49 protein-coding genes and 1 tRNA gene (2 of these 50 only partly in view) are annotated in these 57,145 nt (G+C 67.7%); 28 read left to right on the forward strand and 22 right to left on the reverse strand.

Going from position 1 to position 57,145, the window contains the following annotated elements; all coding sequences use genetic code 11:
* The 3 genes from BM355_RS04695 to pdxT all read left to right on the forward strand — a co-directional run.
* Positions 1 to 580: the 3' portion of an HpcH/HpaI aldolase/citrate lyase family protein gene (locus BM355_RS04695; protein ID WP_091695541.1), read on the forward strand. 266 nt of this gene lie to the left of the window's left edge; only the last 580 of its 846 coding nucleotides appear in the window; the start codon falls outside the window, past its left edge; its stop codon occupies positions 578 to 580.
* 165 nt (positions 581 to 745) lie between these two features.
* Positions 746 to 1,687 (forward strand): pyridoxal 5'-phosphate synthase lyase subunit PdxS, encoded by a 942-nt coding sequence (gene pdxS, locus BM355_RS04700; RefSeq protein WP_425435603.1) that lies wholly within the window; start codon positions 746 to 748, stop codon positions 1,685 to 1,687.
* A 31-nt stretch (positions 1,688 to 1,718) separates the two neighbouring features.
* Positions 1,719 to 2,405: a pyridoxal 5'-phosphate synthase glutaminase subunit PdxT gene (pdxT, locus tag BM355_RS04705; protein WP_245760601.1), complete on the forward strand. Its 687-nt coding sequence runs from the start codon at positions 1,719 to 1,721 to the stop codon at positions 2,403 to 2,405.
* Between the two features lie 38 nt (positions 2,406 to 2,443).
* Here pdxT and BM355_RS14320 read toward each other — a convergent pair whose 3' ends face one another.
* Positions 2,444 to 2,779, reverse strand: coding sequence for a GerMN domain-containing protein (locus BM355_RS14320; protein WP_218154308.1), 336 nt, complete (start codon positions 2,777 to 2,779; stop codon positions 2,444 to 2,446).
* Between the two features lie 97 nt (positions 2,780 to 2,876).
* On the opposite strand from BM355_RS14320, the gene BM355_RS14780 reads away from it, so the two are divergent.
* Positions 2,877 to 2,999 carry a hypothetical protein gene (locus BM355_RS14780; RefSeq protein WP_281247560.1) on the forward strand — a complete coding sequence of 41 codons (123 nt, stop codon included), beginning with the start codon at positions 2,877 to 2,879 and terminating at the stop codon, positions 2,997 to 2,999.
* 156 nt (positions 3,000 to 3,155) lie between these two features.
* On the opposite strand, the gene BM355_RS04715 is transcribed toward BM355_RS14780, so the two are convergent.
* Together BM355_RS04715 and BM355_RS04720 are read right to left on the reverse strand one after the other, a co-directional pair.
* Positions 3,156 to 3,707 (reverse strand): PKD domain-containing protein, encoded by a 552-nt coding sequence (locus BM355_RS04715; protein WP_245760602.1) that lies wholly within the window; start codon positions 3,705 to 3,707, stop codon positions 3,156 to 3,158.
* A gap of 488 nt (positions 3,708 to 4,195) precedes the next feature.
* On the reverse strand, positions 4,196 to 4,876 hold the full coding sequence (locus tag BM355_RS04720; protein ID WP_143109421.1) for a DUF6318 family protein: 681 nt from the start codon (positions 4,874 to 4,876) through the stop codon (positions 4,196 to 4,198).
* A gap of 208 nt (positions 4,877 to 5,084) precedes the next feature.
* On the opposite strand from BM355_RS04720, the gene BM355_RS04725 reads away from it, so the two are divergent.
* Positions 5,085 to 5,633 (forward strand): DedA family protein, encoded by a 549-nt coding sequence (locus tag BM355_RS04725; protein ID WP_091695550.1) that lies wholly within the window; start codon positions 5,085 to 5,087, stop codon positions 5,631 to 5,633.
* Here BM355_RS04725 and ald read toward each other — a convergent pair.
* Positions 5,597 to 6,739, reverse strand: a complete 1,143-nt coding sequence (gene ald / locus BM355_RS04730; protein ID WP_091695552.1) for an alanine dehydrogenase — start codon at positions 6,737 to 6,739, stop codon at positions 5,597 to 5,599. The genes BM355_RS04725 and ald overlap by 37 nt on opposite strands.
* 115 nt (positions 6,740 to 6,854) lie before the next feature.
* Here ald and BM355_RS04735 point away from each other — a divergent pair, with 115 nt between their 5' ends.
* Complete coding sequence (locus BM355_RS04735; RefSeq protein WP_091695554.1) at positions 6,855 to 7,328, forward strand: Lrp/AsnC family transcriptional regulator; 474 nt, start codon at positions 6,855 to 6,857, stop codon at positions 7,326 to 7,328.
* A 62-nt stretch (positions 7,329 to 7,390) separates the two neighbouring features.
* On the opposite strand, the gene BM355_RS04740 is transcribed toward BM355_RS04735, so the two are convergent.
* From BM355_RS04740 to BM355_RS04750, 3 genes are read right to left on the reverse strand one after another with little or no spacing between them, the layout of a single operon-like run.
* Entirely contained in the window at positions 7,391 to 8,104 is a 714-nt protein-coding gene (locus BM355_RS04740) for a hypothetical protein (RefSeq protein WP_091695557.1), read from the reverse strand.
* Positions 8,101 to 10,539 (reverse strand): alpha/beta hydrolase, encoded by a 2,439-nt coding sequence (locus tag BM355_RS04745; RefSeq protein ID WP_091695562.1) that lies wholly within the window; start codon positions 10,537 to 10,539, stop codon positions 8,101 to 8,103. The genes BM355_RS04740 and BM355_RS04745 overlap by 4 nt, the downstream gene beginning before the upstream one ends.
* A gap of 1 nt (position 10,540) precedes the next feature.
* Positions 10,541 to 10,843 carry a hypothetical protein gene (locus BM355_RS04750; protein WP_091695564.1) on the reverse strand — a complete coding sequence of 101 codons (303 nt, stop codon included), beginning with the start codon at positions 10,841 to 10,843 and terminating at the stop codon, positions 10,541 to 10,543.
* Between the two features lie 142 nt (positions 10,844 to 10,985).
* Between BM355_RS04750 and BM355_RS04755 the strand changes: the two genes are divergently transcribed.
* Positions 10,986 to 11,486 carry a DUF456 domain-containing protein gene (locus BM355_RS04755; protein WP_091695566.1) on the forward strand — a complete coding sequence of 167 codons (501 nt, stop codon included), beginning with the start codon at positions 10,986 to 10,988 and terminating at the stop codon, positions 11,484 to 11,486.
* A 6-nt stretch (positions 11,487 to 11,492) separates the two neighbouring features.
* Here the strand turns inward: BM355_RS04755 and BM355_RS04760 are convergent, their stop codons facing one another.
* Positions 11,493 to 11,879 carry a hypothetical protein gene (locus BM355_RS04760; protein WP_091695568.1) on the reverse strand — a complete coding sequence of 129 codons (387 nt, stop codon included), beginning with the start codon at positions 11,877 to 11,879 and terminating at the stop codon, positions 11,493 to 11,495.
* A gap of 459 nt (positions 11,880 to 12,338) precedes the next feature.
* On the opposite strand from BM355_RS04760, the gene BM355_RS04765 reads away from it, so the two are divergent.
* Positions 12,339 to 12,761 carry a hypothetical protein gene (locus tag BM355_RS04765; protein ID WP_091695570.1) on the forward strand — a complete coding sequence of 141 codons (423 nt, stop codon included), beginning with the start codon at positions 12,339 to 12,341 and terminating at the stop codon, positions 12,759 to 12,761.
* Here the strand turns inward: BM355_RS04765 and BM355_RS04770 are convergent, their stop codons facing one another.
* The 3 genes from BM355_RS04770 to BM355_RS04780 form a co-directional block, all read right to left on the reverse strand.
* Complete coding sequence (locus tag BM355_RS04770) at positions 12,762 to 13,118, reverse strand: helix-turn-helix domain-containing protein (protein ID WP_091695572.1); 357 nt, start codon at positions 13,116 to 13,118, stop codon at positions 12,762 to 12,764. It abuts the gene before it with no gap.
* A 160-nt stretch (positions 13,119 to 13,278) separates the two neighbouring features.
* Positions 13,279 to 13,407, reverse strand: a complete 129-nt coding sequence (locus BM355_RS14450) for a putative transporter small subunit (RefSeq protein WP_091695575.1) — start codon at positions 13,405 to 13,407, stop codon at positions 13,279 to 13,281.
* Positions 13,408 to 13,445: 38 nt separating this feature from the next.
* Positions 13,446 to 15,152 (reverse strand): sodium:solute symporter family protein, encoded by a 1,707-nt coding sequence (locus BM355_RS04780; RefSeq protein ID WP_091695577.1) that lies wholly within the window; start codon positions 15,150 to 15,152, stop codon positions 13,446 to 13,448.
* Between the two features lie 500 nt (positions 15,153 to 15,652).
* Between BM355_RS04780 and BM355_RS04785 the strand changes: the two genes are divergently transcribed.
* From BM355_RS04785 to BM355_RS04800, 4 genes are all read left to right on the forward strand, one after another.
* Positions 15,653 to 16,405, forward strand: a complete 753-nt coding sequence (locus tag BM355_RS04785) for an SDR family oxidoreductase (protein WP_091696027.1) — start codon at positions 15,653 to 15,655, stop codon at positions 16,403 to 16,405.
* 85 nt (positions 16,406 to 16,490) lie between these two features.
* Positions 16,491 to 16,563: transfer RNA gene (locus tag BM355_RS04790), tRNA-Ala, on the forward strand.
* 206 nt (positions 16,564 to 16,769) lie between these two features.
* On the forward strand, positions 16,770 to 17,015 hold the full coding sequence (locus BM355_RS04795; RefSeq protein ID WP_091695580.1) for a type II toxin-antitoxin system Phd/YefM family antitoxin: 246 nt from the start codon (positions 16,770 to 16,772) through the stop codon (positions 17,013 to 17,015).
* Positions 17,012 to 17,269 (forward strand): Txe/YoeB family addiction module toxin, encoded by a 258-nt coding sequence (locus tag BM355_RS04800; protein ID WP_091695583.1) that lies wholly within the window; start codon positions 17,012 to 17,014, stop codon positions 17,267 to 17,269. The genes BM355_RS04795 and BM355_RS04800 overlap by 4 nt, the downstream gene beginning before the upstream one ends.
* Positions 17,270 to 17,827: 558 nt before the next feature.
* Here BM355_RS04800 and BM355_RS04805 read toward each other — a convergent pair.
* The gene (locus BM355_RS04805; RefSeq protein WP_091695585.1) at positions 17,828 to 18,550 is read right to left on the reverse strand and encodes an 8-oxoguanine DNA glycosylase OGG fold protein; all 723 of its coding nucleotides are present in this window, start codon (positions 18,548 to 18,550) and stop codon (positions 17,828 to 17,830) included.
* 212 nt (positions 18,551 to 18,762) lie between these two features.
* On the opposite strand from BM355_RS04805, the gene BM355_RS04810 reads away from it, so the two are divergent.
* Entirely contained in the window at positions 18,763 to 20,148 is a 1,386-nt protein-coding gene (locus BM355_RS04810; protein ID WP_091695587.1) for a M28 family peptidase, read from the forward strand.
* A gap of 13 nt (positions 20,149 to 20,161) precedes the next feature.
* On the opposite strand, the gene BM355_RS04815 is transcribed toward BM355_RS04810, so the two are convergent.
* The 3 genes from BM355_RS04815 to BM355_RS04825 all read right to left on the reverse strand — a co-directional run bounded on the left by BM355_RS04815 (position 20,162) and on the right by BM355_RS04825 (position 21,354).
* Positions 20,162 to 20,536: a type II toxin-antitoxin system death-on-curing family toxin gene (locus tag BM355_RS04815; protein ID WP_091695589.1), complete on the reverse strand. Its 375-nt coding sequence runs from the start codon at positions 20,534 to 20,536 to the stop codon at positions 20,162 to 20,164.
* A complete protein-coding gene (locus tag BM355_RS04820; RefSeq protein WP_245760603.1) occupies positions 20,533 to 20,739 on the reverse strand; it encodes a ribbon-helix-helix protein, CopG family in 207 nt (68 codons plus the stop codon). The genes BM355_RS04815 and BM355_RS04820 overlap by 4 nt, the downstream gene beginning before the upstream one ends.
* 63 nt (positions 20,740 to 20,802) lie before the next feature.
* The gene (locus tag BM355_RS04825) at positions 20,803 to 21,354 is read right to left on the reverse strand and encodes a hypothetical protein (protein ID WP_143109422.1); all 552 of its coding nucleotides are present in this window, start codon (positions 21,352 to 21,354) and stop codon (positions 20,803 to 20,805) included.
* Positions 21,355 to 21,835: 481 nt separating this feature from the next.
* Here BM355_RS04825 and tcuA point away from each other — a divergent pair, with 481 nt between their 5' ends.
* Both tcuA and BM355_RS04835 read left to right on the forward strand, forming a co-directional pair.
* Positions 21,836 to 23,314, forward strand: a complete 1,479-nt coding sequence (tcuA, locus tag BM355_RS04830; RefSeq protein WP_091695594.1) for an FAD-dependent tricarballylate dehydrogenase TcuA — start codon at positions 21,836 to 21,838, stop codon at positions 23,312 to 23,314.
* A gap of 189 nt (positions 23,315 to 23,503) precedes the next feature.
* Entirely contained in the window at positions 23,504 to 24,169 is a 666-nt protein-coding gene (locus BM355_RS04835) for a GntR family transcriptional regulator (protein ID WP_091695596.1), read from the forward strand.
* A gap of 99 nt (positions 24,170 to 24,268) precedes the next feature.
* Here the strand turns inward: BM355_RS04835 and BM355_RS04840 are convergent, their stop codons facing one another.
* Positions 24,269 to 25,066, reverse strand: a complete 798-nt coding sequence (locus BM355_RS04840; protein ID WP_091695599.1) for a response regulator transcription factor — start codon at positions 25,064 to 25,066, stop codon at positions 24,269 to 24,271.
* 4 nt (positions 25,067 to 25,070) lie between these two features.
* Complete coding sequence (locus BM355_RS04845; RefSeq protein ID WP_091695601.1) at positions 25,071 to 26,735, reverse strand: sensor histidine kinase; 1,665 nt, start codon at positions 26,733 to 26,735, stop codon at positions 25,071 to 25,073.
* Between the two features lie 180 nt (positions 26,736 to 26,915).
* Between BM355_RS04845 and BM355_RS04850 the strand changes: the two genes are divergently transcribed.
* The 11 genes from BM355_RS04850 (at position 26,916) to BM355_RS04900 (ending at position 51,339) form a co-directional block, all read left to right on the forward strand.
* Positions 26,916 to 27,899: a Bug family tripartite tricarboxylate transporter substrate binding protein gene (locus tag BM355_RS04850; protein ID WP_091695604.1), complete on the forward strand. Its 984-nt coding sequence runs from the start codon at positions 26,916 to 26,918 to the stop codon at positions 27,897 to 27,899.
* On the forward strand, positions 27,896 to 28,567 hold the full coding sequence (locus BM355_RS04855) for a tripartite tricarboxylate transporter TctB family protein (protein WP_218154309.1): 672 nt from the start codon (positions 27,896 to 27,898) through the stop codon (positions 28,565 to 28,567). Before BM355_RS04850 ends, BM355_RS04855 begins: the two co-directional genes overlap by 4 nt.
* 1 nt (position 28,568) lies before the next feature.
* Positions 28,569 to 30,224 carry a tripartite tricarboxylate transporter permease gene (locus BM355_RS04860; protein WP_245760604.1) on the forward strand — a complete coding sequence of 552 codons (1,656 nt, stop codon included), beginning with the start codon at positions 28,569 to 28,571 and terminating at the stop codon, positions 30,222 to 30,224.
* Between the two features lie 360 nt (positions 30,225 to 30,584).
* The gene (locus tag BM355_RS04865) at positions 30,585 to 31,541 is read left to right on the forward strand and encodes an HNH endonuclease (RefSeq protein WP_218154310.1); all 957 of its coding nucleotides are present in this window, start codon (positions 30,585 to 30,587) and stop codon (positions 31,539 to 31,541) included.
* Between the two features lie 96 nt (positions 31,542 to 31,637).
* Positions 31,638 to 35,897 carry a BREX system serine/threonine kinase PglW gene (gene pglW, locus BM355_RS04870; RefSeq protein WP_091695606.1) on the forward strand — a complete coding sequence of 1,420 codons (4,260 nt, stop codon included), beginning with the start codon at positions 31,638 to 31,640 and terminating at the stop codon, positions 35,895 to 35,897.
* Positions 35,894 to 39,454 carry a BREX-2 system adenine-specific DNA-methyltransferase PglX gene (gene pglX / locus BM355_RS04875; protein WP_091695608.1) on the forward strand — a complete coding sequence of 1,187 codons (3,561 nt, stop codon included), beginning with the start codon at positions 35,894 to 35,896 and terminating at the stop codon, positions 39,452 to 39,454. The genes pglW and pglX overlap by 4 nt, the downstream gene beginning before the upstream one ends.
* Positions 39,451 to 43,179, forward strand: coding sequence for a BREX-2 system ATPase PglY family protein (locus BM355_RS04880; RefSeq protein WP_091695611.1), 3,729 nt, complete (start codon positions 39,451 to 39,453; stop codon positions 43,177 to 43,179). Before pglX ends, BM355_RS04880 begins: the two co-directional genes overlap by 4 nt.
* On the forward strand, positions 43,179 to 45,977 hold the full coding sequence (pglZ, locus tag BM355_RS04885) for a BREX-2 system phosphatase PglZ (RefSeq protein ID WP_143109423.1): 2,799 nt from the start codon (positions 43,179 to 43,181) through the stop codon (positions 45,975 to 45,977). The genes BM355_RS04880 and pglZ overlap by 1 nt, the downstream gene beginning before the upstream one ends.
* Positions 45,974 to 47,359 carry a BREX system ATP-binding protein BrxD gene (gene brxD, locus BM355_RS04890; RefSeq protein WP_091695616.1) on the forward strand — a complete coding sequence of 462 codons (1,386 nt, stop codon included), beginning with the start codon at positions 45,974 to 45,976 and terminating at the stop codon, positions 47,357 to 47,359. The genes pglZ and brxD overlap by 4 nt, the downstream gene beginning before the upstream one ends.
* Positions 47,352 to 49,487, forward strand: a complete 2,136-nt coding sequence (locus BM355_RS04895) for a DEAD/DEAH box helicase (protein WP_091695618.1) — start codon at positions 47,352 to 47,354, stop codon at positions 49,485 to 49,487. The genes brxD and BM355_RS04895 overlap by 8 nt, the downstream gene beginning before the upstream one ends.
* Positions 49,488 to 49,707: 220 nt before the next feature.
* Positions 49,708 to 51,339 (forward strand): ribonuclease J, encoded by a 1,632-nt coding sequence (locus BM355_RS04900; protein WP_091695621.1) that lies wholly within the window; start codon positions 49,708 to 49,710, stop codon positions 51,337 to 51,339.
* Positions 51,340 to 51,435: 96 nt separating this feature from the next.
* On the opposite strand, the gene BM355_RS04905 is transcribed toward BM355_RS04900, so the two are convergent.
* The 3 genes from BM355_RS04905 to BM355_RS04915 are packed head-to-tail and all read right to left on the reverse strand — an operon-like array spanning position 51,436 to position 54,228.
* Positions 51,436 to 53,382 carry a DUF2075 domain-containing protein gene (locus tag BM355_RS04905; RefSeq protein ID WP_177227838.1) on the reverse strand — a complete coding sequence of 649 codons (1,947 nt, stop codon included), beginning with the start codon at positions 53,380 to 53,382 and terminating at the stop codon, positions 51,436 to 51,438.
* A complete protein-coding gene (locus BM355_RS04910) occupies positions 53,369 to 53,689 on the reverse strand; it encodes a nucleotide pyrophosphohydrolase (protein WP_177227839.1) in 321 nt (106 codons plus the stop codon). The genes BM355_RS04905 and BM355_RS04910 overlap by 14 nt, the downstream gene beginning before the upstream one ends.
* A gap of 56 nt (positions 53,690 to 53,745) precedes the next feature.
* Positions 53,746 to 54,228, reverse strand: a complete 483-nt coding sequence (locus BM355_RS04915) for an SDR family NAD(P)-dependent oxidoreductase (protein WP_342715210.1) — start codon at positions 54,226 to 54,228, stop codon at positions 53,746 to 53,748.
* A gap of 234 nt (positions 54,229 to 54,462) precedes the next feature.
* On the opposite strand from BM355_RS04915, the gene BM355_RS04920 reads away from it, so the two are divergent.
* Together BM355_RS04920 and BM355_RS04925 are read left to right on the forward strand one after the other, a co-directional pair.
* Positions 54,463 to 54,666, forward strand: a complete 204-nt coding sequence (locus tag BM355_RS04920) for a cold-shock protein (protein ID WP_091695626.1) — start codon at positions 54,463 to 54,465, stop codon at positions 54,664 to 54,666.
* Positions 54,667 to 54,971: 305 nt separating this feature from the next.
* Entirely contained in the window at positions 54,972 to 55,175 is a 204-nt protein-coding gene (locus tag BM355_RS04925; protein WP_091695629.1) for a cold-shock protein, read from the forward strand.
* 92 nt (positions 55,176 to 55,267) lie between these two features.
* Here the strand turns inward: BM355_RS04925 and BM355_RS04930 are convergent, their stop codons facing one another.
* A complete protein-coding gene (locus tag BM355_RS04930) occupies positions 55,268 to 56,311 on the reverse strand; it encodes a restriction endonuclease (protein WP_091695632.1) in 1,044 nt (347 codons plus the stop codon).
* Between the two features lie 260 nt (positions 56,312 to 56,571).
* Positions 56,572 to 57,145 carry the 3' portion of a hypothetical protein gene (locus BM355_RS04935; RefSeq protein ID WP_091695634.1) on the reverse strand. 62 nt of this gene lie beyond the right edge of the window, so the window shows 574 of its 636 coding nt (coding positions 63-636); the start codon falls outside the window, past its right edge; the stop codon is at positions 56,572 to 56,574.

Raw genomic sequence — 57,145 nt, forward strand, 5'->3', positions numbered from 1 at the left:
GCTCTCCGGGCTCAAGGGCCTGCGCGGGGTGATGCTCGCGATGACCGAGAAGCCTGAGCAGGTCACCTACACGGCCATGCGCCTGCGTGCAGGCACCCCGGTGCTCGCTCTGCTGGAGACCGCGCTGGGCCTGGAGAACGCCACCCAGGTGGCCATGGCCCCGGGCACCTTCCGGCTGGCCTTCGGCACCAACGACTTCCGCAAGGACGTGGGCGTCTCGGACGACCCCATGGCCATGGCCTACGCCCGCTCGCGCCTGGTGATCGCCTCGCGTGTGGGCAAGCTGCCCGGCGCGATCGACGGTCCCCCCGGTGCCGCCGATGACGATCAGGCCGTGATCGAGTCCTCGCAGGTGACCGCTTCCATGGGCATGACCGGGCGGCTGTGCCTGAACCGCAACCAGGTGGACTTGATCAACCGTCAGCTGGCGCCTTCGGACGACGAGCTGACCTGGGCCCAGGAGATGCTCGAGGCGCACGCCGCCGGAGCATCCGTGGGCGACGGCTCCTACCTGCCGCGCCTGGCGCGCGCGCAGAAGATCGCCGACCTCGCCGACTCCTACGGACTCTGGAACGCCTGATCCTCGCGGTGTCCTGAGGTGGCGCTGAGCGGTGCGCATGACGCGAGCGTGACCTGAATCTCCTGAGCATCTCGGCGGCGAAGTAGACTGCCCACGGTGCCCTTGTGCGGGCGCCCGACTCCCTGCTCCACACGAGTGGAGACCCCTTCGCTGCGCTAGGACATGATGACGCCTTCGGACATCTCCCAGAACCTGAACGAGAACCAGAGCACCGGTAAGGGTCAGCCCGCCACCGGCACCTCGCGCGTGAAGCGCGGTCTGGCGGACATGCTCAAGGGCGGGGTGATCATGGACGTGGTCACCGCCGACCAGGCCAAGATCGCCGAGGACGCCGGTGCCGTGGCCGTGATGGCTCTGGAGCGCGTCCCCGCTGACATCCGCGCGCAGGGCGGCGTGGCCCGCATGTCCGATCCCGACCTGATCGATGGGATCGTGGAGGCGGTCTCCATCCCGGTGATGGCCAAGGCCCGCATCGGCCACTTCGTGGAGGCCCAGGTGCTGGAGGCCCTCCAGGTCGACTACATCGACGAGTCCGAGGTGCTCTCCCCGGCGGACTACGTGAACCACATCGACAAGTGGGACTTGCAGGTGCCCTTCGTCTGCGGTGCCACCAACCTGGGTGAGGCCCTGCGCCGGATCACCGAGGGTGCGGCGATGATCCGCTCCAAGGGCGAGGCCGGCACCGGGGACGTCTCCGAGGCGGTCAAGCACATCCGCACCATCCGGGGTGAGATCGCCAAGCTGTCTTCGCTGAGCAAGGACGAGCTGTACGTGGCGGCCAAGGAGCTGCAGGCACCCTACGAGCTGGTGGCCGAGGTCGCCCGCGAGGGCCGTCTGCCGGTGGTGCTGTTCACCGCCGGCGGTGTGGCCACCCCCGCCGATGCCGCCCTGATGATGCAGCTCGGCGCGGACGGGGTCTTCGTGGGCTCGGGCATCTTCAAGTCCGGCAACCCGGAGGCGCGAGCGGCGGCGATCGTGAAGGCGACGGCGCAGTATCAGGATGCCGCTGCCGTGGCCGAGGCCTCCCGTGGGCTGGGCGAGGCCATGGTCGGCATCAACGTCGCCGATCTTCCTGCACCGCACCGCCTGGCCGACCGCGGCTGGTGACCCTCCCTCGCCTGCGGAACGGGCAGCCCCGGTGAGCCGAGAGACTGACGGGCCGGCCGTCGTCGGGATTCTGGCCCTGCAGGGGGACGTGCGCGAGCATGCCCAGGTGCTGACCGCCCTGGGCGCGCGCGTGCGTGAGGTGCGTGCTGCGGCGGATCTGGACGGGCTGGACGGTCTGGTGCTGCCCGGCGGTGAGTCCTCGGTGATCGAGAAGCTTGCGCGGATGCTGGGGGTCGCGGCGGCCGTCCAGGCGGCGGTGCGTGGTGGGCTGCCGGTCTATGGGACCTGCGCGGGGATGATCCTGCTGGCGGACCGGATCGCGAACCCGATCACGGGGCAGGGCAGCTTCGGTGGACTGGATGTGACGGTGGCGCGCAATGCGTTCGGCTCCCAGGTGCGCTCCTTCGAGACGGAGCTGTCCGTGCCGCAGGTGAGTGCTGACCCAGTGCATGCGGTGTTCATCCGGGCGCCGGCTGTGCTGCGGGTGGGTGAGGGGGTACAGGTGCTCGCCTCGGTTCCCGCGGCGCGCCTGGAGGATCCCTCTCTGCTTCCCGACGGCGGCTTCCTGGCCTCGAGCGGTCAGGTTCCGGTGGCGGTGCGGCAGGGGAGTCTGCTGGCCACGAGCTTCCATCCCGAGGTCACGGGGGACTGGTCGTTCCACCGCTGGTTCCTGGAGTGGCTGGTGCTGCCGGCGCGAGGCGCTCGGCTCTCGAGGTGAGCTGATCTTGAGGTGAGCGGACGGACGCGCCGCTCGGGTCAGTCCTTCGTGGAGAGGAGATCCTGGACGGGGGTGCCGTCCACGAGGATGTGCGCGGTGCTCACGCCGGCGTTGACCAGGGCGGTCTGCTCGAGCTGTCCGATGATGCGTGGGTCGTCGCAGGTTCCGGCGGAGGTCAGCTGGCCGGTGAGGTGCACGGTGACGGTGTCGCCGGAGATCTCGACGCCCTGCAGGTTGAGGTCGGACTCAGCCAGGGCGGTGGTGAGTCCGCGCTCGCCGACCTCGCGGTCACGTGGTGCAAGGAGTGCTTCGATGGCGGCTTCGACGCGTTCGGCACCGGTGAGGGCGGGGTCCATGCCCTGTACGGAGGACATGACCAGGCTGTCGCCGCAGCCTAGCGGGTCACCCTCCGATCCAGCACCACCTTCGAGCACCCAGAAGACATGGACGGGGGAGGCCTGGTGGCCGATCATGGGGTCTTCATCGGTGGGGCTGACGCTGGACGAGGGTGACACAGGGGCCTCCGAGGTTGTGCTCGGCGAGGAGGGGGCGGGCGGACTGACAGATGCGCTGGCCGTGGCGGTCTGGATCTGAGCTTCAGTGCCCGGCGCGGCACCGCATCCGGCCAGAGCGATCAGCAGCACGGCGCTGAGGACTGCGTGCCTGCCGTGTGGCCGCGCGGCCGAGGTCCGTGGGCGCATGACTGAAGCGTAGTTCGGTGCGGGTTCGAAGCCGAGGCTCCCAGTCCGTTCAGTCCTCGATGAAGGGGCTGCCACAGGCCCAGCCGTTCGGGTTCTCGTTGCAGTCGTCGGCGACATTGCGGGTCTTGGAGCGCCAGATGTCTGCAGTGACAGGTTGGCTGGGGACCTGGGCGGTGCCCGGGATGGGCAGCCAGGGGCCGTTGTTGACTGAGTACTGACCGCGGTAGGCGGTGGTGAGGTTCACGGGGAACGTCCCGGTCTCCGTATAACGGTGGGTGGTGTCCAGTTCCTGGTTGAACTCGCGCTGCGGTCCGCCTGGCTGACCGAGGGTCTTGGCCGCACTGCCGTCGCCGTAGTTCCAGGTCCACTGGACGGGGACTGCCTGAATGGCCACGTCCTGACCCAGCATCTCCACATTGAGGGTCTGCGCTTCAGCGGTGGCGTAGAAGTTGGTGTGCGCGTTGCGCAGCCCGAACCCGCCAGAGTCCGCCTCAATGGTGGACGGTGCGATGTTCAGCTGCTGGAAGTCCTCCAACGTGACCACCGGCATCGGCGGCGGTGCTTCCTCCCCCTCGGCCGGCTCTGCGGGAGCGGGTGTCACGGGGTCGGACGAGGTGGAGCAGAATGCGTCGCCGAATCGCGAACGGCGGAACTCAGATTCAGTGTCAAGCTCTGCACGGATAACCAGCTGGCTTCCCGGCTCGGTACAACGAGTCCGTTCCATCTCGAAGCAGTCCAGCTGGCCCGCTCCTTCCACCGTGAAGCAGTACGACTGGAGGATTACTGGGGGTGGTTCCGATGGGTCCGAGATAGTTGGAGTTCTAGTTGTTTGCCGGGTTTCGACTGAGTCAGAAGAATTGTCCGATGCGCGTTGACCTTTGTCCTGATCACTGGAGGATTCAGCTTGAGTTTCAGGGCGAGTTTGCTTTGTTCCCGACACGCCGTAGCGATCACGAGTATCTCCGAGGTCACCGCAAAAGACGTCGAAACACGGGCTAGCTGAGGCTGTGGTGGGCAAAATTATCGACACTGATACGGCGAAGATTGCCACAAGCGCAGATGACCGACGAATAAAAGTACTGTGGCGGTTCATTCTTCGGTTTTGCCTTCAGTGGACAGCGATTCGATTTTCCAATGGCTATCGCCTTCATCGAATGAAGCGGAAGCAGACCAGTAGACGACATCGTCGTTGTCGGTCGATGCGCGCTCGGCCTTAGTGCCATCCGGTTGGTAGACATGTACGGGTGCTTGCTGATCCCGGTACAAGTACGTTCCCCGAGTTTCTCCATCGAGGGCAGCTACATCAATCGTGATCCCGTTCTGCTCAACGACTGCCCAGCCGCCAACGTCGTAAACCGTCGTCCAATCCCCAATGAGTTCATGGCAGAACCCGCAATCTTCTGCGGAGACGGCCATCAGCGGCTCAGCGTCGCCTGTCAGCTTGAGATAATGGAATGCTTCATACCAGTACTCCAGGGCGGCTTCGAGGCCGGCCTGGTCGTTCTTCTTCATGGCGTCGGGCATCTCGGGGGCCGGGATGTTCTTCGCGGCGGAGGTGGAGGTCGCCGGTTCGGGGGTGGCGGACTCGGTGGGCGTCGCCGACTCGGAACCGCCGCCGGGCGACTCAGAGACGGGCGCGCTCGTGCTCTGTCCTGCAGTGGGGCTCGGCGACTCATCGCCCCCGTCGCCGCCACCGGTGCAGCCGGTCAGGAGCAGGGCCGCGGCAGCGCTCAGCGCCAGGGGCATGGTCAGTCGGTTCGGTCGGCGCATCAGCAGCCCTTCCCGTTGGGCCGGGGCACACGCGTGACACTCCAGAAGAGTCCTCCTCCGGAACCTCAGCAGGCCATCCCCAGCCAGACAGTCGGTTCTCTCCCGGGCCATCCCAGTGCCCGGCGTCACTTCAGTGTAGACAGCTCGGTCCCCCCTGCGGAAAGTTGTCCACAGCCATCCTCTCGCGAACACACCTAGACTCAGCCCCATGATGGACTGGATCGCCGCGCTGCCGCTGGGCTGGTCCATCCTCTTCTTCTGGGGCCTGGCCGTCATCCGAGCCACCGTCACCTTCACCCTCGGACGGGGCATCGCCGCCGGCGCCGACCACACCGCACTGCGACGCTACATGTCAGGACCGGTCTACGAACGTGCCATGCGATTCGCGGACAGGTGGGGCCCGTGGGCCATCCCGTTCTGCTTCCTCACGGTGGGGATCCAGACCGCAGTGATCGGCTCGGCCGGCATGGCACGCCTGCGCTGGATCCGGTTCCTGCCCGCCATGGCGCTGGGCACGCTGATCTGGGGCGTCATCTACGGCACCGTCGGCATGGCCGTGGTGTGGGCCGTCATCACCGCCGCGCTGATGAATCCCTGGACGATCCCCGCCCTGGTGGGGGCCGTCGTCGGGGTGGTGGTCATCCTGTGGTGGCGCACCGGCGGCTTCGCCCGGCTCCGCGCCTCACGCGCCCAGCGGCGCCTTCGCGAAGACCGGGCAGATCAGACGTCAGACAGGATTCCCGACGACGGCCGGTAAGCGGTCTCCACGTCCAGTCCCAGTGGCTCGGCCACGGCTTCGGCCACCCCCCGCTGGGTGATGACGCCCTCGTGCGCGTTGAGTCCGGCGGCGAAGCCCTCGTCGGCGGAGAGCGCTTCACGCCAGCCGAGGTCGGCGATCCGCTGGATGTACGGCAGGGTCGAGTTCGTCAGGGCCGCGGTGGAGGTCTGCGGGACGGCGCCGGGCATGTTGGAGACGCAGTAGTAGATCTTGTCGCCCACCAGGTACGTGGGGTCCTGGTGCGTGGTGGGGCGGGAGTTCTCGAAGCAGCCGCCCTGGTCGATCGCGATGTCCACCAGGACCGATCCGGGCTTCATCTGCTCCACCATCTCCGCGGTGACGAGCTTGGGCGCGGCGGCACCGGGGATCAGGACGGAACCGATCACCAGGTCCGCGGCGATCACCTGTTCGGCGATGTTCAGGTGCGAGGAGGCCAGGGTGCGCAGGCGTCCCTGGTGCACGGAGTCCAGCTGGGCCAGGCGGTCCAGGGAGATGTCCAGGATGGTCACGTCTGCGCCCATGCCCGCGGCGATCACCCCGGCGGCCTCGCCGGCCACACCGCCGCCGATCACGGCCACGCGTGCACGCCGGGTGCCGGGGACCCCGCCCATCAGCACCCCCGAGCCGCCGTGGGCCTGGGTCAGGTGGTAGGCGCCGGCGAGCGGGGCCAGCCGGCCGGCGACCTGGCTCATGGGGGCGAGCAGCGGCAGGGTGCGGCCGCGCGTGACGGTCTCATACGCGATGGCGGTGGTGCCGGACTCCAGCACGGCGCGCGTGCACTCCGGGGAGGCGGCGAGGTGCAGGTAGGTGAACAGGACCTGGCCCTGGCGGAGACGGTGGTACTCCTCGGCCACGGGCTCCTTGACCTTGAGCAGCAGCTCGGCGCGCTGCCAGAGCTCGTCCGGGTCCTCCACCAGTTCGGCGCCGGCGGTCCGGTACTGCTCGTCGGTGATGCCCGAGCCCACACCCGCCCCGGCCTGCACCATCACCTGGTGGCCGCGCCGGACCAGCTCTGTGACGCCGCCGTGGGTCAGCGCGACCCGGAACTCGTTGTTCTTCACCTCTGTGGGGACACCGATCAGCATGGGGGTGAATCTACGGGTCTGAGCAGTCTTTGGGGAGATCTGCCGAACGATCTGCGGAAATCCACCGTAGGCTGGCGCAGAAGTTCAGGAACTGGGTCACAACAAGGCGGTGGCGATGCATCATCTGCAGGGGCTGGACAGCACGGACCAGCGGCTTCTCGAGCTGCTGCGTCAGGACGCCCGGCGCACGAACGCGTCCTTGGCGGAGGAACTGGGCATCGCCCCGTCCACGTGCCTGGCCCGGCTGAAGGCCCTGCGTGCCTCCGGTGCGGTCCGGCGCTTCACGGTGGACGTGGAGCCGACGGCGCTCGGACACGGTCTGGTGGCGCTGATCTCGGTGCGGATCCGCCCGGGCGCGCGGCATCGGATGGAGGAGTTCTTCGAGCAGATGCGCCAGCTGCCGGGTGTGATGCAGGTGTTCTTCCTGGGCGGTGAGGAGGACTTCCTGCTCCACGTGGCGGTGGCCGACTCCGCCGAGGTCTCACGGTTCGTGCTGGAGAACCTCTCTGCGGACCCGGCCGTGGCCTCCACGCGCACGTCCCTGGTGTTCAAGCACGAGTACGGCGAGCGGCCGTGGCAGGGACGGTGACGCTCACTCGGACCTGACCTGCGCCAAGGTCCCGACGGCGGCCGCGCACCTCAGTGCCCGGCTCACCCGCTCACGCCCAGCCGGGTGGAGGACGGTGACGGGGTGGGCGTCTCGGTCTTCTCGAACCGGTTGCCGGGCACGGTCAGGTTATTCGGATCCGCACGGTACTCCTGCAGCGAGGGGTGCTCGGAGCAGGCGGTGTAGCTGCCGATCTTGGTCCGTTCGGTGGAGACGTGCACGGTCATCAGGGTCCCGTCCGCCTGATGCAGGGCCATGAAGCGGTCTCCGTCCTGCGGCATGGAGCCCTTGCCCCGCCGGGTCTCCGAGTACCCCTCGGCCTCAGCCCACTGCGCCACCTCGTCCAGCGTGGCGTCCGGTTCAGCGTGTCCCGCGCCGTGCAGGATGACCTGGAACTTCAGGGGTCCGTCCATGGCATCGGCGCCGGCCAGATCACCGCTGCGGCACGGGGCGGGGTTCAACTCCATTCGGTCCATGGCCAGGTCGAACGGCTTATCGTTCCGCGTCCACTTGCCTCCGAGCAGCTCCGTCACGCCTGCCATATCGGAGAACATGCGGTCCAGCAGCACCTCGGCGGTCTGATCTGCCGTCTGATCCTCCGCCTGCTCAGCGGGGGAGGTCGGGGACGAGTCTGGGGTGCTCATATCGGTCTGCTCCTGGATCGGGGAGGACGGGGCGTCGGAGGGGCTGCCCGCCGGGGCGGCACAGCCGGTGAGCATGAGTGCCAACAGTCCTGCGGCGGCTGCACGGCGCGTCATGAGAACATCTCCTCCACCTTCTCGTGCAGCTGTGTCTGCTTCTCGTCGATCCAGTCGTCGAGATCGTCCTGCAGTCCGTCCACCACGCTGTCCCCTCGCTCCTGCAGCCAGTCCACGGGGGCGTCTGGCACCCACCAGCGCTCCTGCTGCCAGGTGTCCACGCTCTCCTGGATGCTGTCCTGTCTGGAGTCCACGGTATCGCGCAGGTCCTGCTGGGTGGTCTCGACGAACGTCGGCAGGCCGCCCTCCTCGAACGCGTCGTAGAGCTGTTCCCCGTAGGGGATGACCTCGGGCCACGTCTCCCGGACCCAGTTGACGCCACGCTCCGCCAGCCCCTCGAGGTCCTGCTGGCGGTCATCCACCCACTGATCGGCATCGGACTGGGCATCGTCCACTGCGGCATCGACGCGATCCTGCACCCAGTCGATCGGGGCATTCGGCACCCACCAGCGCTCCTGCTGCCGGTCGATCCAGCTGTTGGCCTCATCCTGCTTCCCGTCCACCCAGGACTGTGCGTCGTTCTGGTGTGCGTCTACCCAGGCGTGAGGCTGTTCCATGATGATCGGGACAGGATCCTCGCGCAGGTCGTCCCACCAGGACTGATCGATCAGCTCCACCTCGTGCCCGTTGCCGTCGAGGATGGTCGCGATCGAGTTGAGGGACATGGTGTCGGGCTCGGTGTAGCCGTTGCCGTGCGGCTCCACGCCCATGTGACCGGTGGTGGGAAGCTGGTCCTGACCGGGGCCGCCGTCGGAGGAGAAGACCTTCGCTCCCCATTCATCGTCGGTGGGGGAGACACGCTGATCCCCGCCGAAGGGACTCAGCGTCTGTCCCAGCGGGACGGCGATCATGTCTCCACGGGCCTGGGTGGCGTAGACCTCGGGCCGACCGTCGGCGTCACGGGCCACGTTCAACGCCTCGGCGTTCGGGACGTAGTCCGGGTCCACGCCCACGGCGCCGTACATGACGTAGCTGTCCACGGTGTGCTCGGTCATCGTCAGGGCGTAGGCGGCTGTGGGCGTGCCGTAGGAGTGGGCGGCCACATTGAATCGCGGGTCTGTCTGCGGGGTCTCGGGCAGTCCCTGGGTCTGCGCCACATACTGGGCGTTGGCCGCGCGTGACTCCTGGAACGCGTCGAGGGCGTGGGCCAGAGGGATGGCGCCCTGGTAGGCGGCCTCGTTGGAGAGGACCTGGGAGGAGCCGAGGGTGTCCGGGTGATGGGCGCCGTCGGGGGTGTCGTAGCCGATCCAGAGCACGGTGGCCCGGTCACCGTTCGTGGCGTCGTAGATGTGCTGCAGCTCGTCCATCATGGCGGGGGCGCCGTTGGTCTCCGCGCCCATGCCCGGCACCCGCCAGGTGACGTTGTCGGCGGTGTCCGGGTTGCCGATCGCCAGGGCTCCGAGCACATGCTCCTGGGCATCGTCGTGCCGCAGGGAGATCAGATACCGGTGCCCGTCCTGGACGTCGGCCAATGCCTCCCGGATGTTCTTGAGGTCGTTCCGGTGGTCGTCACTGAGCGTGGGGTCCTGGTCCAGCAGGTCCAGCACCTCGAGGTTCGCCGAGGCGCGGTCCGTGTAGGGCACGCCTTCGGTGTTGCCCACCAGCCCCGGCAGCGCGAGCACCAGGGCCGTCTGCTGCTCGGTGCTCAGCCCCTGCCACCAGGCCGCGCCCTCGGCACCGCCGGGCCAGGAGTCCAGGTCTCCCTCCGTCGTCGGGAGCGGGGGAGGGGAGACCCGCAGGCCAGGATGCAGCGCGCCCACGGCCTCGATCTGCTCGGGGGAGAGGCCGGCCAGGTGCTCGTAGTAGGCGGCCAGGTCCTCGCCGGTGGCGTTGGGCATCATCGCCTGGTCGTAGAGCTCCTTGGCCTTCACGACGGCGGGATCCCGGGTTACGTAGGCGAAGTTCGCCTTCACGGCGCGGTCCGGTCGCAGGGCCATGGCGGTGTCCACTGCCGCGGCGTAGGCGGTCTCGGCCTCGGTGAGCCGGGTGACCAGGGCGTCAGCGGAAGCTTGGACGGGAGCCTCGTGCTGGGCCTTCAGGCGCGTGCGGTCACCGTCGGTCACGTCCTCGCCGAGCGCCTCGATGTCACGGTCGTAAGCGGACTGCGCGTTGGCCAGATCGACGGTGAGAATGGTGTGCCGGGCGGTGCGGATGGCGTCGAACTCGTCTGCGGCGGCACCTGCGGCGTCCTGGAGCCCCTGGGCCATGGAGACCACATCGTCCACATCGGCGTCCGGGTCGGCGAAGGCGCTGTAGAGGTCATCATCATGGTCGGTGTCCGAGTAGATTCCGGGCAGGACGGTCCAGTCGGAGGCCAGGTCCTGCACGGTGGACTGGAGCGTCTTGACCTGGGTGAGCACGTCGGAAGCCGCGGTGCGGATCGGCTCACCCTCGGGGACGTGGTCGGTGGCGGTGAGGTTCACGGTCAGCGGCATCTCACTCCACCGCCTGGCTCTCGGCGCGCACGGCCATCTCGCGGTCGCCGGCCTGCCAGTGCGTGGCGGCCTCACGGGTGCCTGCGGCGAGGTTCTCACACTGCACGATCACGTCCATCAGGGCCGGTCCCAGGTTGTCCGCACCGGCGGACTCGGTGCGGCCTGCGCAGGCCGTGGTGCCGAAGGCGAGCTTGAGGTCGGCCACCGCATCCTCCACGGCGACCTTGTCCTCGGGCATGTCCAGGACCACCGGGTCCACCCGGTCGAGGAAGGTGAAGACCGCCTGGTAGTTGATCGTCGGCATACAGGTCCTCCTCCGGTCTCGATCTGCGGCGCGCCACCTGAGGTCAGCTCAGCAGAACACTCTCGACCGTACGGAGGGGCGGGTGGGGCGTCGATGGGGAGAACTGCCCATGCGCACCCCGGCGGACGCGCATACTTGAGGCGTGGACTTCCATCTTCTGGCGACCGTGATCGCCGCCATCGCCCTGATCGTGGCCGCGCTCGGCACCATCTTCCCGATCCTGCCCGGCTCGATCCTGAGCATCATCACCTTGATCGCCTGGGCCTGGGCCCTAGGTTCACCGGCGGCGTGGACCGCGGGGATCATCGGTTCTCTCATCGCGCTCGCGGGACTCTCCGCCTCCGCGGTGCTGACCGGACGGAAGATGAAACGCGAGCAGATACCCAACGGGCCGATCCTCGTGGGAGTGGCCGGGGCCGTCGTCGGGATGTTCGTCATTCCGGTGGTGGGCCTGTTCGTGGGCTTCGCCGTGGGACTGCTGGCCGCGGAGATCGTGCGGCGCAAGGATCTGCGCGCGGCGGTGCGGTCCTCCGTGGAGGCGCTGAAGTCGATGGGCCTGGGGATCCTGGTGGAGTTCGGCTGCGCCTGCCTGGCCGGTTCGGTGTTCGCGATCGGGACTCTGGCGCACTTCCTGAACCGCTGACCTGGCCTAGGCGTGAGCGGCTGGTTCCGGACTGTCAGCACGCGCCTGGCGCAGGGGCTGCTCTTGGTAGCGTTCGTGCCAGCCGATGAAGATCGCCAGGCACACCAGCGGGAAGAACAGGGTGGACGACGGGCGGTCGAGGACGTAGTCGACTGCCGAGACGAGCAGCACCAGCCACGGGATCCAGGGCAGCTTCTGCCACCGGCGGCCACCGGACACCACGCCCAGCAGCACGGCACCGATCACCATGGCCAGCGGGAACGGCCCCGCGTGGTCCGTCTGCACCCCGGCCATGTCGGTCAGGACGGTCACCAGGACGGCGGCGATCAGGACGGGGACGGAGGCACGCAGCGCGGGGAACAGGTGGTCCTTGAGCCGTCGGGCAGCGAGCATCCGACCAGGCTGTCACAGTCGGCGCCCTGCCTACCTCTCGGCGGGGCCGTTCACGCTGATGCTCGTGCCAGAGAACGGACAGCGTGGTCATCCAGAATGCGGTGTACATCCACGCCTCATTGTTGGTGGCGTACATCGCGGCGGTGACGGCGAGTCCCGCCCAGGGCAGCCAGGGCGTGGTCTGCCACCGTCGCAGGTGAGCCACCACCCCGATGGCGATCAGCAGAGCCCCCGCGGTCCACGGGAAGGCATCGGTCTGGTCCGTGGGCGTGCCCACCAGCTGCACGGCCAGGACCACAGCCGTCAGGACCACGAGGATGGGCGCGGTGGCTTTGACGGCGTGCTGCATGGGTCCCCCTGGATCGGCGCGAACGGGTGTCACGTGCGTCCCAGCACGTCAGCGACTGCCCAGGGGCGCCAGTGGACCTTTGTCTACTCGTGATCCGGCAGACTGGACTCATGGAGATCTACGACGTCCAACTCGATCCCACCGGTACCCTGATCGACTGGCCCCAGCTGATCCTGTGGGGTGTCCTCGCCCTGGCGGGACTGATCGCGGCGGTGTTCCTGTTCCCGGGGAAGCGTCCCAGCGGAGCGAGTTGGCTCTCCCGGTTGGCGGCGTCTCTGGTGGGTGTGGCGATCGCCCTGGTGGCTGGTGCGCTCGCCATCAGCGCCCTGCAGGGGGTCCAGCAGCACCACATCTCCGGGATTGTGGAGAACCAGGGGACGGTGGACGGTCATCCCTGGGTCCAGTTGGAGTCCATGCCCTTCCCGGTGATCTGGGAAGGGCACCAGATTCCCGACGACGGCCGGCTGGGTGGCCTGTGCACCGAGGGTTCCCCGGTGGCCGGCATCGAGTGGACCTGCGCCCCACCGCGCTGATCAGTCCGCTTCAGTGGGTGTAGACGGCTGACGGGGCGTGGTGGCGGCCAGGATGCGCGCCCGGACGCGTTCAGCCCGTTCCTCCTTCTCCCGGTCACGAGCACGGAGTTCGGTGGCGAGGTCTGTGTCGTCCACATCCACGGCCTCATGCAGCGCCAGCCTCAGGTCGAGCGCATCGAAGAGCCGTAGCAGCGGTGCCAGCTCGGCACCTGCATGCCCGTCCTCGACGCGGGCCAGCCACGAGCGCGAGACTCGCGCCCGCGCGGCAGTCTCCGCCTGGCTGAGGAGCTGTTCCAGGCGCGCGTTCCTCACCAGGATGCCCAGGGTCAGCGCCGTGCCAATCAGGTGGGGGTTCACGTTGCACCTCGGTCCTCGAACGAGGACAACTCTTGTCCTCGTTCGAGGACATACTTCCACCGCGAACTCCTTCCCCGCCGAGGTTGTCCACAGACACGACGAGCCCCGCTGCAGTTCGCACTGCAGCGGGGCTCGGTCGGTGAAGCTGGTGAGCGTCCGATCAGATGATCTGGCGGCCCTCACGCTTGGCCTCTGCGGCGTCCTTGTAGAAGCCCCAGGCGATGGCGATCAGCACGCCGAGCACGAGCACCGGCCACATCAGCACGTACGCAGTCAGTAGTGCGGTCATGATTCCTCCTTGCAATCCGTTCGGATCAGATCGTCAGGTCAGTTCGAGCGGGCAGCACCGGCGGGGACACCGTCGGCATCGGGACCGGCAGCACCGGCAGAGGCAGCAGCAGCCTCCGGCGTCGTCGGGTCGAAATCACCGGTGACATGCTGGATGGTCTCGAAGTCGAAGTTCTGGCTGGAGCGGAAGCTCATGAAGTAGCAGACCAGGAACGAGACCGCGTAGGCCACCAGGGAACCGGAGAGCACGGCGTAGTCGCGCAGGAACCCGAAGGCGAACGGGGCAGCGGCCAGGGTGGCCACGGCGCCGACGATGATCGCCGGCTTCAGTCCGAAGAAGCCGAACGCCATGATGCCCAGCACCACACCGATGCCGATGATCGCCAGGACCTCCACGATCACGGCCCATGCACCGTCCAGGGCCAGCCACTCGAAGCGGACCGGCAGGAACACCACCAGGGCGGCGATCACGGAGATGGTGAAGGCCATGTTGGTGACCTTCGGCCAGTAGAACGAGGCGATGACCGGGAACACCAGGCAACCCCACAGAGCGCCGACGAACACCAGCAGGTCCAGGATGTTGAACTGGCTGGTAGCGAAGAACAGCGCGGCACCGGTGGCGATGATCATCGTCACGCGGCCGATCAGCAGCATGGTCTTCGGGTTGGCGTTGTCGCGGCCCACCGACTGTCCGTACATGTCTGCCATGACGATGGAGGACAGTGCGGACAGATCCGAGTCAGCAGTGGAGGACAGTGAGCCGATGATCATCAGGAACGCCAGCGCCACCAGGATCAGCGGCAGGTACTGCGAGACCATCTGCGGGATCAGGTTGTTGACGTCACCGTCCATGGGCTCAATCCCCAGGTAGAGGGCCATCACGCCGAGCATGCCGATGCCGATCACGGTGCCGCCGTAGCCGATGGTGGCGGTGATGAAGGTTGGCTTGATCAGATCCTCACGCACGGCGAACAGCCGCTGGGCGATGGTCTGGTTGCCGATCGCATAGGCCAGCACGGCCGCGATGTACGGGGCACCCTGGTTCATGAACGCCTCGGAGGAGAAGAAGTCCTGCTGCTGCGGGGTGACGTTGCCTGCGGCCACGCCGGCCTCGAACATAGACGGTCCGCCCGCAGCGAAGAACACCACGGGGATGATGATCACGGCCGCGCCGAGCATGGCCATCACCTGGGCGAAGTCAGTCAGCACGGAGGCGCGGAAGCCGGACCACAGGGTGTACAGCAACACGCCCGCGGCGATGATCAGGATGCCCGCCCCGAAGCTCAGCGGGGAGAGCATGGCGATCAGGGCGCCGCCGGCAATGAAGTTGGAGGTCAGCGAGATCAGCGAGCCCAGCACATTGGACCCGGCGAGCATCAGCTGAGAGGAGCGGCCATGGCGGGCGTACATGACCTCGGCAAGGGTGTGCGCCTTGGGGGCCACCTTGCGGATCCGCTTGCCGAAGGGGTAGATGAACAGGATCATCAGTGCGCCCCACAGCCCGTAGTGGATGGGGCCGGAGACACCGTACGTATAGCCGGCGGTCGCGGAGGCGTACATCGAGGAGGCCCAGATCCAGGTGGCGGTCATGGACGCCGCGGAGACGCCGAAGCCGATCTGGTTGCCGGCGGTCATGTAGCCGTCGGCGTTCTCCTTCTTGCGGCTGATCATCATGGACATGACCAGCGTTCCCCCGTAGAAGAGGGCGAGCAGCAGGGCAACGAGCCCGATGCCCAGATATGTCATTTCCTGTGCGGGCGGCACGGTCTTCCTTTCGTCGGCTGACAGGTCAGCCGCCGGCACCGGCAGGCGCGCCTCAGGTGCTTGCGCTCTCACGCGCGAGGCTGTGCCGCTGGTGCGAAGCGGCGTCCGGTCCTCACTCGTGGGCGCGTGATGCCCGAGGGACCAGCAGTTCAGCCCAGGCGGTCCTGGGCAGGCAGGCCGTGAGCACTCCACAGCCACCATTTCCCGACGACGGCCGGGCGGGTTCCGAGCATCGGCTCGGCTTCACCGGGCCTCACCCGGAGAACGGGGCTGCCACTCATGCATCGCCTGCGCTGACTCCATGCGCTTCTCGGCGCGGTCTGCAAGCACGAACACTGCACGTGGGGCAGTCCCTGCGGCGCCTCTGCGCCACAACGGCCGGCGATTTTCCACGAAACTGTGGAGTAACACCAGCCGACCCCACTGTTTCATATTCACCTGTGGGTGGCCAATCTCGCCCTGACCGGCCGTAGGGTGTGGCCATGCAGACCAAGGGAAGAGTCGCGGTGGTGACCGGCGCCGGTTCGGGCATCGGCCGCGCCGTGGCGGAGCTGATGCTGGAGAGCGGATACCGAGTCGTTCTGGCGGGCCGGCGAGCGGAGCTGTTGGAAGAGGTGGCGCGGGGCAGAGAAGGTGCCCTGGTGGTGCCCACTGATGTGACCGTCGTCGGGCAGGTGGACCGGCTGTTCCAGACCGCTGTGCAGACCTGGGGGCGCGTGGACGTGCTGTTCAACAACGCCGGGGTGACCGGTCCGGCGGTGAGTGCTGCGGATCTGGATCCGGCGGACTGGGACGCCACGGTGGCGGTGAATCTGACAGCGGCGACCCTGTGCGCGCGGGTGGCCATGCGCGTGATGAAGGAGCAGGACCCGCGGGGTGGGCGGATCATCAACAACGGTTCGATCGCGGCGCACACTCCGCGGCCGCAGTCGGTGGCGTACGCGGTGACGAAGCACGGGATCACAGGGCTGACGAAGTCGATCGAACTGGACGGGCGCGCGTTCGGGATCTCCTGCGGGCAGATCGACATCGGCAACACGGCCACCGAGCTGGCGGACGCGTTCGTGGCCGGACCGGGCGCCCTGCAGCCGGACGGGCGGCGGATCCACGAGCCCACGTTCCCGGTGGCCGAGGCCGCGCGGGCGGTGCTGTTCATGGCGGACGTCCCGCCGAGCGCCAACGTGCTCAACATGGTGATCACCGCTGCGGGCATGCCCTTCGTCGGCCGCGGGTGAAGGGTGGAACTGCCGTGCGGACATGGAACGGTGGGCGGTCCAGGAGTATGATGGACCGGTGCCGCCGGGACTGCCGGCAGCGCGCGGGGCTATAGCTCAGTTGGTAGAGCGTTTCGTTCGCAATGAAAAGGTCAGGGGTTCAATTCCCCTTAGCTCCACTCGCCACCCTCGAAGGCCCCGGGACGTCACGTCCCGGGGCCTTCGTCGTACCCTGCCTTACTTGTCTGCGACGCTCTTGTCCCGGACGTGGACTGAGGTCCGGCCACCAGAGTTGGGGCCAGATGTAGGGTGATTCATCGCTTGTGTTCGGCAGAGAGTCCAGTGCATACTGGTACCAGATCCCGTACCACTTTGAGGAGGCGTCATGGCAGTCACGGCGACGGAGGCTCGCAAAAACCTCTTTCCCTTGATCCAGCAAGTCAATGAGGACCGCGCCCCCGTCGAGATCACGTCGCGCAATGGCGATGCGGTGCTCATGTCACGGGCGGACTACGAGGCACTGGAGGAGACGGCGCACCTGCTTCGGGTTCCGGCGAACGCCCGCCACCTGCTGGAAAGCTTGGCGCAGGCTCGCTCGGGGGAGCGCATGGAGCGTGACTTGGAGCGATGAGGTTGGTCTTCACGCCCAACGGATGGGATGACTACACCTATTGGCTCGCAGCCGACCGCCAGAATCTGAAGCGCATCAACCGATTGATCGATGACGCCCTCCGCGATCCCACCTCCGGGATCGGCAAGCCAGAACCGTTGCGCCACATGCTCTCTGGGGCTTGGTCCCGGCGAATCACGGAGGAACATCGGCTTGTCTACCTCGTGGACGGTGACGGCCTCGTCATCCTCCAGGCCCGCTTCCACTACAGCTGAGGCGCGCCCTCCATCGTCATCAGTACGAGATCATCAACAGATGAGCGCGATAGAGGCGGAGTTCGACACGCGCCCTGAGCTCCACTGAATTGCCCTGAACGATCAAGGGTCTCGGAACTGCGGTTCCGGGGCCCTTCGTCGTACAACCTGTCATTGGCGCGCCGCTATGAAAGGTTGTGTCCCTGACCTGTCACAGCACGCCTGGAAAGTAGAATGACTCGACACCGGGAGCGGGGCCCAGACCCCACAACAGATCCGGGCCCCGATGGGAGCTCATTGACGGTTCCAAGCATGTCGACCCCGCCGGCTGCTCACTGCAGTGTCAGCCCATGGCGCGGCAATGTCCGCAGAGGGGCCAGCCGTTCGATCCCTGCCGACTATTGCGGGCAGGAATCTGTTAGCCGGAAGGGCAGCCGGAGTGCATATGAAGCACATCAGGATCAGACTCATGCCTTGAGTAGTAGGCCGAGACTTGCATGGCGGTTCCTATCGTTCGGGTCGCCCGTTGGTGGGGACACCGTGAACGTAGTTTCGAGTCCGGACAAGATAAGGATCCGGCTACGTCGTTCTGACCTCGTCCGGCTGGGGTCTAGAACCGTCGTTGCGGATCAGGCGGAAGATGCGCTCCTCGACGTCGGCTGGCGGAAGTGGATTGCCGGTCGACCTCGACTTTCCCCACTGCCGCAGTAGATCGATGTACTTCTCGTAGGACGGGGTCTTGGCATATCGGAGCCGTGGGCCACCGTTGTCTCGGAGCCACCGCATGACCAACTGATCCAGCACGGGCGCGGTATTGTCGACGTTCCTGCCTTTCTCGGTGGTGACGAAGTACAGCCACTTAGTGAAGAACGCTGGGCCGAGGCCCGCGATCTTGCCCTCATTGTTGAGGTAGTAGTAGCCGGCAACGGGTCCGTCCTGCGTGGCAATCTCCGATGCCTTCTCAAGCCGGCGCACCGATTGCTCTGAGATGTTGGCACCGTGGAATGCGCGGGAGCCTGTCAGGACGTAAGCCGTTCTGTAGGGGCCATACCCGGAAGAGCCGTGCCCCCACATCATGGCAACGACAAATGCACTTGCGGTGTCTGTCTTCAGGTTCGCGGTGACGAACTGAGCCACGTCCAGGCGATCCATCTGCCGTGGGAGGTCTTCGATCGATTCCGCCAGGCCGTCGATGTGTCCGAGCCACCTCAACCAGGAGTCCTTCCTGACGGGGAACTTCTGTTGCGGAGCGAAGTCTGGGGCATCGATGAGTTCTTGGAGGAGCGTGGGAGGAACGTTCATGTCCTGATGGTGCCCGGTGGACAGGACGAGGTAAACAGCAGTACCGGGTATCGACCGGACACCTGGCCCGATGTGTGGCCACTGCGAGCACCTCGGTCTCTCTCGAGTTCAGGCTGAGTGCACTTGATCTTCGGTTCGGCCGGGTCGGTTGCCATAGCACGTGAACTCCCGTAGATGTGATGTACCGCACATCTGCATCTGAGGGAGATCCCGTGTCCACACCGAACCTGTCCCGTCGTTCGTTCCTCGCCCTGGCCGGCGCCGGAGCGGTCAGCACCATCGCCTGGCCGGCCTGGGCCGCTGATGCCCGCCGCCCCGGCGCGGTCCGCGCGCCCAAGCTCACTGCCTCCGACCGGCAGATCATCAACCAGATCCGCCCGTCCAACGCGATCGAGCACCTGACGCACCTGACCGAGAACATCGGGCAGCGTTACACCGGCACCCCGCAGGAGAAGGAAGCGGCCGACTACCTGGCCGCCACCCTCGAGAAGTACGGATACGGCGTGGACGTCGAGTCCTTCGAGGTCCCGGACCGTCGGATCGGCACACTGACCGGCCCCGCCCTGACCGACACGCTGAACTGGGGAGTGGGACCGGCTCCCCAGGGCCCGCAGAACGTGACCGTCGCCGGAGAACTGATGGTGGCGCCGTCGGGAATGCCTGCTGACCTGCCGGCCGACCTGGCCGGGAGGATCGTCATGCGCGTGGTGACCGCCACCGAAGACATCACCCCGCTGGCTGTGGCCGCCGCCGCACGCGGGGCCGTGGCCGTGATCTCCACCCGCCGGGACGCGAACTACCCGAGCCAGGCCTCCGCCTTCGCCCCGAACCTGCGCGTGGAGTCAGTGGACATCCCCGTGGTCGGGGTGAGCCAGGTGCAGAAGCACGCGCTGCTCGCCGCCCTCGAGCGCGGTGCGGTCCGGCTGACGCTGACCACCGAAGAGTTCGTCAACACCACCAGCCAGAACGTGATCGCCACCCGCGCCGGCCAGAAGGGCGGTGGCAAGGGCGGCCGTGACTGGGTCATGCTCGGCGCACACTATGACACCGTGATCGGCTCGCGCGGCGCCAATGACAACGCCTCCGGCACCTCGGCGCTGCTGGAGCTGGCGCGCGTGATGCGCAATGCCCCCACCTCCAGCGACCTCTCCTTCGGGTTCTGGGGTTCGGAGGAGGTCGGGCTGGTCGGATCCCAGATCTACGCGCAGAACCTGGACGCGGGGGAGCGCGGACGCCTGCGCGGGGTGTTCAACAATGACATGATCGCCACCAGCTGGGCGCCCTCGGAGAAGTATTGGGTGCTGGACCTGCGCGGGGAGTCCAACCGCGTGAACCAGGCCGTCTACGCGGTGGGCGACCGCATGGGCTACCGCGCGCAGATGTCCGACATCTTCGAGATGGGCCGCAGCGACCACCAGTCGTTCTCCCAGGTGGGCGTGCCCTCAGGCAACTTCGGCTGGCTGCACACCGACGGCTTCATCCTCGAGCCGGAGTACCACTCCTCCGACGACACCGTGGCCCGCAACATCTCCGTTGAGCGCCTCACCGTCGCCATGGAGATCCAGGGCGCCGCGGCCTACGCGCTGGCGAGGGACTGAGGCGGCGCGGTGGTCAACTGCTCGGAGTCACCAAGTGGCCGGCCAGCATCACCGACGTCTGGTCCATCGTCAGCTCGGCAGCGGCCACTCCCGTGACCAGATCGAACGCCTGGTCCTCGCTCAGGGTGAGGCGTAAGCCGTTGAGGCGAACAAAGTGCTGCAAAGCGACCCAGGCAGTGCGTTTGTTCCCATCCAGTAAGCCGTGGTTTCGAGTGAGTGACTCCAAGAGGGCGGCTGCCTTGCTCGGGAAGGAAGCGTAGACCTCGCGTCCGTAGGCGACCGTGGCAGGGCGGGCGAGGGCGGATTCGAGCAGTCCCGCGTCTCTCACGTGAAAGCCGAGGCGGTCTGCGAAGTACAGGACGTCGTCGAGGGAGACGTACTCCGTCATGCGTCAGCGAGACGGCGGAGCAGGCTGGCGTCTTCTGCCAAGACGGCCGCCAAAGTCTGCTCACGAGCGGCTTGACGATGAGCTGACTCCAGAACCATCTTCACGCCGCGCAGGACGAGGGCGCTCTTGGATGTGTGTTCAGCCGCTGCCAGCTCGTCCAGCTGTGCGTCCAGTTCGTCAGGCAGTCGCAGGTTCATGGCCATGTCACTATGGTACCGGAATGGTACCGGTGGGTCCGTGCCCATCTGCACCACGCGCAGGTGCCCTCACACCTCGCAGGAGACCCAGGGGCCGAGGCGGTCGGTGAGGTGCTCGTCGGTGGTGAAGGCGACGACGTCGTAGCCGCCCCGGCCTGCACCCTGGTCGCGACGGCGTGAGCCCCAGTTCTCCCGGTACTCGAGCACGGCCAGCTCCTCGTCCACCACGGTGATCACCACGGAGCGGGCGCCCGGCCGCTGGAGGTGGACCACGGCGGTGCGGGCGTCGTCCCGGTGGAGCCGCCCCACCAGCAGGCTGCCCTGCGGCGTGGGCGTGAGGTCCGCGCGCAGCAGCCCTAGATCCTGCAGGCGCTGCAGCTCGGCGGGGTCCTTCTGCGCGGACCGGGCGCCGCCCCAGGCGGCGCGTTCCAGGGCGAGCAGGGACCGCTGCGGCAGCGGTTCCAGCGGGGGAGTCAGGGGCTTCCAGACGGCGGCGGGAGACTCGGCATGGATGCTCGCCCAGTCCGGTGCGAGGGAGCGTGGTGACGGCGCGGGGTCGCCGTGACGCCGTGCCAGGCCCTCCACCTCACGCACCCAGCCGGGGCGGAACCGAGCGGGCATCCCGGAGGTCCCCACGACGTGGCCGGCCACCGCTCAGGCCAGTCCGCCGAAGAAGCACACGGCCCATGAGATCCCGCTGGAGGTGGTGGGGCCATGAGGTGCGAGCGCGAGAGAGATCGGTTCCGTCAGGCCCATCAGCACCAGCCCCGCACCGATGAGCACGAGTCCGGGCCCCAGGTGGCCGGCGTAGATCCCCGGGCGGGATAGCTAGCGGCGGTTCCAGCCGGCTTAGGCGCCCCAGCCGCCGATCAGGAACAGCACCCCGGCCAGCGCGAACGCGATCATGTGCATCCCTCCGCTCGGCGTCAGACGGCTGCGCCCAGAACAGGCGCGGCCCGGCTCCACGGTAGCGGCTGCGGCGGTGGTGCGTCGTCGGGATGTCCCAGAGAACTGTTGTCACGCGTACTCGCCATGTCCTACGATGTACTCAAACGAGTACACATGTATTCATCACCCTGAACCACAGACCCGGAGGACCACCATGGCCGGAACAGACCAGAAGCTCGATGCAGATGTGATCGTGGTCGGAGGTGGCAACGCCGGCTTCTCCGCCGCGCACGCCGCCGCCACCCGTGGCCGCAAGGTCATCCTGCTGGAGCGCGGCACCGATGAGATGGCCGGCGGCAACAGCTACTACACCGCCGGTGCCACCCGCATCATCCACGACGGCCTGGAGGACCTGCAGAAGTTCATCGAGCACGACGACCGTCACGACCGCTCCGAGGTCCCGCCGTACACCATCGAGGACTACCGCTCGGACATGGAGCGCGTCACCGAGGGCCGCACGGACAAGGACCTGATGGAGGTGCTGATCAAGGAGTCACGGCCCACCCTGGAGTGGCTGCACTCGCTGGGTCTGAAGTACCGCCTGATGTACGAGCGCCAGGCCTACGAGCGTGAGGACGGCGGGTTCCTGTTCTGGGGCGGACTGCATGTGGGCAACGTCGGCGGCGGCGAGGGCCTGATCGCCGACCACACCCGCGTGGCGAAGGAGCTGGGCACGGACATCCGCTACGGCCACCGTGCGCGCCGGCTGATCGTGGAGGACGGCAAGGTCGTGGGTGTGGTGGCTGAGGTGGACGGCCAGGAGGTCGAGCTGCGCGCCGAGTCGGTCATCATGACTGCGGGCGGCTTCGAGGCCAGCCCCGAGCTGCGCGCCAAGTACATGGGCGAGGCCTGGAAGAACGCCAAGGTCCGCGGCACCCCGTACAACGTGGGCGACATGATCGAGGCCGCACTTCAGATCGGCGCGGCACCCGGTGGCGACTTCACCACCTGCCACTCCATCCAGTGGGACGCCGAGCACCCCCAGAACGACTCCAACCGCGAGCTGACCAACCGTCTGTCCCGCCAGTCCTACCCGCTGGGCATCCTGGTCAACAAGGAGGGCAAGCGGTTCCTGGACGAGGGCGCCGACTACCGCAACTACACCTACGCCAAGTACGGAAAGGTGGTCCTGGAGCAGCCCGACGCCTTCGCCTACCAGGTGTTCGACGCCGATCTGCGTCCCATGGTCCGCAAGGAGGACTACGAGATGCCCGGCGTCTCCGTCCACGAGGCCGACACCCTGGAGGAGCTGGCGGACAAGATCCAGGTGGACAAGGACGCGTTCCTCAAGACGGTCCAGGACTACAACGAGAACATCAACGAGGACGCCGAGTACGACCCCAACACCCTGGACGGCCGCTCCTCGAACGTCACCCCGCCGAAGTCGCACTGGGCCCAGGCCCTGGACCGCGGACCGTTCTACGCCTACCCCGTCACCTGCGGCATCACCTTCACCTTCGGTGGCGTCAAGACGGACACCCACGGCCGCGTGCTCAACGAGTCCGGCGCGCACATCGAGGGACTGTACGCAGCCGGTGAGATGCTGGGCGGCCTGTTCAGCATCAACTACCCTGGCGGTGCCGGCCTGGCCGCGGGCATGACCTTCGGCCGCCGGGCGGGCTCCCTCGCCTGATCGGCTGACCTGCTCGACCGGTCCGAACAGACCAGGACGGCGCACCCCTGCGGCACTGCGGGGGTGCGCCGTCCGTTCGGTTCCGGTTGAGGCCGGTCAGAACCGGCCAGGTCACAGACCTTCCCGACGACGGCCACCTTCCACCCAGCGCACCGCACCTTCCGCACGAGTCACCCGAGAGACGAGCCGATGACAGCCAAGCATGACCGCGACAGCATCTTCAGTGCCCTGCGCGATCAGATCCTGCGCGGCGAACTCACCGCCGGCACCCTGCTGCGTGAGGTGGCGCTGGGGGAGCGGTTCGGGGTCTCCCGGACGCCGGTGCGGGACGCGCTGATCCGGCTGGAGGAGGCCGGGCTGATCGTGCGCACCGGTCGCGGGCTCGAGGTGCGCGGGGTGGACCCGCAGGCCGTGGTGCAGGTGTATGACATGCGGATCCTGCTGGAGGAGGAGGTGGCCGGACAGGCTGCCGAGAACCGTTCGATCAACGATCTGCTCAAGCTCGAGGCCCTGCTGGAGCGCGACCAGCGGATCGAGGACCGCTCGGACAGCACCCTGATCCAGGCCAACCTGGAGTTCCACCGTGCGGTCTGGGACGCCGCCGCGAACCCCATCCTGATCGACCTGCTCCAGCGGCTGGACGGCCACCTGGTGCACGCCCCGCGCTCCACGCTCTCGGTGGACGGCCGCTGGGAGGAGTCCCTGGTGGAGCACGCCGCCCTGGTGGACGCCCTGCGCAGTCGGGACCGCGAGCAGGCCCGTGCGATCGCCCGCCGCCACTTCGAACAGGCCCGCACCCTGCGCCTGAGCCTGCTGCGCCAACTGGTCGCCAGCGAATCCGTCCGCGACCTCTGAGAACCCGCATCACCCCCTGATCACCCCCTGATCACGTGTACGACGCAGACAGAGACACGCCGATGAACACCACATCCGTCGTACACGTGATCTGAGAAGTCAGCCGGTCCAGAGGTAGCGGTGCTCGGGGCGGCCGGTCGCACCGTACTTGGGCCGCAGCTGCGCCAGTCCGCGCGTGCTCAGGAAGTCCAGGTACCGCCGCGCACTCACCCGGGACACCCCGCACGCCTCGGCCACCTCGCGCGCGGAGAGGTCCACACCCGGCCCGGGCTCCTGCAGGGCCTGCGCCACCCGCTGCAGGGTAGGCGCCGAGAACCCCTTGGGCAGCCGCGCGGCCAGCTCCGCCAGCCCCGCCTCGCCGGCGCCGGCACCGGCCACAGCATTCCCGACGGCGGCTCCCTCACCTGAGGCGCCCGCCTCGCCCAGGGCGCCCCGTCCGGTCACGCCGCGCACCAGTAGGTCGATCTCGGCCTGGTCGAGCGCATCGGCGGCATCGTCCGCGCCCACAGTGTCAGTGCTCTCAGCGGCGGCGAACTGCTCGGCGAACTCGCGCAGGCGCGCGTCGAACTCCTCGCGGCTGAAGGGCTTGACCAGGTAGCCGTCCACCCCGTGGCCGATCGCCCGGCGCACGGTGTCCCGCTCGCTCGCGGCAGTCACCATGATCACCGCCGTGTCCTGCCCGCGCCGGCGCAGCTCCTGCAGCACGTCCACCCCGCTGCGGTCCGGCAGGTGCACGTCCAGCAGCACCAGGTCCACCTCGTGCTGCTCCAGGAACTCGAGCACGGGCTGTCCTCGTTCCAGGACACCGGCCACCTCGAACCCGTCCAGGGCCTCCACGAACCGCCGGTGCATCCCGGCCACAGCGAAGTCGTCGTCCACGATCAGCGTGCGGATCATGTCCTCATTCTCCCCTCTCGGGCCGCCCGGGCCACGCCGCCGTGAACCGCGCCCCACCCAGAGGCGAGGTCTCAACGTCCACCTGACCGAGCCGACGTCGGACGATCCTGTCCACCAGGGCCAGCCCGATCCCGCGCCCGCCTGCCGGAACAGCGTCGGACCGCCCGTCGGCGTCCTGCTTGGTGGAGGCCCCCCAGCGGAACACTTCGCGTGCCACGGCCGGGTCCACACCGGGTCCGGAGTCGTCCACGCGCACGGTGGTGCCGCCGGCTCCGGCGTCCATGTGCAGCTGGACCTGGCCGCCGTCACCCGCGGCCTCGATCGCATTGGTCAGCAGGTTCGCCACCACGGTCAAAGTGTCCTCATCCGAGCGCCATCCGGCACGGACGTGGGAGTCCTCTGCCACGGACAGCCCGACGCCGGCCTCCCTGGCTGCCGCGGTCTGCGCACCCACCAGCGCGGTGAGAGAGGGATCCTCCAGATCCACGGGGCCGGCCGTGCTGCGGGTGCCGGTCAGGCTGCGCACGTACTGCTGGGCCTCGTCCGCCTCCCCGAGGGAGAGCAGCCCGGAGATGACGTGGAGGCGGTTGGAGAACTCGTGGGTCTGGGCGCGCAGGGTCTCGGCCAGGCTGCGCTGACCCTCCAGTTCCCGCACGGTGTTCTCCAGCTCGGTGCGGTCCTGCAGGGTGAGGGTGCGCCCGGCGGGGCGGCCGTCGATCAACGCGGGACGCAGGCGGGCCACCAGGATGCGCTCGCCGGCCAGCAGCAGGGTGGTGGAATCAGTGGAGTCAGGGGACTCGGGGGAGTCCGCCGACTGAGCCACCCCGGACGCCCCAGCGCCAGCCAGGAGCGCACCCACATCCCCCTCGAACACCTCCCGCGCCGGGCGACCCTCCGCCGTCACATCGGACGGCAGATCGAGCAGCCGCCGGGCCTCGTCGTTCAACAGGGTCACCACGCCGCGCTCGTCCACGCCCACCACGCCGTCGCCCACGCTGTGCAGCAGGGCCTCGCGGGACTGATGCAGGGCGGCCATCTGCTCCGGCTCCGCCCCGTAGATCCGTGTGCGCACGTACCGGGCGGCCAGCGCCGCAGCCGCTGTCCCCAACGCGGCGGCGCCGAGCACCCAGGGCGCGAAGCCGAGCACCACGGCCAACAGGTCCCCGCGGATCTCGGACTGCTGCACGCCCACCGAGACGGTGCCCACCACCTCATCCCCGTCCCACACGGGCACCTTGGACCGGAACGTCACCCCGAGCGGGCCCTCCTCCGTCCCACGGAACGTCTCCCCGCCGCGCACCGGTCCGTGGTCGGAGGACACCGGCCGCCCGATCTGCTCCGGATCAGGGTGCGCCACCCGCAGTCCGTCCCGGTCGGCCACCACCACGAACGCCACCCCGGCGGCACGCTGGGCCAGGCGGGCGATCGGCTGGATGTGCTCAGAGCCCTCGGGCTCGTTGATCCACCGCACCACCTCCCGGTTCTGCGCCATCTCCTCGGCCACGGTGTGCACCTGTTCGAACGCCAGCTCCCGGGTGCGCACATCCTCGAACCGCAGCACCACCAACGCCACCGCCAGAACGGAGAACAGCACGATCGCCAACTGGAGCAGCAGCAGTCGCAGCCGCATGCTGCGCCTCAGCCGGCCACGCTCCCGGGTGGGATTCATGCCCTGTCTCCCGCCGTCGTCGTTGTTCTCGCTGTTGTTCCTATTGTCAGAACTTTCTTAACCCCCACTTATGACCACAACCCCGTCCGGCCTGGAAAGCCGCGCGGCGCCCTGTCACCGTAGTGATCCAGACCACAGCTGCCTGTGGTCCATGTCATCACTTCGAGAGTACGGAATCCCATGAGTTCAAGGACAGTCAAGCGCACGATCCTCGGCGTGGCCGCGGCCGGCGTCGTCGGTCTGGCGTTGGTGAACGCGGCGTCGGACGGCGGTGAGGCCACGGCGCGCGCCAAGCTGGTGCTGATGGCCCCCGCGGCGCCCGGCGGCGGTTGGGACGGGTTCGCCCGCGAGTCCCAGCAGGCGATCAAGGCCGGCGGCATCTCCAACAACGTCCAGGTGGTCAACGTCCCGGGTGCGGGCGGGACCATCGGGCTGGGCCAGTTCGCCCAGATGGAGGGCCGTTCGGACATGCTGATGGTCACCGGCGGCGTGATGGTCGGCGCGGTGGAGCTGGCCGATTCCGGCGTCTCCCTGGACCAGGTCCAGCCCGTGGCCCGCCTGGCGGATGACTACGCCGCGCTCGTGGTGCCCGCGGACTCCGAGTTCCAGACCCTGGACGACTTCATCGAGGCGTGGAAGCAGGACCCGGGCGGCACCTCCATCTCCGGCGGCTCCCTGGGCTCGATCGACCACCTGCTCACCGGACTGGTGGCCGAAGAGGTGGGGATCGACCCGGCTGACACCAACTACATCGCCTACTCCGGCGGCGGCGAGGCACTGACCTCCATGCTCTCCGGCACCACGGTGGGCGGGATGTCCGGCTACAACGAGGTGGCCGACCAGGTGGAGGCCGGCATGCTGCGTGCGCTGGCGATCTCCTCCGAGGAGCGACTGCCCGGCGTGGACGTGCCCACGTTCAAGGAGCAGGGCGTGGATGCGGTCATGGCGAACTGGCGTGGACTGGCCGCCGCCCCCGGTGTGGAGGGCGAGGAGCTGACCGAGCTGATGGAGATCGTGGACGAGTACCGCCAGACGGACGAGTGGAAGGACTCCCTCGAGCGCAACAGCTGGACGGACAGCTACATGGTGGGTGATGAGTTCGAGGCGTTCCTGGAGGACGAGATCGAGCGCACCCAGGAGATCGTGGAAGGACTCGGACTGTGAGCACAGTGAGCACTGAACAAGAGCAGCTTCCCGACGACGCCCCGGTGCCTCCCGCACCCCAGCCACCTTCGAAGTCGGAGGGCACGTTCTGGACCGGGCGCAGTGAGATCATCATGCCGATCCTGGTCGCCGGGATCGCCACCTGGCTGGCCGTCGAGACGGCCACCATGAACGTGATGGGGACCTCGGTCCCCGGGCCGCAGTTCTTCCCGACGATCGTGTGCGTGGTCCTGTTCGCCGTGGCCATCCTGCACGCCATCCAGATCCTGCGCGCCCCGCACCCGGCGGACCCCACGGATGATGCTGAGAACGCGGACATCTCCTCGGACCTGCTCGGTGACCTGGCCAACGCCACGGAACGGGGCCGTCGTCGTATTGCCGGACAGAACCCGGAGGCCAAGCTCCCGGAGGACTGGAAGACGTACACGGACTGGAAGACCGTGGGCATGGTGGTGGGGGGGATCGCCGTGTTCATCCTGGTCCTGCCGTTCCTGGGCTGGATCCTCTCCGCGGCGGGACTGTTCTGGATCGTCTGCCGCGCCCTGGGCTCTCAGCGCGGGCTGTTCGACATCAGCGTCTCGCTGGTGTTCGCCTCCATCATCCAGTTGGCGTTCAACGCCGGCCTGGGACTGAACCTGCCCTCGGGCTTCCTGGAAGGACTGCTCTGACATGGATCAGCTGAGTCTGCTGTTCGAGGGCTTCGCCGCCGCCCTCACCCCCATGAACCTGCTCTGGGTGGTGCTGGGTGCACTGCTCGGAACCGCCGTCGGCGTGCTGCCGGGCCTGGGTTCGGCCATGGCCGTGGCACTGCTGCTGCCGATCACCTTCTCCCTGGACCCCACCGCGGCGTTCATCATGTTCGCCGGTGTGTACTTCGGTGGCCTGTTCGGTGACTCCACCTCGGGCATCCTGCTGAACACGCCGGGCAACTCCTCGGCCATCGCGGCCACGTTCGAAGGCCACCGCATGGCCAAGGACGGCCGTGCGGCCAAGGCCCTGGCCACGGCGGCCATCGGCGCGTTCGTGGGCGGTCTGATCGCCACCACCCTGGTGGTGTTCTTCGCGCCCACGCTGGTCAAGATGGCCACCGCGTTCGGCCCGGCGGAGTACTTCGCGCTCGCCGTGTTCGCGTTCCTGGCCATCTCCTCGGTGGTCTCGGAATCTGTGGTGAAGGGGCTGGCCTCGCTGGGCATCGGTCTGGTGCTGGCCATGGTGGGCGTGGACGGCCCGTCCGGCACCGTGCGCTACACCCTGAACATCCCGCAGCTGTTCGACGGCATCTCGATCGTGGTCATCACGGTGGGCCTGCTGGCCCTGGGCGAGGTGCTGCACATCGCCGGGCGCATCCACCGTGATCCGGTGGCGCAGAAGATCGAGACCAAGGGCAAGGTGCGGCTGAACGGCACCGACTTCCGCAAGGCGCTGCCGGCGTGGCTGCGCGGCACCGGCTTCGGCGTCCCGTTCGGCATCATCCCGGCCGGCGGTTCGGAGGTGCCCACGTTCCTGGCGTACGGCACGGAGAAGCGTCTGGCCAAGCGCCGTGGTGACAAGGAGTTCGGCACCACGGGTTCGATCCGCGGTGTGGCCGCCCCGGAGGCCGCCGGCAACGCGACTGCCGGCACCGCCATGGGCGCCCTGCTGGCCCTGGGTCTGCCCACCTCGGCCACGGCTGCGATCATGCTGGCCGCGTTCCAGCAGTACGGCATGCAGCCCGGTCCGCTGTTGTTCGAGCGCTCGGGTGAGCTGGTGTGGACCCTGCTGGCCTCGCTGTTCATCGGGCTCGTGGTGCTCGTCATCATGAACGTGCAGTTCGCGGTGCTGTGGGCCAAGCTGCTCTACATTCCGCGCCACTACCTGTACGCGGGGATCACAGTCCTCTCGGTGCTGGGCGTGTACGCAATCAGCTCGGCCACCCTGGACCTGTGGGTGCTGCTGCTGGTGGGCCTGCTGGGCTTCGTGATGCGCCGCTACCAGTTCCCACTGGCCCCGGTGCTGATCGCCGTGGTCCTGGGGCCGCTGGCCGAGACCGAGCTGCGCCGGGCCCTGACAGTGGCCGAGGGGGATGCCTCCATCCTGGTCTCCTCCCCGATGACGATCATCCTCTACTCGGTCCTGGCCATCGCCCTGGTGGTCTCGGCGGTGCAGCACATCCGCCACCGCCGCGAACGTCGGGAAGAAGCGCTGGCCGCCGCCAACGGTGTGGTGCGCGAGCCCGAGCCGGAGACCGGCGTGCAGCCCGTCATGGCCGGCTCCCGTGCTGACTCCGGCGCGGACAGCAACGCCTCGTCCGGCACCGGCTCCTCAGCCCCCGACGACGGCCGGTGACCTGAGCGGTCGCCTCACCACACAGCTCGGCCCGGGTTCCTGGAAAGGGGCCCGGGCCGAGGTGCGCAGTTTTGAGTGCGTCCTCGTCCGAGGACAGCTGGAGCATCTCGACCGTCTTCGATGCCGATGAATCGGAATACAGCTGTGCCTGATGAACGTGCTGATCCTGCGACGACTCGGTACTGGCTGACACTCATGGCCGCAATTCATACATGGACCGGGACCGAAACCCGGCGGGCCGTCGGCTGCTGTTCTATCGGAAAGCGCGAATCTGAGAGATGCTGGTCGCATAGGCGCTACTCCGGACTCGCTACAGGCTCTCGCAGGTGGGGTGGCAGACAAGACTGGAGATTACTGACAGTGGATCCAACCACCCCGCGGGTATGGCTTTTCGCCTCGAACTCATCGACTTTTGATGCCGAGGAGGAGTTTCGTCAGGCAGATGAGATCTTCTGGTCTGAGACCGCAAACGCACATGTGGGATTGGGGGACACTGTCTTCCTCTACGGTACGCGGCCGGTTCAGGCGCTGACGCATCAGTGCGTCGTCACTGGGGTCGGGCTCCCGCCAGACTCCGCGGCAGGAACTGAGGACGCGTGGGTTGATGAAGGGGCGCTTGAACAGCGGCAACATCGTACCTGGATGGTCCTCAGACTTGTACGGACATTGGACGCAGGTGAACGTCTGAGGCTGAACTTGCAGGCATTGCAGAATGCTGGATTGAAGTCAGCCGTCCAGGGAAGGCGGCGCGCTCCAGATGGCGTGCTGGACCTGCTGAGAGATGTCCTGGTGAAGACACAGACGCCGTTCGACGCGGACGCCACGGTGGAGCTCTACCCGAGTGATGACGAACTGGTTGAAGCATTCGCTACGCGGATCGACCACCGTGACTACGCGGTCTCCGACCTCGAGACCTACGTTCCTGACCGGTACACGTATCAGAAGACCCGTGGGAGCGCTCAGAGGGCTTTTGCCGATCGGGTCAAGAGCAACTACGGGTACACGTGCGCTGTCACGGGCATCTCCACTCCATACTTCCTGGTCGCATCCCACATCGTCCCCTGGAGTGAAGACCCCAGGATCCGGCTGGACCCACGTAACGGCCTCTGTCTCTCGACCATGGTCGATCGGGCGTTTGAAGACGGCTATCTGCGCATCGATTCGAAGTGCCGCGTTCATGTGAACCGGGAGCGCCTCGCTGCCGATCCGGTTCTCTGTGAGCAGCTGATGGCATTCGACGGTCTCATGCTGGCCGCCCCCGCCGCAGAGCCGCCGCATCCAGACTTTCTGCAGAGGCGCTGGGACGCCACGGTCTGAAGATACGGTGCCCGTTATGCGATTCCGCGTGAGGTGGGCCCAATGCCCTTGAGCCGTTGCTACATTGAAGAGATCACTTCGCAGTAGAGGAGCATCATGGCGGGCAAGCGCTGGATCGAGGTCACGTCCTCCCAGTTTCCCCATGAACAGGCAGGCCTCGAATACCTCCGTGAAAGGGTCCCGGACCATTCCCCGTACCGGGTGTGGACGAACTTCGAGTTCCGGGACGGCCAGGGCCGCTGGCATGAGGTGGATGCGCTCCTGCTCGGCCGTGGAGCCTTGTACCTCATCGAGCTGAAGCACTACGCGGGCACCATCTCCGGCAACGACCTCCGGTGGAACCGCTCCCATGGCCGAGTTGAGGATTCGCCCCTCCTGTTGGCGCGGAAGAAGGCGCAGTACCTGTCCAGCAAGCTCAAGGACGCCTTCCGGGACTGGGCCCTGGAGAGCAACGTGAATCCGGACCCGCGCAAGGTTGTGCCCTGGGTCCAGGAAGCGGTCTTCCTGCACCACCCGCAGACCAGGGTGCTGCTCCCGCCCGAGTCGCGGACCAATCTCTATGGCCTCGATGAACTCGCATCCACGGACGAGGGTCTGCCCGGGGTCAGTGAACTGATCCTCCAGCCGCCGCGCCGGGATCCCATCGGGCCGAACCAGGAGCTGATCCTCGCCGCTCTGCTCGAGCGGATCGGCCTCGTCGAGCGCCGCGAGCGCGAGGCTGGCAGCTGGGTCATCCAGGAGGGTGGCGCCGTCGCCGAGGGGGAGGGGTGGCAGGAATGGGCGGCCAGCCACGCGGTCAGCGGGGAGGCGGCACGCATCCGTTTCCACTCCGGGGCTGACGAGAGCGAACGCAGGAACGCCCGGCTGATCGCAGACCACGAGTACCGCGTCATGAGCCAGTTGCACCATGACGGCCTGCTGCGGCCCCGGGACATCGTGTCCGAGAACACCTTGGGGCGCGGTTTGGTCTATCCCTGGGACGAGGACCTCGAACGTCTGGACCTGTGGCTGGCCGGCCACGATGAGCAGGTGGACCTCGCCCAGCGGCTGGACGTCATCAGCCAGGTCGGCGAGGTGCTGGCCTATGCGCATGGTCACGGGGTGGTTCACCGCGGACTGGCCCCGGACCAGGTGTGGGTCAAGCCCACCGCCAGCGGGGAGGGCGTCGACCAGGTCAAGGTCTCCGGCTGGCAGACCGTGGGGGCGGCCCTGCGCACCGAGGGCGCCACCGGCATGACCCAGTTGGGCTCCAAGCTGGACGACGGCGGCCCCGCCTCGGTCTTCGAGGCGCCGGAGGGGCGGTGGGTCACCACCTCGCGCGAGGCGCTGGACCAGTTCTCGCTGGGCGCGCTCGCCTTCTTCGTGCTCTCCGGCAGGCCGCCCGCGGCGACTCGCTCCGACATGACGCAGCGCCTGCGGGAACAGGACGGCCTCGACTTGGCAGTCGAGGTCCCCGGCATGGGCGAGGCGGTCCGGGAGGCCGTGCGGAGATCGACCCATCCGGCACCCGGACAGCGTCACGAGACGATCGCCGATTTCCTGCAGCAGCTGCACCAGATCGATCAGCCGGTCGAGGACGAGGTGCTCGACCCTCGCCATGCGGATCGGGACGACGTCCTCGGGGACGGGCGCTTCCGGGTCCTGAAACGCCTGGGCAAGGGCTCCACGGCGGTCGGCCTCCTGGTGGAAGACACCACCCTGACCACGAAGAACCGCGAGCGGGTGCTGAAGGTCGCCCTCGACGAGAAAGCCTCCGAGCGGCTGGTCGAGGAGGCGGGTGTCCTGCGGCGCATCAAGAGCCCTCGGGTGGCCGCCCTCGTCGAGGGTCCACTGGACCTGGGCGAGGGGATCAACGCCCTGCTGCTGGAGAACGCCGGCGAGACCACCCTGCAGGATCGCCTACGCCAGCGGGGGACACGACTCACCGTCGACCTCCTGGAGCGCTTCGGGGATGAACTGCTGGCGGCCCTGGCGGACCTGGAGAAGGTCGGGATCGACCACCGAGACATCAAGCCCGCGAACCTGGGCATCGGCGCGGACAGCCGCAAGGTGCAACGCCTCAAGCTGTTCGACTTCTCGCTGAGCCGTGCTCCGGCCACCGCCCTGGAGGCGGGGACACCTCCGTACCTCGACCCCTTCCTGGGCGGCGACCGGACGCTTTATGACTCGGCCGCGGAGAGGTACAGCGCCGCCGTCGTGCTGTTCGAAATGGCCGCCGGACGCCTGCCCCGCTACGGAGACGATCCCCGGGCGCACCCGGCGTCCGTCCCGGACGAGGTGACGATCGATCCTAAGGACTTCGATCCGGCACTGGCGGAAGGCCTAGCAGGGTTCTTCCGCAGTGCCCTGGCCCGGGATGCACGGCAACGGTTCGGGACCGCGGCGGACATGCGCCGGGAGTGGAACCGGATCGTCGGCGGGGTCAGCGGGGAGGTCACCGATCTGGCCGACGACGTGGCGGCCGCCGTCACCCTGGACACCCCCTTGGCGGAGACGGGGCTGACGGCCCGCGCCCTGTCCGGTCTGGAGGTCTACCGGCTCAGCACCGTGCGGGATTTCCTGTCCTTGGACCCGGTGTTGATGAACCGGATGAGCGGCACCACCGCGGCCACGCGCGAGGAGATCAAGAGGCGTCGCCGGGAGTGGCACGGCCGGTTGGTCACGGATCAGGCCGGTGCACTGGCGCCTTCCGGAACGCTCTCCCTGGAGGCGGCGCGGAACGTGCTCCTGGAGGCGGTCACGGATCCGGCGCGCGGATCGCGGCGTGAGCTCGCCGGACTCATCCTGGGCCTGGCGGCCGGTGACGGCAAGGGGAAGGCCGCCGCCTTCTCGAGCCAGGCCGCCCTGGGCAGCACGTTGGCCAAGATCATGTCGACTGCGGCCGTCAACCAACTGCTGCAGACGTTCCACGAACAGTGGGTGGCCGATGACGCTGCCCGGGGCGTGCTCCAGGCGCTGGACCGGGTGGTGGACGAGGCCATGGGCGACCTCGGAGGGGTGGCCACGCCGGAGGAGCTGGCCGGCCGCATCGCCGAGGCCTTCGCCGCAGACGCTCGCCCCACCGGGGTCCGGGAACGGCATGCCCGGGAGCGCCTCGCCCTGGGGTTGCTCCGGGTGGTGACTGACCGTCGTCGCTACCTGCTCCGCGCGGAGTCCGCCGACCTGCCGCTGGAGATCCGTCGCCATGATGAGCGGGTGGTGGCCGTCGGGCGGACCGCCTGCCTGCTGGACGCTGCCGACGCCCTGGCGCGCGCCGCCGAGCAGGCCGTCCGGGATCTCCGAGCAGCGGTCCTGAGCCCCCAGCGGAGCCGCCAGGTGGTGGAGCCTGTGCTGCAGCGCTTCGCCGGACAGCTGGATCCTGTGGACCGGGACGGCCAGCGGATGGACGAGGGACTGCGGCCGGTACGCCTCGCCGCCGCGGTGTCGGCGTCCGCGGAGGCCACCTCGGCCGGGGAACTGTACCGCCGGGACCTGGCCGTGGAGGAGATGGTCCGCCTGGCCGTCGGCGCCGTGGGCGTCACCGAGCGGATGTCCCCGGCGGCCCTGCACGACCGCGTCCGGTCCCGCTTCCCGGCCGCCCCGCCCCTGCCCCCGCGGCCCCAACTGGATCGGTTGGTCGGCGAGGCAGGGCTGGAGCTGCAGTTCGACGACACGGCGGGCCAGTACGTCCATCCGACCCTGCACACTTCCTCCACGGCCGTCACCACGCGCCGCGGAACCCAGCTCGCCCAGGACATGGACCTGGTGGAGGACTCGGCGATCACGCGCCGGCTGGCCGAGAGCGTCCGCCAGCGGTCCTACCTGGTGCTGGGGACGGAGCCGTCCCGCCTGTCCCGGCTCGCCGGTGCCCTGGAGAAGCGTTTCGGTGCCACGGTGCTGGACGTCACCGGGGTGCTGCTCGAGGAGCTCCGCTCCCTGTCCGAACGGGATGCCCGCGTGCCCGCATGGGACCAGCTGATGGCCGCAGACGCCCAGGCCGAGGGCAGTCGGGCCCGGCAGGGACTGGCCGTCGTGGTCGGCATGGCGCTGCCCGCGGTCGAGGAGCAGCTGCTGGCCGTGCTCAACACGGCGGACGGCTCGCCGGGCGGCCGGAGCCCCCTGGTCCTACGGGACGTCTCCCCGCTGGTCCGCTACGGACACGTGTCCGTGCTGCGCCGGCTCAGCGACTTGACGGTGGCGCGGGGCCGGGCGGTCTGGGTACTCGCCCCGCAGTTCGGCATCTTCCGGGGCGCCGCGGTAGACAGGGTCAGCCTGACCACCTCCCCGAACCAGTTCCTGGACATCGACTACGCCTGGACGGACGCCCAGGCCACCGCCGGTGTCACTGACGAGATCGAGATGAAGGACCACGCATGATCAACGCGGCTGCGCTCACGGAGGACGCCAAGCGGCTTGTCCTGGAGGTCGAGGACGATCTCCGGGCCGTGCTGGCGGCGGACGCGACCCGGGACGACCGCTGGCGGCACTTCCACGCCGCGATGTCCAACGGGCGCCGGACCTCGCAGGACTACGCGTCCTGGCGGGATGAGCGCCTGACGCAGGTGGCGGTGTCCTGGGTGCTGACCACGGTCTTCGTCCGGTTCCTCGAGGACAACCGGCTGGTGGAGCCGGTGTGGTTCACCGGGCCGGACCAGCGCCAGCAGCAGGCCGTGGACGCCGAGTCGCAGTTCTTCCGCGACCACCCCCTGCTCACCGCACGGGAGTGGATCCTGCAGTCTTTCGAGCACCTCGGTGGCTTGCCGGCCACCGCGCAGCTCGTGGACGAGCGCGCCCCCTTCCGCGAGGTCCCGGTCTCCGGCAAGATGGCCGAGCGCATCATCGCCTTCTGGCGGGAGACGGACGACGACGGCCGGTCCGTCCGCCTGTTCGACGACGGCGAGCTGTCCACGCGCTTCCTGGGCGACCTCTACCAGGACCTGTCCCAGCACGCCCGGGAGACGTACGCCCTGCTGCAGACGCCCGAGTTCGTGGAGGAGTTCATCCTCGAGCAGACCATGGAACCGGCCCTGGACGAGCGTCCGCTGTCCGGATTCAAGCTCATCGACCCGACGTGCGGCTCCGGCCACTTCCTCCTCGGCGCGTTCGGCCGTCTGGTCACCCGGCACCGGCAGGAGGACCCGGAGGCGCCCGCCGCGGTCATCGTGGAGCGGGCACTGGACGCCGTGTACGGCGTGGACATCAACGCCTTCGCCGTGGCAATCGCCCGCTTCCGGCTCGTCATCGCCGCCCTCCGGGTTCTCGGCGAACGGTGCCTGCACTCCGCCCCGGACCTGACGGTGCACGTGGCGGCGGGCGACAGCCTGCTGCCGTGGGGCGAAGGCGGGCAGTTCACCCTCGACGGCTTCATGCCGGGCACCGACCGGGACGAGTACACCCCGTCCGAGGAGGACCGCAGCCAGCTCGCACGGATCCTCACCCCCGGCCAGTACGACGCCGTGGTAGGCAATCCGCCGTACATCACCGTCAAGGACGCGGGGATGAACCAGCTGTACCGGAAGCTGTACTCGACGACTCATCGGAAGTACCAACTGACAGTGCCGTTCATGGAACGGTTCTTCAAGCTTGCCAAGCCATTTGACGCAGGCAGCCCTGCGGGGTGGACGGGGCAAATCACGTCCAATGCGTTCATGAAGCGCGAGTTCGGGACCAAGCTGATCGAACAGTTCTTGCCCACGAAGGACCTGAGGCTGGTGGTCGACACCTCCGGCGCATACATCCCAGGACACGGCACGCCAACGGTCATCATCGTGGGACGCAATGCTGTTCCGGAACGGGGAGAGGTACGTGCGGTGCTGGGAACCCGGGGAGAACCGGGGCAGCCCCCGGAACCTTCCCAGGGGCTGGTGTGGTCCTCCATTCGTGAGCACGTAGAGGAGCTGTCCTACGAGGACGAGTACATCAGCGTCCGGACTATCCCTCGTGAACACTTCGCTGCCCATCCCTGGAGCTTGAGCGGAGGTGCGGCCCCAGAGGCGGCTCAAAGAATTGACCGAGCCAAATCGAAGGCCCTGGGTGATACGACGTATCGAATCGGTGTCTTCGGCATCATGGGGTCAGACGACGCCATGATGCTAGCCACGGGAGTCGCCGACCGATATGGCTTGGAGAAGGACTGGGTCGATGGGCTGATTATCGGGGAGAAGGTGAGGGACTTTCACTTCACGGAGACCATCCCCACGTGGTTTCCATATGATCAGCGGCACCAGTTGCGAGCCCTGGACTTGAATTCGGGTTGGGGGCGGCGACTGTGGGGTCTGCGCACCGAACTGGGCAACCGAGCGACGTTCGGCAGGGGGACGTATTTCAGCGACGGCCGTCCCTTCTATGAATGGCATCAATTGCCCGTAGACCAGGGTGCATCCGAACTGACGATCTCGTTCGCGTTTGTGGCGACGCACAACCACTTCGTGCTGGACCGGGGCGGGAAGGTCTTCAAGCAGTCGGCGCCGGTGATCAAGTTGCCGGAAGGGGCGACGGAGGCCGAGCACCTGAACCTGCTGGGCGTGCTGAACTCGTCGGTGGCGTGCTTCTGGCTGAAGCAGAATAGCCACAACAAGAACACCGGAACCGGCGGCGGAGGTATGGTCGACCAGCCATGGTCCTGGAACTACGAGTTTACCGGCACGACATTGCAGGACTTCCCGCTGGTTGCCGCCGACTTCACCGACTTCGGGCGGACATTGGACACCCTTGCTCGCGAGCGGGCTGAGATCGAGGGTGGTGTTCTCTCGGGGCGGGATAGTGTTCCCTCCCGTGTGGCTCTCATTGACGCCGAGCATCGGGTGGCGCATCTTCGAAACGTCGCTATCGCCGTGCAGGAGGAACTGGACTGGTTCGCTTATGCGGCGTATGGGATCACCGACGAGGAGCTCACCTACCGCGGTGAAGTCCCCGAGGTACGGCTCGGAGAGCGTGCCTTGGAGATCGCCCTGGCGCGTCGCATGGAAGCGGGGGGAGAGACGACGGCGTGGTTCAAGTACCACCGCTCAACCGCGGTCACGGAGATTCCGGCACACTGGCCCGAGGACTACCGCGCGCTGGTTCAGCGGCGGCTGGACCTGATCGAGTCCGATCGGATGATCAACCTGTTGGAACGCCCGGAGTACAAGCGCCGCTGGGCAGAGGATCCTTGGGAGACCCGCGTGGACCGTGCGCTGCGCACCTGGCTGCTGGACCGGCTGGAGGACCGCGGGTTCTGGTTCGACCGGCAGGCCCGGCCGGCCACCCGGTCGGTGGCCCAGCTGGCGGACCTGGTGGGCCGGGACGCGGAACTACGAGGCGTCGTCGACCTCTGGGCCGGGGGCACGGACGTGGATCTCACCGCGGCCCTCACCAAGCTCCTCACTACCGAGGCGGTCCCCTACCTGGCCGCATGGCGGCTCAAGCCCAAGGCCATGGACAAGTTCCGGGCCTGGCAGCGCACCTGGGAACTGCAGCGTGCGCAGGACGCCGGGGAACTGGACCGGAAGGCCGTCAGCCCGGTGCCACCGAAGTACACCTCCGCCGATTTCCTCAAGGGCCACTACATGGCCCTCCGCGGCAAGCTCGACGTGCCCAAGGAGCGGTTCATCCACTATCCGGAGGCCGGCGTGGCCGGGGACGGCACCTTACTGCTCGGCTGGGCCGGGTGGAACCACGTGGAGCAGTACCTGGCCCTGGCCATGACCATGGACCGCATGGTGCAGGACGGCGCCGAGGACGAGAAGCTCGTGCCGCTCGTAGCGGGCCTCGGCGAACTGCTGTTCTGGGTGGAACAGTGGCACGACGAGGTGGACCCCACCTACAACGTCAATATGGCCGAGTACGCCCGCACCGAATACGACCAGCGACGGGCCCAGATCGGCCGGTCCGAGCAGGACCTGCTGGACTGGCGACCGCCCGCCGCCACCCGAGGACGAAAGGCCCGCCGATGAGTTCCCCCCTGCTCAAGGACGTCTTCGACATCCCCGTCTCCACCGGGGCTGAGGACTACGTCCTGCGCCTCACCGACGCCACCAGTGGGGCCGGTGTGGGCGAGGCCATCCACGAGTACGTCGTCACGCCCTCCCTGGCCCAGGCGTTCAACGACGCATTCGGCCAGGTGGACCAGGCGCTGAGCACAGGGCGGAACACCGGGGCCTTCCTCGCCGGCTCCTTCGGTTCCGGTAAGTCCCACTTCATGGCGGTGCTGCACGCCCTGCTGCGGCACGACCCCGAGGCCCGCGGCATCCGCGAACTGCACGACGTGCTGGCGCAGCGGGACCCGATGCTGCAGGGCAAGCGATTTTTCCCCCTCGCCGTGCACTTCCTGGATGGCCGGTCCATGGAGCAGGTCATCTTCGACGGCTACGTCAACCAGGTCCGCGAGCTGCACCCGGACGCGCCCCTGCCCGCGGTGTTCGCCACCGACACCCTGCTGGAGGACGCGGAGAACCTCCGCCGTCGCATGGGGGACAGGGTGTTCCTCGCCGGCCTGAACGGGGAGGACGGCGAGGGCGGTCCGCAGGCCCCGAGCGGAGAGACCGACATCTGGGGCGGACTGCTCGGCAGCAACACCTGGACCCTGGAGCGCTACCAGCGCAGCCTGGCCGCCGCTCCGGGGTCCCAGGACCGCCAGGACCTGGTCAGCGCCCTGCAGTCCCAGTACTTCCCCAACTACCACCGCATGGGCGAACACGTCTCCATGGACGAGGGGCTGCGGGCCATCAGCACGCACGCCCAGCAGCTCGGCTACGACGCCGTGGTGATGTTCCTCGACGAGCTCGTGCTGTGGCTGGCCTTCCAGATGAACGATGCCGGCGCCTTCGGCCGGGAATCCCAGAAGATCACCAAGCTGATCGAGGGCAACTACGGCCGGCTGCCGGTGCCCCTGGTGTCCTTCATCGCCCGCCAGATGGACATGAAGCGGTGGTTCGCCGACCGTGGTGCCGACGGCAACAAGCAGCAGGCCATGGACGACTCCTTCCGCCACCAGGAGGGACGCTTCGCGGTCATCGAGCTCGGCGACGACAACCTCGCGCACGTGGCCGCCCGGCGCCTGCTGCAACCCAAGGACGAGCAGGCGCGGAAGGCCATCGAGGACGCCTTCGCCGGCATCGACCGCTCCGAGGGCGTGTGGGACGTGCTGCTGGACGGCATGAACACCGACCAGACGAACCGGGGCGCCAGCGCGGAGGCATTCAGACTGACCTACCCGTTCTCCCCGGCGCTCGTCTCCACCCTGCGCCATCTCTCCGCCGTGATGCAGCGCGACCGCACCGCGCTGAAGGTCATGCAGCAGATGCTCGTGGACCGCCGGGACACCATGACCATCGACGAGGTCATCCCGGTGGGGGACGTCTACGACTACGTGGTGGCCGAACGGGAGGGCTCCGTGCTGGACCCGCGCCGTGCGGCCCTGTTCCGCGCCGCGGACACCCTGTACGCCGAGAAGCTCAAGCCCGCCCTGATGTCCGCGCTCGGCGTGGCCGAGGCCGACCTGGAGGACGGAGACTCCGACCGGGCCCGGAAGTTCCGCATGGACCAGCGCCTGGCGCACACCCTGCTGCTCTCCGCCGTCGCACCGGGCGTGCCCGCCCTCAAGGAGCTCACCCCGGCCCGGCTGGCGTCGCTCAACCACGGCTCGATCGTCTCCCCGCTGCCGGGCAACGAGGCCAGCCTGGCGCTCTCCAAGGTCAACCAGTGGAAGGGCAGGGTCCCGGAGATCCACACCACCGGACCGGACCGCCAGCCCGTGGTCAGCGTGGTGCTCTCGGACGTGGACTACCAGTCGATCCTGGACAACGCCAAGGCCGAGGACAACCCGGGCCGGCGCCGGGAGATGCTCCAGACGCTGTTCCGTGAACTCCTCGGACGCGAGCTCGGCCAGGCCGAGATCGACGGGACCCACCGGGTCCAGGTCCAGTGGCGCGGCACGCACCGGCGCGTGGACCTGCTCTTCGGCAATGTGCGGAACACGCAGGAGATGCCCGGTGACAGGTTCCGGGCCGCCCCCGGCACCTGGAAGCTCGTGGTGGACCTGCCCTTCGACGAGCCCGGCCACAGCGTGGAGGAGGACATCCGGCGCATCGAGGACCTGACGGCCGGCGGCATGCAGGAACGGACCATGATCTGGTTGCCGCGGTTCCTCACCAAGGGCACCCAACTGCAGTTGCAGAAGCTCGTGGTGCTGGACTGGCTCCTCACCGGCCACGGCGACCGGTGGCGCCAGTACTCGGACCACCTGTCCGACGCCGACCGGACACAGGCCAAGGTCATCCTGGAGGGCCAGCACGCCACGCTCCGGAAGGAGCTGTCCACCGCCATCACCCAGGCCTACGGGGCGCTCCCGGCCTCCAGCTCCCTGGTCCAGACCGACGGGACGGACACGGTGCTGTGGTCCCTCGACATCCAGGCCCAGGCCCCCACCAGCCTCGGCGGCCCCACCCTGGCGCAGGCGTTCGACCAGATCGTGGCCGCCGCGTGGGACCAGACCTACCCGGAGCACCCGCGCTTCGCCCCGGACGGCGGGGTGTTCCGCGCCAGCGACCTGAAGAACCTCCTCGCGCACGTGGAGAGAGCCATGGCCCATCCGGACCACCGCGTGGAGATCGAGGCGCAGTTCGCCACCCTGCGGATGCTCTCCGAGGGCCTGCGGATCGGCAAGACCAGCGAGACCCACTTCGTGTTCGGTCCCGGCTTCTTCACGGACTGGAACAACACCATCACGCGGGGGATGGGCCGGTCCGGGCTGGGCGCCGACGACACCGTCACCGTCGGCCAGGTCAAGGACATCATCCGGGGCACCGACCTGGGCGAGGGGCTCGAGGAACAGATGGTGGACACCGTGGTGATCGCCTGGACCCTGCTGGACCAGCGCGCCTGGTACCACTACCAGGCGCCGACGCCCCAGCCGGCGCCCGGGAAGACCGACCGCGCCATGGAGCTGCGGCCTCAGGAGATGCCCAACGACGACGAGTGGGACGCCGCCGTGCGGCGCGCCGGAGCGATCTTCGGCCTGACCACCACCGCCTACAAGTCCGCCGGCAATGTCACGGCCCTGGCCCACGAGGTCCACGAGAAGGCCGCGCAGCTGAACCAGCCGGCCCAGCAGCTCCTCCAGGCGGTGGGCGCTGCCAACGAGCACCGCGCCCTGGCGGAGACGCCGCGACTGACGGCCGCTCGGGAGGGCGGCACGCTAGTGGAGAGCCTTCGGACCCTCGGAGGACTTCCCCTGCTACGGCACCTGGCCGGAACGGAACTGCGAACCGGAGAACGGGAACTCGGACGATCCCTCATCACGGCACAGGCCGTGGCCGGTCACCTGCGGGCCACGGCCTGGGACCGCCTCCAGCCCCTGGCGCAAGCGGCCGGCGACGGCTCGGACCGTGGCCGTGAGGCGCAACGCATCCTGCAGTCGTTCGACGAGGCGCTCGCCGACCAGGAGTTCGCCCGCCCGCTGGAGGCCGCACTGAAGAAGCTTGAGTCCGATGCTTGGGCGTGGGTCAGCAAGAGGATTGATCCGCCGGTTCCGCCGAAACCGGCGGTGCCCGGCAAGAAGTCCGGCCGGCGTCGGGTGACCGTGACGTCCGGCGGCGTGGACTTCAGCGATCTCCAGGGCGAGATCACGGAAAACCTCCAGGACGGTGCGGCCGTGGAGATCACGTGGCGGGAACTCTGATGCAAGAGCGTTCGCTCTCCCGCGTGCTCCGCGGAACGGTGCTGGCTGCCGTGGACGCCGCCCGCCGGGTCCGCGGCGAGGGGCGGGTGCTCGGACTCCGGGCCCTGGAGAGCCCCGACCTGCCGGAGACCCTGCACAACCAGCACGGTGAGGTCATCACCGTGCGCTGGTGTCCCTCGGCCCTGGCCGTCTGGGATGCCATCCACCGGTGGGACGGCACCAGGTGGCTCGTGGTCCTCACGGACCAGGACGAGGAACGGCTCGGCTCGGGCACCATGGCCCTGTTCGTGGAGCATCGCCTGCGCACTCCGGATCCCTGGGACACCGTCAAGCAGCGCTTCGGGGCCGCCACCCTCCACCGGGACCTGAGCGGACGAGGCAGCGACGACCTGGCCCAGGGACTCATCCGGGCCGAGCCCGTGCTCACCGCCGAGGACCCCGGGGGGTGGCCCAAGGTGCGTTCCGGGGTCCTCACCCGGGACGCCGTCCTCGGGGCCGTGGCCGAACGCCGCCTCGGGCTGCCGGACACCACGCCGGACGCACCGGCCGTGCTGGAGTGGACCGCGGCCGCCTCCACGGTGACCCTGGTGGGGGACCTGCGTCATCTCGCCGGCCATCCCCTGGCCGACGCCACGCTGCACTGGTTGGCGGGCCGGACCGGCGAGGCGGAGCCCGTCACCCGGTACCTGATGACCGAGGGCCGGTTCCAGGACATCCTTCCCCTCGGCCTCGCCGCGGACCACCTGGACCTGCGGAACCCCACCGAACCGGAATCCGAACTGGCGTGGGCGCGGCTCGAACACCGCTATGGGCCCGGCGAGGTGTCCCGGTCCGCCGTGGCCGCGCTGGGACAGCTCGCCGACGAGACGATCAGGGCCATGCTCCAGAGGGGTCGGTCCACGCAGCGCAGGGTCCTGGACATCCTGCAGCGCGCCGAGGGCCTCCTGCGGGAGGCCCACGCCGAGCACCTCGTGAACCGCTCGCGCCTGCTCCCCGGCGGACTGCGCGCCCGCCATCGGCACCTGGCGGACCAGCTGGGGAACGACCTCGCCGCGGTCGAGGAGACCTGGCTGGACATCGACACCCACGTGCTGACCAACCTCGTGGCCTCCGAGGAGGACGGCAAGACCTACGAGGTCCTCCAGGCCGCCGTGCGGCTCGACCGGTGGCTGCGGACAGGACCAACCCCCCTGGAGGGTGACCGGCAGGCCCAGGCCGTGGCGATGTCCCTAGAGTTCGCGCAGGACACGGCGTGGGCCGACGCCTGCCTCACCACCATCCTCCGCGGGGTTCCCGACGCCCACGTCGCCGGACGGCTCCGTGGCCTGGCGGAAAGCTTCCTCGAGCGCCGCCGGGTCCAGGATCGCGCCTTCGCTGCCGTCCTGGAACCGATCGCCCGGGGACAGGACCTTCCCGGCCCCGCCCACCCCGGCACCATCCGCTACCTCGAGCACGTCCTGGAACAGGACCTCCTCCCGTTGGCACGGACCGTGGCGCAAGAGTCCTCACCCCAGCCCGGCGGCCTGCTCATCCTCCTGCTCGACGGCATGGACGGCGCGACCGCCACCCAGGTCGTCGCCGGGATCCAGGGCATCCACCGGACGTGGACGGAACTGGTGCCTGCCGGTACCGCTCACCGCGCGACCGCACTGGCCCTGCTGCCCACCCTCACCACCCACAGCCGGACCTCCTTCTTCGCCGGCCGGGCGATGAGTGGTGGACAGGACGCCGAGAGGGCCGGATTCGCGGCCGCCGCTGAACGGGCCGGCCTGCCCGCGCCCGTGCTGTTCCACAAGGGCGACCTCGAGGCGCGCGCCCACGGCCAGGACCTGGCCGAGCCCGTGCGCGCCGCCCTCATGGACACGTCCGCGCGACCCGTGGTCGCCTGCGTGCTGAACACGATCGATGATGCCCTGGACCGATCGGATCCCGGGGGCACCGACTGGTCCGCGGACAGCATCAAGTACCTGCGGTCCCTCCTCGAGGCCGCCGCGGCCTCCGGTCGGACCGTGGTGCTCACCGCGGATCACGGACACGTGCTCGAACGCGGAGGAACACTCCGTTCGACGCCGAGTGCCACCTCCGCGCGCTCGCGGACCCTCGAGGGCGGACCGGCACTGGCGGACGAGGTCACCGTCACCGGGTCCCGGGTGCTGGGCGGGGACACCGTGCTCGCCGTGGACGCCGACCTGCGGTACACCGGCAAGAAGGCCGGCTACCACGGGGGTGCCTCCCTCGCCGAGATGGTGGTGCCCCTCATCGTGCTCAGCCCCCATGTCTCCGGCAGCGGCACCGGGGCCTGGCCGGCGGGGTGGGAGGAGGCTCCCTCCCAGGAGCCGCTGTGGTGGTCCGCCGCCGTGGCGGACGGTGGTGCTGTTCCGGAGCCCCGCACGGCCGGGCGGTACGCGTCCGCCGGTGGTGACGAACCGCCGTCGTTGTTCGACGACCTGGAACCTGCCGCCCCGGCAGCCGGCGATTCCGGCGCGGCCACGGGGCTGGGCTCCCGAGTGGTCGCGAGCCAGTCTTTCGCCTCCCAGGAGGCACTGGCGCCGCGCCACCGCCTGGAGAGCGCCCGGATTGCCGAACTCATCGACGTCCTCGCCGCAGCCCGCGGGACCCGGCTGCCCCTCAGCACCGTCTCCCGCGTGCTGGGAGTCGCGCCCACGCGGCTCCCCGGGGCCCTGGCCGTGATCTCCCAGTTGCTCAACGTGGAGGGGTACTCGGTCCTGACGCGGGACGGCGACCTCGTCATCCTCGACGTGCAGCTGCTGAAGCAACAGTTCGGGGTGGACGGATGAGCACGCCAGCCGTGTCCGCCCGACGCCGGGAGGAGATCATCGCTGCCCTGCGCCGCGGCACGGTGCCCTCGCATGGACTGGATCAGCTGGCCGTGGGGCTGGAGCGGTTCCAAGGCGCGCTGGGAGAGGACCTGGACCGGGTCGCCCAGGGCGGATTCGCCGTCAAGGCCGTCCGCGGCGAGTACGGCTCCGGCAAGACGTTCTTCACCCGGCACCTCGCCGAGCAGGCTCTGCAGCGGGGCTTCGCTGCCGCCGAGGTGCAGATCTCCGAGTCCGAGACGCCCCTGCACCGGCTTGAGACCATCTACCGGCGGATCACCGAGTCCCTGCGCACGGCATCCACGCAATCCTCGGCCTTCCGCTCCGTGCTGGACTCCTGGCTGTTCGCGCTCGAGGACGATGCCCTGTTGGGTGATCCCGGGCTCGAGAGCGACGCTGCCCGGCTCTCCGAGTCCGTGGGTGTGCTGCTCAACGAGCGATTGGCGGCGGTCACGGCCACCACCCCCGCCTTCGCCCAGGCGCTGCGCGGATACCATGCGGGCACCACGGCGGGGGACGCAGCCCTGGCGGACGGACTGGCCGCGTGGCTGGCGGGGCAGCCGCATGTGGCGGCTGCGGCCAAGCGCGCCGCCGGGATCAAGGGGGACCTCGACCACTTCGGGGCCATGTCCTTCCTGCAGGGATTGCTCGCCGTGCTCCGGGACGCGGGACATCCGGGGCTCGTGGTGGTCCTCGACGAGGTCGAGACGCTGCAGCGGATGCGCTCCGATGTCCGCGACAAGGCGCTCAACGCCCTGCGGCAGCTTATGGACGAGATCGACGCGGGCCGGTACCCCGGGCTCTACCTCGTCCTGACCGGAACGCCGGCCTTCTTCGATGGACCCTCCGGCGTGCAGCGACTGCCCCCGCTGGCGCAGCGCCTGGCCACGGACTTCACCACCGATGCCCGGTTCGACAACCCGCGGGCCGTGCAGATCCGCCTGACGGGATTCGACCGGTCCAGCCTGGTGCAGGTCGGCCAACGCGTGCGTGACCTCTATGCGCTGGGCCGGGACACGGAGCCGCGGATCCGCTCGCGCGCCGATGACGAGTACCTGGTTGACCTGGCCGGCGCCGTCACCGGTGGCCTCGGGGACCGGGTGGGCATCGCGCCGCGGTTGTTCCTGAAGAAGCTCATCGGGGACGTGCTGGACCGCATCGACCTGTTCGACGACTTTGACCCCCGGCGTGACTACCGGCTGACCGTGACCGCCGCCGAGCGGACCGAGGCGGGCGGTGCCAGGAGTGCTGCAGGATCTGGGGCTGGCTCGGGTGAGGCCGGTGGTGGGACGGCGACTCAGCGGGCTGCCGCCGACGCCAACGACGTGGACCTGGATGTCTGATCAGGACGCCGAGTGGCCCGAGCTGCACGGCGCCGCGGGTGTGCCGCTGGAAGGCGACGTGAACGGCGTCGAGGGCTTTGATGTCCTGGCACCGGGGATCCAGCACCATGTGGTGAACACCCTCGGCTGGCCCGGCCTGCGACCCCTCCAGGAGCAGGCGGCCGAGCCTCTGGTCCGCGGAGAGGACGCGCTGCTGCTGGCACCGACCGCAGGAGGCAAGACTGAGGCCGCCGTGCTGCCCGTGCTGACCCGCATGACGCGGGAGGCCTGGCAGGGCACCTCTGTGCTCTACGTGTGTCCCATCCGCGCCCTGCTCAACAATCTTGAGCCTCGGCTGTCCGCCTACACGGGGTGGCTCGGCCGTCGCGCGGAGGTGCGGCACGGTGACACCACGGCCGGGCAGCGTCGCCGGCAGGCCGCCGACCGGCCAGACGTGCTGCTGACCACGCCGGAGTCGCTGGAGTCCATGCTCGTCTCGACCACGGCCTCCGCGCAGGCCTGGTTCTCCGAGGTGCGGGCCGTGATCGTCGACGAGGTCCACGCCTTTGCCGGCGACGATCGCGGGTGGCACCTCCAGGGCGTCCTGCAGCGCATCGAAGACATCGCAGGAAGGCCGCTGCAGCGCATCGGGCTGTCGGCCACGGTAGGCAACCCGGAGGACTTGCTGCGGTGGCTGCAGGCCGCGCGGGACCGACCCGGCCGGGTGATCGACCCCGGTGGGGAGACGCCGCCTTCGGATGTGCAGCTGGACTGGGTGAAGTCCCTGGACAACGCCGCCACGGTGATCGCGGCCCTGCACCGGGGCGAGAAGCGGCTCGTGTTCGCGGACTCCCGTCGCGCCGTCGAGGACCTAGCGCTGGGACTGCGGAACCGCGACGTCACCACCTTTGTCTCCCATTCGTCGCTGTCCGTTGACGAGCGCCGTCGCGCCGAACGTGCCTTCGCCGAGGAACGCGACTGCGTCATCACCGCGACCTCGACGCTGGAACTGGGCATCGACGTCGGGGACCTCGACCGGTGCGTGCAGGTGGGAGCGCCGCACAGCGTCTCCTCGATGCTGCAACGGCTCGGCCGGACCGGCCGGCGGGCAGGGGCGAGCCGGAACATGCTGTTCCTGGAGACGGGCGACGAGGACTTCCTACGGGCGCTCGGCCTGCTGCAGCTCTGGGGTGAGGGATTCGTGGAAGCGGTGACCCCGCCGCCCAGGCCGTATCACGTGGCCGCCCAGCAGATCCTGGGGCACCTGTTGCAGCAGCGAGCGTTGGACGAGGCGGACCTGGATGGGTGGTTCCACCGGCAGCCCATGGTGAGCGTGGAGGAGTGGCGGGCGATCCGGGACCACATGCTGGCCCAGGGCTACCTCGGCCGGGATGGTCACCTGCTGTTCGTGGGCCCGATGGCCGAGTTGCGGTACGGGGGCGTCAACTACCGGGACATCATGGCGGTCTTCTCGGCTGACCCGCAGATGCTGGTGCTGCACGGCCGGGTCGAACTCGGGACGATCGACCCGATGGTTCTGCGGACGCCGGCCGAGGGGCCGCGGAACATCACCTTGGGCGGGCGGGCCTGGAAGGTCGGTCACGTGGATTGGCGGCGGCACCGGGTGTACGTGGAGCCGTCTACGGCTGGCGGGAGGCTTCGGTGGCCCGGTAGCGCCCGCCCGATGTCGCTGGAGCTGACGCAGGCGGTGCGACGGGTCCTGTTGGGCGCGGAGCTTCCGGAAGTGCGGTTGACGTCACGCGCCGAGGCCAAACTGGCGGAGGTCCGAGAGGAGTACGGGGGACGGGTTGCCCATGGGGCGGCCCGCGTCCTCGAACACGCGCCTGGAGGAGACGCCCGGTGGTGGACGTTCGCAGGTGCGCGGGAGAACGGGTCCATGGTGGCGGCGCTGACCCGGACGGCGCCGGAACTGCTGGAACGGAACGTCTCCTGGAACGACTGGTACCTTACCGTGCACCCAGAGGCGACCGCTGGAGCCCTCAATGAGGCTTGGAATGCCGCACGCGCCCAGGCCCTCGTGGAGTCGGCGATGCTGGACCCCATGGTCGATGAACGTGCCCTGGCCGAGGTGAAGTTCGGTGACATGGTGCCACCGGAGATGCTGCGGCGGCAGATCGCGGGTCGGTAGCAGGGACAGTCCTGGATTCTGGCGTTGGTACCCACCCTCGGTCCCAGGGCAGCGTACCGCCACGTAGACTGGCCTCAGACTTCGCCTGCCTCGCGACGACCGCGAGCCAGGAACGGCGGCCTCATCGGAGCTCCGCCCCACCCCATGATGAAAGCGTGAATCGTTGGCTCGTTCCCCCCGTAGCAAATCCAAGTCCGCCAACAGCCTGCCCCAGAACGGAATGAGGATCACTCCTCTGGGCGGCCTGGGGGAGGTGGGCCGCAACATGACCGTCTTCGAACACCAGGGCAAGCTGCTGATCGTGGACTGCGGCGTGCTGTTCCCTGAGGAGCACCAGCCCGGCATCGATGTGATCCTCCCGGACTTCACCTCCATCCGGAACCGCATGCAGGACATCGTCGGCATCGTGCTCACCCACGGCCACGAGGACCACATCGGCGGTGTCCCGTACCTGCTCAAGGAGCGCCCGGACATCCCCCTGATCGGTTCCGAGCTGACCCTGGCATTCATCACCGCCAAGCTCACCGAGCACCGCATCACCCCCAAGACCGTGCACGTTGAGGCCGAGGACAAGCACCAGGCCGGTCCGTTCGAGTGTGAGTTCGTCGCGGTCAACCACTCCATCCCGGACTCCCTGGCTGTGGCCATCCGCACCAAGGCCGGCCTGATCCTGCACACCGGCGACTTCAAGATGGATCAGTTCCCGCTGGATGACCGGATCACTGACCTGCGCCACTTCGCCCGTCTCGGTGAAGAGGGCGTGGACATGTTCCTCACCGACTCCACCAACGCCGAGGTCCCCGGCTTCACCACCTCGGAGCGTGAGCTGACCCCGGCGATCGACAAGGTCTTCGCCACCGCTCCAAAGCGGATCATCGTCTCCAGCTTCGCCAGCCACATCCACCGCATTCAGCAGGTGCTGGACGCCGCCCATGCCTCCGGCCGCAAGGTGGCCTTCGTTGGCCGCTCCATGGTGAAGAACATGGGCATCGCCAAGGACCTGGGATACCTGCGCGTGCCCCGTGGCCTGCTGGTGGACTTCAAGAAGCTGCAGTCCATGCCGGACGACAAGGTCGCGTTGGTCTGCACCGGTTCTCAGGGTGAGCCGATGGCAGCCCTGTCCCGCATGGCCAACGGCACCCACCAGATCAAGCTCGGCGCCGGCGACACCGTCCTGATGGCCAGCTCCCTGATCCCGGGCAACGAGAACGCCATCTACGGCATCATCAACAAGTTCACCGACCTCGGCGTCCAGGTCGTGCACAAGGGCAACGCCAAGGTGCACGTCTCTGGCCACGCCTCCGCTGGCGAGCTGGTGTACTGCTACAACATCGTCCAGCCCACCCACGTGATGCCGGTGCACGGCGAGTCCAAGCACCTGCACGCCAACGCCGAGCTGGCCATCCGCACGGGCGTCCCCGCGGAGAACGTGCTCGTCGTCAAGGACGGCACCACCGTGGACCTGGTCGACGGCAAGGCCCGCGTCTCCGGACAGGTCGAGGCCGGCCTGGTCTACGTGGATGGCAACACCGTCGGCAAGGTCACCGAAGAGACCCTGGTTGAGCGTCGGCTCCTGCAGGAGGGCGGCGCGGTCACCGTGGTCGCTATCGTGGACCCGGACACCAACCAGTTGGCCGAGCCTCTGGAGTTCATCACCAAGGGCTTCATCCAGGACGCTAAGACCTTCAAGGGCGCTGCCGAGAAGGTCAAGGCCGCCCTGGGCAAGCCCGAGGCCCGCAACATCGACGACGTCGAGAAGTTGGAGAAGCTCATCGGCGACTCCGTCTCCCGCCACCTGGACAGCGTCTACCGCCGCGCCCCGCTGATCACCGTGGTCGTCATCGACGCCTGATCAGCCACACAGCACCAAAACCACAAGCCCGACGGCGTCGCTCCAGTCATCCTGGAGCGGCGCCGTTTCGCTATCTGGGGCAATGTGCAATTGGTTCTAGAGAGACTTCCGTGGCGGCAAGTCTGGGAGAGACTTTCCCTCTCGCCAGATGCGGTCGCGAACCGGCCTGTGGTCCGTCCCTTCGTAGTCGATACGAGGGTCAGGATCGGCGTGGAAGGAATCAGCACGGAGCGTGGTGCCGACAAACGAGGCGACCGTTGCTCCGTTCATGATCTCTGGGAAGTAGTTCTCAGCGAGGTACTCCCGCAACGGCTCATCACAGACGTAGAGGTACGTGCCCTTGATGCCTCGGGTGAGGAGCACGTTGTAGATGTTAATGACGTACTCACGGATGTCCGCGTCTGTGTACGTCCGATTCTGTTTGGGGTTGTTCTCCATCCCCTTCTTGTCGAAGTAGGACTCTCGGTGGAACACCACGCGGCAAGTCGAGGGGTCCATCCTTATATCGGGGCCGATGATCACTCCCGCGTAGTTGAGGTCGTACCCCTGAATGGTGTGGATGGACCCGACCTCCTGGAGCGAATTGGTTGAGTTCACCCAGTCCTTGTCGGTGGAGTTCCAGCGCAGGCTGAGGCCATCGACCTCAATGTCGAACGCGGTGGGATCCTTGCGTGACTTCCACGCCCATGCGTAACCGGCCAACAGGCGGGACAGGCCGCTCTCCTCATTGCGGCGAAGTATCTCGTTCCGCATCTGGCTGAGGTCCGTGAACATCCGGAGGTCGTAGCTCTTGATGTGTGGGGCAGGCGAAGCCGGGACCGATCCAGCCTTGCGCAACACGTTGCCAAAGAAGCCCACATACTCATCTCCGGCGTTGACCCGAAGCTGCGAGGTAAGGGGGAAATGGATGCCTTTGGACTCCGCCTTCTCCATCTCGGACCGGACGGCTTCAGTGGGCAGATCGGCGGGCCTGACGGTCTGCTCGGGATCAAAGATCAGCACCTGGTGGCGACTCTTCTTGCGGACCCAATCGAGTTGGGTCTTGGCGAGATCGTCCTCGCCGAAGAGGTTCGTCGTGATGTCCGCGAAGTCCTTGTTGCGTCCACCTGATGACTGGTTGGCACGCTGGTTGAGCCTGTGTGCTTCGTCGACGATCAGCAGGTCATACGTTGTTTCCGACTTGCCAACCGCGAACGGGTCGAGGACCCGGTCCGGACGCAACCCGGGCGTCTTCTTGAACACCCGCTTGAGGGACTCACGCAAGGACTGCTGCGGAACGACGATACAGATGTTCAGCCCGGCCAGCCGAGTCCTGTTCTCCGCAGTGAAGAGGTCGCTGAACGGTCGTCCCTCCTGGACGAGCTCATCCACCTCGGCCGGAGTGGAGGTGGCCAGATCCGCCAGGAGCTTCAGGAGCACGATCGCCAGGACCGTCTTGCCGGTGCCTGGTCCACCTGAGACCACCATGGACGTATCAGGGTCGGGTGAGCCGGTGACACTCGACAGCACAGCCTCGGCGATCTGCCGTACCGATTCGTCCTGCTCTGGAGACAGGACCTTGAACGGTGAGAACTTGTAGAGATCCTTGTTGATGATGTCTAGACGGGTCTGGACGAAGAGGCCCTCCGCATGGAGCCGGTCGAAGATCTCCTCGAACGTCCGCTGGTAGTACCCCTTGGCGTAATACGAACCGGAGACGATGCCCTCATTGCGGTTCTCCACCGTGTGCCCATCGCCAGAGAACATGCGGATCAGGAACGCCTCGAGGTCCAGGGCGGCGGACTTGTTGTACTTCTCATGCAGGATGACTCGCGTGTGAGTGAGCGAGGCCTTGGCTGGGTTGGCCATGTGCTGTTGAAGACGCCTCTGCGCGCTGAGCGTCTCCCCGACGTACACCTTCTGCTGAGCACGTTTGCTGGGGGATGACTTCCCCTCGTGCAGGACATAGACAGCTGGCCAGTCGTTCACACGCGGATCGGCGGTCCCGACGCCGCGAATGCCATCAGCTGTCAGCGGGGCACTGTGTATCTCAAAGTCGGTCATACTTCGTGCTCTTTCCTCGAGCCTTATCGACCGGGTACTTCCGGCGGGTGGTCTCCACCTTCTTCTGAACGATGGAATCGGCGTCGAGGCCGAGCGCATCTGCCAGAAGGAAGCAATAGGTCAGGACGTCGGCGAGCTCTTCCTCGACAGCAACGCTGTCAGCGTCGGAACCCCACTGGTAGTGCTCCAGGAGCTCCGCTGCCTCGATGGAGATGCTCTTGGCCAGGTTCTCCGGCGTATGGAACTGAACCCAGTCCCGTTCTGCGACCATCTGTCGGATCAGATCCAATGTCTCACCGCGGTTCATGCCAGAACGCTAGCCGACTGACCAGGTTCGCGCCGCCGGAAAGTGGTACTGGCCCCTCACGCCACGTACTTCGCCTCGTAGGCCGCGCGGACGGAGCGGTCGGCGTCTTTGACGTTGTCGGGGACCATCCTGTCGTTCAGGGCATTGCGGATTCCCAGCGGCAGGACGTTGGCCAGCCGCACCATCGCGCCCGCGTAGGACGGCACGGTCCGCTCGAGCTTGGGGTTGCGCAGCGAGAGCATCACCGCATCGGCCACGTCCGCCGCGCTCAGCATGGGCACGCCCGCGGTGGCCGTTCCCCGTGCCAGCTCGGTGTCCACCACGGCCGGCAGCACCGCGGACAGCGCCACCCCGGTCCCGCGCAGCTCCAGCTCCACGGACTTCAGATACCCCAGCAACCCGTGCTTGCTCGCGGCGTAGCTGGCCTCGCCCGCCAACCCCAGAATCGACCCCATGGACGCCAGGGTCAGGATGTGCCCGCCCCCGCGCTCCACCATCCGCGCCGAGGTCAGCCGCACCACGCGCATGGCCCCCAGCAGGTTCGGCGGGCGTCAGTACTGAAAAATCGAAAACCCAAAAAGCATTATTAGTCGTTCGAAAACTATTACCGTAGGGTCGAGGTCAGAAGTTGTTGTTGTTGCAGTAAGTCCGTCAGAACTGCGGACCGGCTGATCCTCACGGATCGGACGGGGCGTTGGAGTAGCGGTGTGTATCAGTCCCGCTTCGCCCCCACTGGAACTCAGTGGGTCACTCAACCCCCATAGGAGGCCATCATGGCTACCGGTACCGTCAAGTGGTTCAACGCTGAAAAGGGCTTCGGCTTCATCGCGCCGGACGACAACTCCGCTGACATCTTCGTTCACTTCTCCGCCATTGAGGGCAACGGCTTCAAGGAGCTGCAGGAGGACCAGAAGGTCGAGTTCGAGGCCACTCAGGGCCAGAAGGGCATGCAGGCCAGCGCCGTTCGCGCCGCCTGATCCCCACAGTCGTTGAGAGCGGCCGTCTTCCCCACGGGGAGGGCGGCCGCTCTTGTGTTGTCAGGACGGCGGGCCAGGCTGGCGCTCGAGGGCACCTCGGACACGGCGTCGGGAAAATGGCATTAGGCGAATCCTGTTTTCTCCCGTACAGTCGTTGTCAGAAGTAGTTGTGCAGTAAGTCCGTCAGAACTGCGGACCGGCTGATCCTCACGGATCGGACGGGGCGTTGGAGTAGCGGTGTGTATCAGTCCCGCTTCGCCCCCACTGGAACTCAGTGGGTCACTCTACCCCCATAGGAGGCCATCATGGCTACCGGTACCGTCAAGTGGTTCAACGCTGAAAAGGGCTTCGGCTTCATCGCGCCGGACGACAACTCCGCTGACATCTTCGTTCACTTCTCCGCCATTGAGGGCAACGGCTTCAAGGAGCTGCAGGAGGACCAGAAGGTCGAGTTCGAGGCCACTCAGGGCCAGAAGGGCATGCAGGCTTCGTCTGTTCGCCCCCTCTGATCTACTTCTCGTAGACATCTAGAGCGGCCGCTCTCCCCACGGGGAGGGCGGCCGCTCTTGCGTTGTCCGGAATATCAGGTGAGTGGGCCGGCTCATTCGGCAGTATCCGCCACCACCAGAAGAGTGGTCAGGGGGATGACCGACCGCCAACGCTGCGGCAGCCTGTCGTAATTCTCCAGCGTCATCGTGACGATGTCCTCACCCGTGAGCAGCCGAAGCCCCGAACGCTGACGCTCGATGTTCATGGCGTCTCTGGTGTATCCACCCAGGGTGACGAACAGGCCCAGGTCGTTCTGTCCGAGGGTTCCCGCCAGCTGCTGGACCTCAGGAGCGCTGACCGAGCTGGTGATGTGCTTGCACTGCACCTTGATGAGCGGCGGTTCCACACCAAGAGGATCTTTGTGGGCGATGACGTCTACGCCACCGTCTTGGCTGTACGCGGTGACCCGGGCCTGGTATCCGAGCGTGCGCAGCAGATCGGCGGTGAACTCTTCGAACTGGGCGTGCGTGATCGACCGGTGGATGGCGTTGAGGACGTAGTCACGCGTATGCCGCTCGATGCGAGACGCCCGAGGCTCATCGGGAGAGTCATCTTCGAGGTCCTGCTCGATGACTCGGTCTACTGCGTCACTGACTGCGATCTGCTCGTTGTCTATCGGGGCGTTAGTCAGATGCGTGGCCTCCAGTGCAGCCCTGAACTCGCTGACGTGTTTCCGGACCCGGAACACGGTCAGGAGCGATCCCAATTCGTATAGCGCCGATTGAGAGAACACCGTTCGGGACAGGCCGAGACGCTTCCATTCGACTCTGCGCCGGTGGGGCTGCGTCTCAGCTCCGGCTTCGTAGTAGTAGTCACTGGTGATGACCCCGATGTTTACGGTGCTATCCGGGCGGTAAGGGGCCACTACCACGTCTCCGGTCTGCATCTCGTCACGGAACCGAATCAGCGTCCCGGCCCAACTCGCGATCGCTTGAGGCTTCTTGTCAGGGAACTCCTGGGTGAGCCGTTCCTTGAGCCCCTCCCGCCCGCCGGGGATGGTGGTGAGATCACGGAGTTCATCCCAGCCAATGCTGATGAATCCGTCGTCGACCAGTTCAGTGGTGAGAGTGTCGTTGTGGACGCCCCAAAAGTTCATGTCGTGCCTCCTGCCACCATCATCTCAGCACCAGAGGTCTGCGAGTTCTGCCCATTGTCCTGGCGCGCACAGCCTGAGTCTGAATCACATGGGACCGCCTGATCGTCCACGGCTTTTAGACGTTCGCCTGAGTCCCCGCCGTGCTGGAACCCGGGTTCAGCACCTGGCTCGACCACGGGTGGACGGACATGGACCCGCGCTGATCCCCCGGTGAGCCGGAAGGCTCGCTGGCCGGCCGTCGTCGGGAATCTGGTTCTGGGTCAGCGGTGGACGTACTCGGCCGTGATCTGCGGGTCGATGCCCTGCAGGATGCCGTTGTAGAACGACTCGGCCTGATCCTGCAGCAGGTCCTGATGCTGCTCCACGTACTCGGTCTTGGCGGAGTCGCTGAGGACCTCGTTGACCATCTCCACGGGGTCGATCGGGGGAGTGATCCAGCTCAGCGCGCCGTTGTCCTCGGCGGCCACCTTGAACTGCTCGCCGTCATGCCCGATGAACTCGAACTCCGGCACGGTGATCCGGAACCGATTCTCCCCGGTCTGCTCGATCTCCACGCCGGCTCCGTCGAAGCCGAGCTTGGCGGTGAACTCATATTGGATGAACGAGGCCCGCTCGGACCACGGGATCGGCAGGTTCTCCCGGCCGAAGAGATGGCTGTCCTGCGTGCGCTCCACGATCCCCTGGATGCCCAGGCTCAGCAGCACCACCTGCTGCTCACGCGTGATGGACTGGACCACCTGAGAGTTGCGGGTGGTGGCGTCGTCGTCATCGGCGTTGGTGGAGGCGAGCTGTGCTGCGAGGACCCCGCCAAGTGCGAGCAGTGCCACCAGGCAG

The organism is Micrococcus terreus (assembly GCF_900116905.1).
GTDB classification, from domain to species: domain Bacteria; phylum Actinomycetota; class Actinomycetes; order Actinomycetales; family Micrococcaceae; genus Citricoccus; species Citricoccus terreus.

Coding starts and splice junctions, on each gene's coding strand:
- pdxS (WP_425435603.1), top strand. CDS start 746: ATGACGCCTTCGGACATCTCCCAGAACCTGAACGAGAACCAGAGCACC.
- BM355_RS14320 (WP_218154308.1), bottom strand. CDS start 2,779: ATGTCCTCCGTACAGGGCATGGACCCCGCCCTCACCGGTGCCGAACGC.
- BM355_RS14780 (WP_281247560.1), top strand. CDS start 2,877: ATGGGGTCTTCATCGGTGGGGCTGACGCTGGACGAGGGTGACACAGGG.
- BM355_RS04720 (WP_143109421.1), bottom strand. CDS start 4,876: ATGCGCCGACCGAACCGACTGACCATGCCCCTGGCGCTGAGCGCTGCC.
- BM355_RS04725 (WP_091695550.1), top strand. CDS start 5,085: ATGATGGACTGGATCGCCGCGCTGCCGCTGGGCTGGTCCATCCTCTTC.
- ald (WP_091695552.1), bottom strand. CDS start 6,739: ATGCTGATCGGTGTCCCCACAGAGGTGAAGAACAACGAGTTCCGGGTC.
- BM355_RS04735 (WP_091695554.1), top strand. CDS start 6,855: ATGCATCATCTGCAGGGGCTGGACAGCACGGACCAGCGGCTTCTCGAG.
- BM355_RS04740 (WP_091695557.1), bottom strand. CDS start 8,104: ATGACGCGCCGTGCAGCCGCCGCAGGACTGTTGGCACTCATGCTCACC.
- BM355_RS04745 (WP_091695562.1), bottom strand. CDS start 10,539: ATGCCGCTGACCGTGAACCTCACCGCCACCGACCACGTCCCCGAGGGT.
- BM355_RS04750 (WP_091695564.1), bottom strand. CDS start 10,843: ATGCCGACGATCAACTACCAGGCGGTCTTCACCTTCCTCGACCGGGTG.
- BM355_RS04760 (WP_091695568.1), bottom strand. CDS start 11,879: ATGCTCGCTGCCCGACGGCTCAAGGACCACCTGTTCCCCGCGCTGCGT.
- BM355_RS04765 (WP_091695570.1), top strand. CDS start 12,339: ATGGAGATCTACGACGTCCAACTCGATCCCACCGGTACCCTGATCGAC.
- BM355_RS14450 (WP_091695575.1), bottom strand. CDS start 13,407: ATGACCGCACTACTGACTGCGTACGTGCTGATGTGGCCGGTGCTCGTG.
- BM355_RS04780 (WP_091695577.1), bottom strand. CDS start 15,152: ATGACATATCTGGGCATCGGGCTCGTTGCCCTGCTGCTCGCCCTCTTC.
- BM355_RS04785 (WP_091696027.1), top strand. CDS start 15,653: ATGCAGACCAAGGGAAGAGTCGCGGTGGTGACCGGCGCCGGTTCGGGC.
- BM355_RS04795 (WP_091695580.1), top strand. CDS start 16,770: ATGGCAGTCACGGCGACGGAGGCTCGCAAAAACCTCTTTCCCTTGATC.
- BM355_RS04800 (WP_091695583.1), top strand. CDS start 17,012: ATGAGGTTGGTCTTCACGCCCAACGGATGGGATGACTACACCTATTGG.
- BM355_RS04805 (WP_091695585.1), bottom strand. CDS start 18,550: ATGAACGTTCCTCCCACGCTCCTCCAAGAACTCATCGATGCCCCAGAC.
- BM355_RS04815 (WP_091695589.1), bottom strand. CDS start 20,536: ATGACGGAGTACGTCTCCCTCGACGACGTCCTGTACTTCGCAGACCGC.
- BM355_RS04820 (WP_245760603.1), bottom strand. CDS start 20,739: ATGGCCATGAACCTGCGACTGCCTGACGAACTGGACGCACAGCTGGAC.
- BM355_RS04825 (WP_143109422.1), bottom strand. CDS start 21,354: ATGCCCGCTCGGTTCCGCCCCGGCTGGGTGCGTGAGGTGGAGGGCCTG.
- tcuA (WP_091695594.1), top strand. CDS start 21,836: ATGGCCGGAACAGACCAGAAGCTCGATGCAGATGTGATCGTGGTCGGA.
- BM355_RS04835 (WP_091695596.1), top strand. CDS start 23,504: ATGACAGCCAAGCATGACCGCGACAGCATCTTCAGTGCCCTGCGCGAT.
- BM355_RS04840 (WP_091695599.1), bottom strand. CDS start 25,066: ATGATCCGCACGCTGATCGTGGACGACGACTTCGCTGTGGCCGGGATG.
- BM355_RS04845 (WP_091695601.1), bottom strand. CDS start 26,735: ATGAATCCCACCCGGGAGCGTGGCCGGCTGAGGCGCAGCATGCGGCTG.
- BM355_RS04850 (WP_091695604.1), top strand. CDS start 26,916: ATGAGTTCAAGGACAGTCAAGCGCACGATCCTCGGCGTGGCCGCGGCC.
- BM355_RS04860 (WP_245760604.1), top strand. CDS start 28,569: ATGGATCAGCTGAGTCTGCTGTTCGAGGGCTTCGCCGCCGCCCTCACC.
- pglW (WP_091695606.1), top strand. CDS start 31,638: ATGGCGGGCAAGCGCTGGATCGAGGTCACGTCCTCCCAGTTTCCCCAT.
- pglX (WP_091695608.1), top strand. CDS start 35,894: ATGATCAACGCGGCTGCGCTCACGGAGGACGCCAAGCGGCTTGTCCTG.
- BM355_RS04880 (WP_091695611.1), top strand. CDS start 39,451: ATGAGTTCCCCCCTGCTCAAGGACGTCTTCGACATCCCCGTCTCCACC.
- pglZ (WP_143109423.1), top strand. CDS start 43,179: ATGCAAGAGCGTTCGCTCTCCCGCGTGCTCCGCGGAACGGTGCTGGCT.
- brxD (WP_091695616.1), top strand. CDS start 45,974: ATGAGCACGCCAGCCGTGTCCGCCCGACGCCGGGAGGAGATCATCGCT.
- BM355_RS04895 (WP_091695618.1), top strand. CDS start 47,352: ATGTCTGATCAGGACGCCGAGTGGCCCGAGCTGCACGGCGCCGCGGGT.
- BM355_RS04900 (WP_091695621.1), top strand. CDS start 49,708: ATGAGGATCACTCCTCTGGGCGGCCTGGGGGAGGTGGGCCGCAACATG.
- BM355_RS04905 (WP_177227838.1), bottom strand. CDS start 53,382: ATGACCGACTTTGAGATACACAGTGCCCCGCTGACAGCTGATGGCATT.
- BM355_RS04910 (WP_177227839.1), bottom strand. CDS start 53,689: ATGAACCGCGGTGAGACATTGGATCTGATCCGACAGATGGTCGCAGAA.
- BM355_RS04920 (WP_091695626.1), top strand. CDS start 54,463: ATGGCTACCGGTACCGTCAAGTGGTTCAACGCTGAAAAGGGCTTCGGC.
- BM355_RS04925 (WP_091695629.1), top strand. CDS start 54,972: ATGGCTACCGGTACCGTCAAGTGGTTCAACGCTGAAAAGGGCTTCGGC.
- BM355_RS04930 (WP_091695632.1), bottom strand. CDS start 56,311: ATGAACTTTTGGGGCGTCCACAACGACACTCTCACCACTGAACTGGTC.